The sequence below is a fragment of the Amycolatopsis sp. NPDC033938 genome (assembly GCF_055575975.1).
The window spans coordinates 55205-110936 of the sequence record NZ_JBVIRO010000020.1 but is presented as its reverse complement, the minus strand read 5'-3'; the positions used below and the strand labels follow the sequence as shown (position 1 = coordinate 110936).

Below are 55732 nucleotides of genomic sequence, written 5' to 3'. Positions count from 1 at the left end.
ACGCGGCCTGCGGCCCGTACATCGCGCCGTGCAGGACCAGCCCGACGGTCGCCGCGAGAATGATGACGCCGGAATTCTTCGTGTCGAGCATCGCGAAGAACACGAAACTCCACACCGCCATGCCGATGGCGCCGAACAGATAGACCGGACGCCGTCCGATCCGGTCGGAAAGAATGCCCCACAAGGGAATGGTCACGAAATGCACGGCCGAGCCGATGAGCACCGCGTTGAGCCCCGCCGATTTCGGCAGGCTCAGCCCAGTGGTGACGTACACCAGAATGAACGCGGTGATCACGTAGTACGAAACGTTCTCCGCCATCCGCGAGCCGATCGTGATCAGCACCGCCCGCCAGCTCTTCCGGAACACCTCGACGACGGGGGCGTGCGTGGTCTTGTGGTTCTTCTGCGCGGCAAGGAAAACCGGGGATTCGCTGACCGCGAGCCGGATCCACAGCCCGATCACCACGAGGACACCGGACAGCAGGAACGGGATCCGCCAGCCCCAGCTGAGGAAAGCCTCGTCCGACTGCGTCGCCGCGAGCACCGCGAGGACCGCCGTCGCGAGCAGGTTTCCGCCAGGGGCACCACACTGCGGCCACGACGCCCAGAACCCGCGCCGTTTGTCGTCGCCGTGTTCGGAGACGATCAGGACCGCGCCGCCCCATTCGCCGCCGAGCGCGAAACCCTGCACCAACCGCAACAGTGTCAGCAGGATCGGCGCCAGGGCACCGACGGCGGCGTACGTCGGAAGGACACCCATCGCGCAGGTCGAACCGCCCATCAGCAGCAGGCTCAGCACCAGCAGCTTCTTGCGGCCGACCCGATCGCCGAAGTGGCCGAACACGAGCCCGCCGACCGGCCTGGCGAGGAATCCGACGGCGTAGGTGAGGAACGCGAGCAGCGTGCCGGTCAGCGGATCGTCGGAGGGAAAGAACAATTTGCCGAACACCAGCGCCGCGGCGGAGGTGTAGAGGAAGAAGTCGTACCACTCGATCGTCGTGCCGATCAGGCTGGCGCTGACGACCTTCGCGATCGAGCCGCGGTTCTGCGTGGTCACCGAAGGCGTCCTTTCTTGGGGGGTCACGCGGCGGTCCAGCCGCCGTCGAGGGGAATGGAGGTACCGGTGACATGGGCGGCGTGGTCGCCGGACAGCCAGAGCACGCACGCGGCGACGTCGGCGGGTTCGATCAGCCGCTTGATCGCCGAACGGCGCAGCAGGACCTGTTCGATGACGGCGTCGCGTTCGAGGCCGTGTTCTTCGGCCTGCGCCTGGAGCTGTCCGGTGACCAGCGGCGTCCGGACGTAACCGGGACTGACGCAGTTGCTGGTCACGCCGTGTTCCGCGCCTTCGAGCGCGGTGACCTTGGAGAGGCCTTCGAGAGCGTGCTTCGCGGTGACGTACGCGGATTTGAACGGGCTCGCGCGGAGGCCGTGGACGCTCGACATGTTGACGACGCGCCCCCAGCCGCGTTCGTACATGCGTGGTAGCACGCGGCGGATGAGCAGGAACGGCGCGGTGACCATGAGCGCCTGTATCCGGACGAACGTCTCCGGCGGGAACTCGTGGATGGGCGCGATGTGCTGGAAACCGGCGTTGTTGACGAGGATGTCGATCTCGGCCGGGAGGGTCTCGATGGCTTGGGCGTCGGTGAGGTCGATGATGTGCGCGATGCCGTTGACGTCGGCCGCGGCCTTCTCGACGGCGTCGTCGATGTCGACGAGATGGACCTTGGCGCCGACTTCGGCGAGTGCCTCGGCGCACGCCAGGCCGATACCGCTCGCCGCCCCCGTGACCAGCGCGGACTTACCGGCCAGATCGCTGTGATACGCACCACTCATGCCGGACGACGTTAGGTCGCCGGGGGCGCTTAAGCCATGTGGCTACGCACTACACCTGCTCAAGATCTCGTGTGCGCTCGCCACACCATGAGTCAGCCGGCGGCGTCCGAGATCGACTTCGCCTCGCGAGCGCCGGCTTCGAAGGCTTCGAAGGAGAAGAGCAGCCAAGCCCGGACGCCCTCCGGAGTTCCTTCAGCGAAGGCCGAAGCGGCTTCGAGGTATTTCGGCACCCGCCGGAAGTACGCGACCTCCGGCACCGTCAGCGCCTTCGGGTCCAGCCCTGTCGCCACCGCCGAAAGCCGGGCCGCCGCCCGCGCGACGACCCCGTCCGCGGAGCCGAAAGGCTTGAGTGCCAACAGTTCCCCGTGCACGACAGCGGTCAGCACCGGTCCCGGAGCGGACGTCGCGCCGGTGACCAGTTGCGCCAGCATCTCCAGCCGCGGCCCGACGTCGGCGGACGACCGCGGCCGTCCCAGCGCGTCGAGGTCCGAAACCAGATCCGACGCGGCGAGCACGTGCAGCCGCGCCAACGCCTGCAGCGGCGCGCGCCGCCACGCCGGGAGCAGTCCCTCCAACGCTTCCGCGACCCGCAGCGCGCCCGCCAGCACCGGATCGGTCACCTCGCCGGATTCCGGCAGTTCGGGCGTGGCGCCCTCGATACCGGCCGACGCCCGCGCCGCCCGCACGGACGCTTCGGAAGCCGTCGCCGCGCCGCCGCGAAGGTTGGCCGGCAGCCGGTGGACGGCGAACACCGCGTCCTGCGCCGATTTCGAGGCCGCCGCGACCCCTTCGAGGTCCAGGAGCGGCTTCAAGGGATCCGTCATGCGTCCAGCACCTGCCCGGCGCGCCGCACCACGGGTGCCTGCACCGACCACGGGAAGTTGATCCACAGATCCGTGTGCTTCCAGACGTATTCGCATTTGACCTCGGACCGCGGCTTCTCGTAGACGACCGCGCACCGCACCTCGGCGACGTGGTCGGCGCAGAAATCGCGGACCAGCTTGAGGGTGGCGCCGGTGTCCGCGACGTCGTCGGCGACGAGCACCTTCTTCTTCGTCAGGTCGACGACGTTCGGCACCGGCGGCAGCATCACCGGCAGGTCGAGACGCTGGTCGACGCCGGTGTAGAACTCGACGTTCATCACGTGCAGGTTCTTCACGTCCAGCGCGTAGCCGAGCGCGCCGGCGACGAACAGCCCGCCGCGCGCGATCGACAGGATCAGGTCCGGTTCGAAGCCGTCGTCGGCCACGGCCTGCGCCAGATCCCTGCTGGCCGACCCGAACAACTCCCAGGTGAGCTCTTCCCGCTCCTCGGCCATGCCGCCTCGCCTTCTCGATCGTTCCCGCGAGCATAGGCAACGCCCTAGTGGCCTTCTCGAATGCTTCGAAACTGGCTATCCAGTGAGGCCATTATCCGGTCGTACCGTCGAGATCGTGAACGACTGGAATGACCACGCGACCCTGTCCGGCGAACGCGTCCGCCTCGAACCGCTCACCCGCGACCACGCGAAGGGCCTGTTCGAAGCCGGGTCCGACCCGGCGATCTGGACCTGGCTCAGCCTCCGGCAGCCGCAGGACCTCGCCGCGGCCGAAGCGATGGTCGACGACATCCTCGCCGACACCGCCCGCCGCGCCTGGGCGCAGATCGACGCGCACACCGGCGAGGTCGCGGGTACGACGTCGTTCTACGCGATCGACGCGCGCCACCGGATCCTGTCGATCGGCTACACCTGGATCGGTTCCGCTTGGCAGCGCACCGGACTCAACCGGGAATCGAAACTCCTGTTGCTGCGCCACGCTTTCGACGACCTCGGCGCCAACCGCGTCGCTTGGGAGACCGACCTCCGCAACCTGAAGTCGCAGCGCGCGATCGAACGCCTCGGCGCGCAACGGGAAGGGGTGCTGCGCGCGCATCGCGTCCGGCCGGACGGAACCGTCCGTGACACCGTCGTCTACTCCCTCACCGGACCAGAATGGCCGGCGGTCCGTACCGCTTTGTCCTCAAGCGTGTGAATGCCGTGCGCAACCACGATGCAACCTTTTACTTCGCGTCGTAACGTCGATAGCGTGCCAACGGGCGTGAAGACACGCGAATCACAGGAGGCATCGCACCATGACCGAGCAGTCGCCGGCGCTGGACAATTTGCTCACGGAGAGCAGGACCTTCCCCCCGAGTGAGACCTTCAGCGCGCAAGCGAATGCCACCGCCGACTTCTACGCCGAAGCCGACGCCGACCGGGAAGCGTTCTGGGCCAAGCAGGCGGAACGCCTCCACTGGGAAACGAAGTGGTCACAGGTACTGGACTGGACCAATGCGCCGGTCGCGAAGTGGTTCGTGGGCGGCAAGCTGAACGTCGCCTACAACTGCGTCGACCGCCATGTCGCGGACGGTCACGGTGAGCAGGTCGCGATCCACTGGGTCGGCGAGCCCGGTGACAGCCGGGACATCACCTACGCGCAGCTGAAGGACGAGGTTTCCAAGGCCGCGAACGCTTTCGAGTCCCTCGGGATCACGTCGGGCGACAGGGTCGCCATCCAGATGCCGATGGTCCCCGAAGCGATCGTCGCGATGCTCGCGTGTGCCCGCATCGGCGCCCTGCACAGTGTCGTCTTCGGTGGTTTTTCCCCGACAGCACTGCGTTCCCGTGTGGACGACCAGGCGGCGAAGGTGGTCATCACCACCGACGGCCAGTACCGCCGCGGCAAGGCCGCCCCGATGAAGGTGAACGTCGACGAAGCGCTCGAAGGCGCCGAGTCGGTCGAGAAGGTCATCGTCGTCCGCCGCACCGGCGACGAGGTACCGATCACCGAAGGCCGCGACCTCTGGTGGCACGAACTGGTCGACGGCCAGTCCGCGGAGCACGCGCCGCAGGCGTTCGACTCCGAGCACCCGCTCTTCATCCTCTACACCTCCGGCACCACCGGGAAGCCGAAGGGCATCCTGCACACCTCCGGCGGGTACCTGACCCAGGCGGCGTACACGCACCACAACGTCTTCGACCACAAGGCGGGCGAGGACGTCTACTGGTGCACCGCCGACATCGGCTGGATCACCGGGCACACCTACATCGTGTACGGGCCGCTGGCGAACCGGACGACGCAGGTCGTCTACGAAGGCACGCCGAACACGCCGCACGAGGGCCGCCACTGGGAGATCGTCCAGCAGCACAAGGTCTCCATCTACTACACGGCGCCCACGCTGATCCGTACGTTCATGAAGTGGGGCAACGAGATCCCGCAGAAGTACGACCTCTCCTCACTGCGCGTGCTCGGCAGCGTCGGCGAGCCGATCAACCCCGAGGCGTGGATCTGGTACCGCGAGAACGTCGGCGCGAACTCCGCGCCGATCGTCGACACCTGGTGGCAGACCGAGACCGGCGGGATCATGATCTCGCCGCTGCCCGGCGTCACCGCCACGAAGCCGGGTTCGGCGCAGAAGGCGCTGCCGGGCATCTCGGCGAAGGTCGTCGACGACCAGGGCGTCGAGGTCGGCAAGGGTGGTGGCGGCTACCTGGTGCTCGACAAGCCGTGGCCGGGGATGCTGCGGGGCATCTGGGGCGACGAGCAGCGCTTCCGCGAGACATACTGGTCGCGCTTCGCCGACCAGGGCTACTACTTCGCCGGTGACGGCGCGAAGTACGACGCCGACGGCGACATCTGGCTGCTGGGCCGCGTCGACGACGTGATGAACGTGTCCGGGCACCGCATCTCGACCACCGAGGTCGAGTCCGCGCTGGTCTCGCATCCGACGGTCGCCGAGGCTGCCGTCGTCGGCGCGACGGACCCCACCACCGGACAGGGCATCGTCGCGTTCGTCATCCTGCGCGGCAACGCCGTGGACGGCGGCGACAAGGCCGTTCAGGAGCTGCGCAACCACGTCGCCAAGGAGATCGGGCCGATCGCGAAGCCGCGGCAGATCCTGGTCGTGCAGGAGCTGCCGAAGACGCGTTCCGGCAAGATCATGCGCCGCCTGCTGCGCGACGTCGCCGAGAACCGCCAGGTCGGCGACGTCACCACGCTGGCCGACTCGTCGGTGATGGACCTGATCTCTTCGGGGCTGAAGTCCGGCAAGTCCGAGGAGTAACCCACCGCTCGCGCCATGAAAGGTCCTTTCCTTGCAAATTTTGCGAGGAAAGGACCTTTCATGGCGTCCGACACGCCTTAGCACACCCCAGCGCACGTCACTCGAACGCCTGTTCTAGGATGTGCCGGGTACCACCCCATACCCGGGCAAGGAGACGACACCGACGATGACCGTGGATGCCTTGACGCGCACTGACGCCGCGTCCGAAGAAGCGGCTACCGAAGCGCCCGTCGACTCGACGCCGCAGGCGGAGGCCACCGAGACCCCGGCCGAGTCCAAGGCCGAGACTCCCGAAACGACCGACGCCCCGAAGTCCGACGAGGCCCCGGCTTCCGACGAGCAGGCGGCGGAGTCCCCCAAGCCCAAGCGTGGCCGCCCGAAGGTCGCCACCACGGCCAAGAAGACTCGCACCGTCGAGCTGACGCTCACGGTCACCGGCACCGCCGACGGCGAGTGGCAGGCCGAGCTCAAGAACGGCGCCAAGTGGGTCGCGAAGGGCCTGGAGATCCCGGCCGCCGCCGTGTCCCGCGCCGCCAAGGAGCTGCACGCCGACCTGTCGGGCCCGATCGACGAGGTCATCAACGCCGCACGTGAGCTGCAGGCCGCCAAGGTGGCCCAGCTCGAAGCCGAGCTGGAGAAGGCGAAGCTGGCGCTGGCCGAGCTGGACGCTTAAAACTTTCCTCCCGACCGGGGCGGACGCTGGATATCAGTGTCCGCCCCGGTTTCTGTTATCCGCCGATCGGCGGGCGCGAAGGCAGCGGGGTCTTGAACTCGATCCACTGACTGTCCACAATGGCCTCGACACTGTGCTGGACACCGCGCGGGTGGACGATCGTCCCGCCCGCTTCGAGCGTGACCTCCCGCCCGCGCGAGCGTCCGGAACCGGCCCTGCCCGCCGATCAGCGGCAGACCCTCCACTGTGGACATCGGTGTCCAGGTCATCGCGCCGGCTCCAGGACCTCGTCACGGTCCGGATCGCGGGCGAGGACGACGCCGATGATGCTGACGACGGCCGTCGCGAGCAGGTAGACGCCGATCGCGAGCCAGGTCCCGTAGCCGGCGAGCAACGCCGTCAGCAGCAGCGGCGCGGGCGCCCCGCCGATGACACCGGCGAGGGTGTAGGCCAGCGAACTGCCGGTGTAGCGCAGCCGCGGCGAGAACTGCTCGGTGACGAGCGCGGCCTGCGGCCCGTAGAGCGCGGCGTGGATGACCAGCGCGAGCACGATCCCGGTCACCAGCATGACGAACGAACCGCCGCTGACCATCGGGAAGAACACGAACGGCCAGATCCCGGCCGCGATGGTCGCGAACAGGTACATCTTGCGCCGCGAGATCCGGTCCGACAGCGCGCCGAACAACGGCATCAGCACCAGCTGGAACGCCGAACCGATCATCACCGCGGCCAGCCCGGCGCCGCGCGAGAGACCGGTGTGCGTGGTGACGTAGGTGAGGACGAAGACGGTGAACAACGCGTACAGCACGTCCGGGCAGACACGGATCAGCACGGCAGCGACCAGCGCGCGGCGTTCGGTGCGGAAGACCTCGGAGATCGGCGCCGACGAACGCTCACCGCGCTCCTGGATCTGCTTGAAGACCGGCGTTTCCTCCAGTTTGAGCCGGATCCACAGACCGAAGCCGACCAGCGCGCCCGACAGCAGGAACGCGATCCGCCAGCCCCAGCTGTTGAACTGGTCCTCGGTGAGCAGCGCGGCGAGGACAGCCAGCACCCCGTTCGCGAGCAGGTTGCCGGCGGGCGGGCCGATCTGCGCGGCCGACGCCCAGAACCCGCGTTTGTTCGGATCCCCGAACTCACTCGACAACAGGACGGCACCACCCCACTCGCCGCCGATACCGACACCTTGGGCGAACCGCAGCGCGACGAGCAGAACGGCCGCGAAGCCGCCGATGGTCTCGTATGTGGGCAGGACACCGATGAGGAACGTCGCGACACCGGTGAGCACGAGCGTCATGACCAGGATGCGCTTGCGGCCCAGCACGTCGCCGAGTCGTCCGAAGAGGAACCCGCCGAGCGGCCGGGCGAGGTAGCCGACCGCGTAGGTGGAGAACGCCGCCATCGTGCTCGCGAGCTGGTCCTCCGAGGGGAAGAAGAGGTGCCCGAAGATCGTCGCGGCCGCCACCGAGTAGGCCGCGAAGTCGTACCACTCGAGCGCTGTTCCCGAGAGGCTGGCCGCGAAGGCCTTGTGCAGCGAGCGCCGGTCACCGGCTGGTGAAGTCATGTCCACATCCCGTCCGTTCGAGGTCCTCAACCCCGCCGGGAGGGGTTGAATTGCGGATATACTCCTTGTATACAAGGCGTATGCGCAACCCCCAATCTCGGAGGACAGATGCCTGAGCTGCGTTTCACCCTTCCCGACGGCCAGGAGCGGCGGACCGAGGTCCACACGCTGCTGAACGCCGGATACGCCGGTCGCAGCCAGGAGGACGTCGCCGCCCACGTGGCCGAACTGGCCGAACTCGGCGTCCCCGCGCCCTCGGTGATCCCGGCGCTCTACCCGGTCGCGCCGTACCTGGCGAGCCAGACCGAAGAGGTCGCCGTGCAGCACGAACGGACCTCCGGCGAGGCCGAATGGGCCATCGTCATCACCGGCCCCGCGCCCGAGGACGTCCTCCTGACCGCCGCCTGCGACCACACCGACCGCGCGCTCGAAGCGCACGGTGTCGCGTGGAGCAAGAACGCCGGACCCGACGTCCTCGCCGCCAAAGCCTGGCGCCTTGTCGACGTCCAGGACCGGCTCGACGAGCTCACGCTGTCCGCCTGGGCCGGGGAAACCCTGATTCAGCAAGGAAAACTCGCGGAACTGCTGCCGCCGTCGTACTGGCTGGACGTACTGCGCGAACGCGGCCTGCACGCCCCGGGCACCGTGCTGATCTCCGGGACGATCCCGATGGTGCACGGCGTCGACCAGTTCGCCGACTCGTGGCGCGTGGAACTGGGCGACCCGGCGACCGGCGAGACGATCGACCTCGCCTACCGGGTGCGGCGGTTGCCCGAGCCCATCGGCTGAAGCAGTTCGCCGAGGAAGGCGCGGTACTCGTCCTTCATCGGCAACTCGCGCTCGACGCGGACGCGGCGGCGGGTCGCGGCGACCTCCCTTTCGCGCACCGGATCGAACCCCGTGCGCTCATAGGTCTCCCAGTACAGCCCGACGCCGCGCCGCTGCCAGGCCGGCAGTTCGGTGAAGTTGATGCCGTGCGCGTAAAGCAGCTCGTTCTTCTCCGGAATGCCCGCGCCCTCCAACACCTCACCCGCTTCCCGCGCCGATTTCCCGGCCTGGCGCAGGGTCCAGTAGCACCAGCCGTTGAGCGCGCATCGCGTCGCGTCCGACTGGCGCCACGAGAAATAGTCGACGACGTCGCCGGCCGTCGTGCCGAGCCAGATCCGCCCGTCGAAATGCGCGGGCACCCCGGCCGCGTGCGTGAACGCCGCCGACGCGACCCCGGCGGAGATCGACACGAGCTTCTCGACGCCACGGCCGAACAGATCGGCGGCGGGGTCGAGCAGGATCGAGATCTCGTCGCTCTCGGTGTAGACGTAGGTCGCGGCGAATTCCGCCATCAACGCCTGAGCCGTCTCGATCATGAACGCGCTGAACCGCGGATCGAACGGCTTCTCGAAACGCGCTTCGGTGAACTTGGAGAATCCGCGGCCGTCGACGCGGAGCACCGTCCACGAACCCGGCGGCACGGTCAGGCCGTGGAACCACTCCCGTTCGCGTTGCCGCGCCTCGAAACCGGCGGACTCCACAGTCACCTCCGCTCCACGACGAAACCGCCGTCGCCGTCGAAACCGACGGTGTACAGCTCGTCGAACCCGTCCTCGGCGCCAGGCGGCCGCAGGCGCTTGAGCGTGGCATACAGACCGACGTCCGGCACCCGGGTTTTTCCCGTCCTGAGCGCGTTGCGCCGCTTCGACCCGGCGAGGTCGGGCGGGAACCAGTACCCGGCGACACTCGCGCCGTGCCGCCTCGCCACCTCGATCAGCGGCGCCCACTCCTCCGGCGACGGGTTGGTGTTGTCGACCACCACCGATCGTCCCTCGTCGAGCGCCTCGGCCAGCATCCTCAGTTGCCGCGCCTGCGGGCGGCGGGCGTTGGGGAAGGTGTCCTTGCTGACGTGGACGTGCGTGCCCGCGAACATCCGCCGGAAGAACGTCGTCTTCCCGGAGGCTTGGAGCCCGATCAGGACCACCATCTCGGCCATGGGCACAACTTAGCCCAAGAGTTAGGTAAGGCAATAATGAATAAGGTTTGCCTAGCATCAACCGATGAGTTTCCCGCTCGCCGATTCCCGTTCTTCGTGTTTCACTGAATAGGTGACCGAAACCATCTCCGATGAATCGACGGCGCATCCGCACGAACCGCACAGGGGCCTCGGCGGCAGGCTGAACTGGCTGCGCGCCGGGGTACTCGGGGCGAACGACGGGATCGTGTCGGTCGCCGGCATCGTGGTCGGCGTCGCGGGCGCGACCACCGACTCCACCACGATCGCGACGGCGGGAATCGCGGGCCTGGTCGCGGGCGCGCTTTCGATGGCGGGCGGCGAATACGTCTCGGTGAGCACTCAGCGCGATACCGAACGCGCGCAGTTGCGGCTGGAAAAGCGCGAACTGAAAGAGATGCCCGAAGCCGAAGAACGCGAACTCGCGGAAATCTACGAGTCGAAGGGTCTTTCCCCGGAACTCGCCGCCGAGGTCGCCAGGGAACTGACCGAAAAGGACGCACTGCAGGCGCACGCGGAGGCCGAACTCGGCATCGATCCGGACAATCTGACCAGTCCGTGGCAGGCGGCGTGGGCGTCGCTGGTGGCGTTCACCGTCGGTGCCCTGCTGCCGTTGCTGTCGATCCTGTGGACGTCGACTTCGGCGCGGGTCTGGGCGTGCGCGGCGGCGGTGGTGGTCGGGCTGGCGCTGACCGGCTTCATCAGCGCGAAACTCGGCGACGCCCGGATCGGCCGGGCGATCGCGCGGAACGTCGGCGTCGGCGCGCTGACGATGCTGGTGACGTACTACGTCGGTGTGCTTTTCGGGACGACGGTGGCGTAGGCGCCCACGGGCGACAAAAGGCCCCTTCATTGTGCCTTTTCCATCTTGGTTGGCGGTGCAGACATCTCGCAAGTGATCGACTACCTGCGAGGTCAGGCCACTCGGGACCCGTGCCACACGCTCTCCGCCGGTCAGAGCCACCGCCCCACGTCACCGGACCCGAAACCTCCTGGTCGTCAGTGGTCAGTGTCGTTCTGGCCAAGGGTGTTTTAAGTACCTACGCTGGGTGGGTCCGGTAGCGGCCGGGCCGTGAAGGACCCCTTGAGGGACTCAGAGTCCCTCAACGAGCCCCTCACCCGCCCCCGGAAAGCCATCACAAGCCTCAACGGCCTCACCTGTCACACTGGCTGCAGGCCACCAGTAGGCACCTAAAGAGGGTTCGCTCTAACGACACTTACCACTCACGACCAACTTTCGGGCCCGGCGACCTGGGCGGCGGCGCGTGTGTCACGGGGTCCTGAGTGACCTGACCTCGCGGGTAGTCGACTCCTTGCGACGGTCTGCACCGCGAACCAGGATGAAAAGGCTCATTGCGAATTTCGCGACAAAAGGCCCCTTCATCGCGAAATTCGCGACGAAGGGGCCTTTCATCGCACGTTCGAGGATCGCTCGTCAGTGCGGCGTGAAGCGCGTCAGTGAACGCCCTTCATGAGCTTGCGGATCATCGGCGTCGCCACCAGAAGCGCCACACCGACCACGATGGCCACGCCGCCGACGATGCTGAAGTACGGCGCTTCGTCGTCCACTGTGTAGTACTCGGCGAGCTTTCCGGACATCGCGGTGCCGAGCGAAATGGACAGGAAGTTCAGCGCCACCATCTGCGTCCGGAACGCCTCCGGCGCGAGCTTGGTCGAAAGCGAAAGACCGACCGGCGAAAGCATCAGTTCCGCCATCGTGAACACGAACAGGATGCCTGCCAGCGCGAGCAGCGGGCTCGCGTTCTTGCCGCTGCCGACCATCGGAAGGAACAGCAGGAACGCCACGCCCATGGCAACCGTGCCGAGGACGAACTTGATCGGCGAGGACGGCTGCCGCGAGCCGAGTTTCGTCCAGATCGCCGCGATCACCGGCGCGAACAGGATGATGAACACCGGGTTGATCGAGTTGACCCACGCCACCGGCATCTCCCAGCCGAAGATGGTGCGGTTCAATCGCTCGTCGGTGTAGGCCGCGACAACGGTGAACTGCTGCTGGTACAGCGAGAAGAACGCCGCGCTCGCGATGAACATCGGGATGAACGAGTACACCCGGCTGCGTTCGTCGGCGGTGATCTTCTTGCTGCTGATGATCACCACGAAGTAGATGACCGAGATGACCGCGACGGCCCCGACGACGATGTCGACCAGGTTGGCCGGGTTGATGACACCGAAGACCACCAACAGGACGATGGCCGCGACACCCACCGCGGCGGCGCCGTAGACCACCGGACGCTGTGACGCGGGCAGCGGGTTCGGGATCTCGCTCGCCTTGTCGCCGAGATTCTTGCGGCCGATCGTGTACTGGATCAGGCCGAGCGCCATCCCGATGGCGGCGAGTCCGAAGCCGACGTGGAAGCCGATCTCGCTCTGCGCGAGCCCGGTCAGCAGCGGCCCGACGAAGCCACCGATGTTCACGCCCATGTAGAAGATGGTGAAACCGCCGTCGCGGCGCTCGTCGCCTTCCGCGTACAGCGTGCCGACGATGGCGGTGGCGTTGGACTTCAGCCCGCCACTGCCGACGGCGACGCAGACGAGACCGACGCCGATACCGGCCAGGCCCGGCAGCAGCGCGAGGCTGATGTGCCCGACCATGATCAGGATCGCGCTGTAGAACAGCGTCCGTTCGGAGCCGAGCACGCGGTCCGCGACCCAGGCACCGATCACCGCCGAGAGGTAGACCATGCCGCCGTACGCGCCGACGATGCCGAGCGCGGAGGCCTTCGGCAACGCGAGGCCGCCCTGGCTGACTTCGTAGTAGAGGTAGATGGGGAGGATGCCGAGCATCCCGTAGAACGAGAATCGCTCCCACATCTCGACGCCGAAGAGGTTCGCCAGTCCTCGTGGGTGCCCGAAGAACCTCGTGTCTTGCTGGACCTCGGTAGAGGTACTCACCATGCCGTCCTTATCGAAGACATCGTTGTCGTTTTCAGTTGACATGCTAGAAGCCCATGATGTGGACCGGACACCGACGTCCGTAGCGTTCTTGTGGCAACAGTCATGAAGGCGCGATTTCCCCAGCTAGAAGCGTTAAAATCGCGTCAAGGTGCGCCGGGAAGTCTGGTCGGCAACAGTATTCGTCGTTGCCGAATTCCGGAGGATGCCGTGACCAGCGGTCCCACCCGCCCCGCGAAAGCCGTCGTCGCCGACTTCGCCCGCTATCTCCGCACCGAAACCACGGGCGGGATGATCCTGCTCGGGGCCACCGCGATCGCCCTGCTCTGGGCGAATTCGCCCATCGACGACATTTACCGCGCGATTCGCGACTTCCGGCTGGGCCCCGAATTCCTCCACCTGAATCTGACGATCGGCGACTGGGCCAAAGACGGTCTGCTCGCCTTGTTCTTCTTCGTCGCGGGCCTGGAACTCAAACGCGAACTGGTGGTCGGCGAACTTTCCCGGTTCAAGCAGGCGATCCTGCCGGTGGTGGCCGCGATCGGCGGCATGATCGTCCCGGCACTGGTCGCGCTCGCCGTCGGCTGGGGGACGCCGGGGATCGACCGCGCGTGGGCCATCCCGGTCGCCACCGACATCGCGTTCGCGCTGGGGGTGCTGGCGCTGACCGCGTCGAACCTGCCGAGCAGCGCCCGGGTCTTCCTGCTCTCGCTGGCGGTGGTCGACGACCTCGGCGCGATCCTCGTCATCGCGATCCTGTTCACCGCGAAGTTCGACCTCGTCGCCGCGGGTGTCGCCGTACTCGCCCTCGCGCTCTACGCCTACCTTCAGCACCGCCGCGTCCGCAGCGCGTGGATCTACGTCCCGCTCGCGTTGATCACCTGGGTCGCGGTGCACTCGGCGGGCGTCCACGCCACCATCGCCGGCGTCGCGCTCGGTCTGCTCACCCGCGTCCGTGCCGACGAAGGCGAGGAGCACGCCCCCGCGATCCGGCTCGAACACCGGCTGCAGCCGTGGTCGGCCGCCGTGGCCGTACCGCTCTTCGCGCTGTTCGCCGCGGGGATCACCGTGAACGCCGACTCGCTCGGCGCCGTCTTCACCACGGCGTTGCCGCTGGCCGTGCTGATCGGACTGGTCGGCGGGAAGCTCGTCGGGATCTTCGGGGCCAGCCTGCTGGCGGTGAAGTTCAAGCTCGCGGAAAAACCTCGCGGGATGGGCTGGCGGGACATCGGCGCGTTGTCGATGCTCGGCGGGGTCGGGTTCACCGTGAGCCTGCTGATCGCCGATCTCGCGCTCGACGGAGAGGCCGTCGAACTGGCGAAGACGGCGGTCTTGATCGCTTCGGCCATCGCATCGCTTTCGGCCGCCGGGATGCTCGTGCACCGCAGCCGGGTGCACGCCCGGGACGATTGAGAGCGCGACACTCGCCGGTCCGCCGCGCCCGGGATGAGGGCACGTGGCACGATGACCGGTGTGAGCAGCCCCAAGCACGAACGCACCGGCCCCGACGGCGTGGGGGCCGTGCCCTACCTCCCCCTGTCGAGCGATGACGACGTGGTAGCGAGCGAGCAGTCCCTCGGGAAGCTCGTCGGCGATGCCACACAGCACGTCTCGACGCTGATCCGCGCCGAAGTCGAGCTGGCCAAATCCGAGGTCGTCGCGGAGGCGAAGAAGGGCCTCAAGGGTGCCATCTTCTTCCTGGTCGCGCTGGTCATCGGGCTGTACAGCTCGTTCTTCTTCTTTTTCTTCCTCGGCGAACTGCTGTCGGAGTTCCTGCAGCGCTGGGCGGCGTTCCTGATCGTGTTCGGGCTGATGCTCGTCTCGACCGCGGTCGCGGGATTCCTCGGCTACCGCAAGGTGAAGAAGATCAAGGCGCCGGAGCGCACGATCAACAGCTTCAAGGACACGGCCGCCGCGTTCAAGCCCCGGCACGACGACTCGCCCGCCGACCACAGCTGACGGGTTTTCGAGGCGGTGCAGGCGACGCCGGATCCGTCGATCGTCCGGATCGACGGTCCGTGGACCCATCGTGACGTCTCGGCGAACGGCATCCGGCTGCACGTCGCCGAACTCGGCGACGGACCCGTGGTGCTGTTGCTGCACGGGTTCGCCGAGTTCTGGTGGACCTGGCACCACCAGTTGAGGTCTCTCGCCGACGCCGGTTTCCGCGCGGTCGCGGTGGATCTGCGCGGATACGGCGACTCCGACAAACCTCCGCGCGGCTACGACGCCTGGACACTCGCCGGCGACGTGGGCGGGCTGATCAAATCGCTGGGCGCGCGCAAGGCCCACCTCGTCGGACATGCCTGGGGCGGCATGCTCGCGTGGACGGTGGGCGCGCTGCACCCCCGGCTGGTCTCCTCGGTCAGCGTGCTGGGTGGCGCGCATCCGCTGGCGTTGCGCCGGGCCGTGCGACGACCGGCGCAGCTGCGCGCTTCAGGACATCTCTTACGCTTCCAGTTACCGATGGCGCCGGAAAAATGGCTGGTCAAGGACGACGCACTCGCCGTCGAGGAGCTGTTCCGCGCCTGGTCTGGTCCACAGTGGACGGAGACTTCGGACTTCGCCGAAACGGTGGGGACGTTCCGGCAGGCGATGCTCGTTCAGGGCGTGCCGCACAGCGCGCTCGAGTACTACCGATGGGCGTTCCGCGCACAGTTCCGCGGCGAAGGCCGCCGGTTCAGCGACGCACTGCGAGGCCGCTTCGCCGCCCGAGTGTTTCAACTGCATGGCGAAGACGACCGATGCGTCCTGCCCGAGACCGCGGCGGCGTCGCGACGCTGGGCACCCGACGCGCGGCTTGAGCGCTGGTCCGGCATCGGGCACTTCCCGCATCTGGAGGCGCCGGAGCGCACTTCGGGCGCGCTACTGGACTTCCTCCGTACCTTGGACGCATGACCGAACGCAAACCGACGGGCGTGTCGTTCGAGTCCTGGGTCGATCGGCAGATCAGCGCGGCCGAGGCGAAGGGCGAGTTCGACAACCTGCCGGGGGCGGGTAAACCGCTGCCGAAGACCAACGGCGACGACACCGCGCTCGCCTGGGTGGTGAACAAGGTCCGCAGTGAGGGCCACGACGTTTCGGCGCTGCTGCCGCCTTCTCTGGCGATCGCGAAGGAACTCGACGACCTGCCGGATCGGCTCGCCCGGGTGCGCCGGGAAGCGCGGGTGCGGGAGATCGTCGAGGACCTGAACGAGCGGATCCGCGAGGAACACCGGCGTCCGGCAGGCGGGCCGGTGCTGCGCGCGCGGCCGCTGGACGTGGAGGAGACAGTCGCTTCGTGGCGCGAAGGCCTCTCCGGGGGCTGAAGGGCCCTTTCCCCGCATCGCATGCGATGAAAGCGCCCTTCACCGCGTGAGATGAGGGGAAAGGGCCCTTCAGCCCCGCCCTTCCCGCGCTGCGAAAGGGCGCTAGGGCCTGTATCGAAGTCCCTTCAGCAGGTCGAGCTGGAGTGGGCGTGTCGGTGATCGAAAGTAGGGAGGTCTCCGGTAGTTGGTTCGTCGACCAAGAAGAACCTGAACACCACCGGAGACCTCGTGGACACCCTAGCGGTGACGGGGCGGTTCGACCTGACCGACGAGCAGTGGGCAGTGCTGGAGCCGTTGCTGCCTGCGCCGTCGCGGCCGGGTCGGCCGTCGTTGTGGAGCAAGCGGCAGTTGATCGACGGGATCCGGTGGCGGGTCCGCACCGGTGCCCCGTGGCGGGACATGCCACCGGGATATGGGTCCTGGGCAGCGGTTTATGGGTTGTTCCGGCGCTGGCAGCGTGCTGGTGTCTGGCAGGCGATCCTGACTGCGTTGCAGGCGCTGGCCGAGGCGGGCGGGCGGATCACGTGGGATGTCAGTGTGGATTCCACGATCGCTCGCGCGCATCAGCATGCGGCGGGTGCGCGGAAAAGGGGGATCTGCAGGCCGAGCCGCCCGGCGGGACCACCACCGAACCTGAGGATCACGCGTTGGGCCGGTCTCGCGGTGGGTTGACCACGAAGCTGCATCTGGGGTGTGAGCAGGGGCAGAAGCCGTTGTCGATCGTGCTGACCGCCGGGCAGCGTGGCGACAGCCCGCAGTTCATTCCGGTCCTGGCCGGGATCCGGGTGCCCCGCCCGGCCGGTGGCCGGGCCCGCACCCGCCCGGATCGTGTCCTTGCCGACAAGGCTTACACCTCGAAGGCCAACCGTGCTCACCTGCGCCGGCGCGGGATCAAGGCGACCATTCCGAGCAAGGCTGATCAGGACTCTCACCGCAAGGCCAAGGGGTCGAAGGGCGGTCGGCCACCGGCCTTCGACCCCGAGATCTACAAACAGCGTCACGCGGTGGAGTGCGGCATCAACCGGCTTAAACGCCACCGCGCCGTGGCTACCCGCTACGACAAACTCGCCGTCCGCTACGAAGCCACCGCGCACATCGCTGCCATCAACGAGTGGCTCTGAACTACTTCGATACAGGCCCTAGTTCGCGCAGGGTCCGGTCGAAGTGTTCGCGCTCAGCGCCGGAGCCGTGTCCACCACCGGCTTGACCTGTTCGGACGTCAGCGTGAACCCGGTCTCCGGATCCTCGACGGCCGCGCCGAAGACGACCCCGATGACCTGCCCGTCCGGGTCGATCATCGGACCGCCGGAGTTACCGCTGCGGACCTGCCCCCGCACGGTGAACACGTCGCGCTGCACGGTGTTGGACTCGTAGATGTCCGGTCCGCGCAGGTTGATCCGGCCGCGCACTCTGGCAGGCGTCGCGGTGTACGGGCCGTCGAGCGGGTAGCCGAGCACGATCGCGTTGTCGCCTGCCCGCGCGACCCGGGGCGCCAGCGGGAGCACCCGCGCCTGCAGCCTCGGCACCGCGAGCACGGCGACGTCGGCCTCGGGGTCGAAGTAGACGACGCGTGCCGCGAACTTGCCCGAAGTGGACTCGATGGCGACCTCGTCGGTGCCCGCGACGACGTGCGCGTTCGTCATCACGCGCTGCGGCGCGATGACGAAACCGCTGCCCTCCAGCGCCCGTGAGCACGAAGTCGCGTTGCCGCGGATCTTCACCACGCTGCCGTGCACCTGTTTGACGATCTCGCTCGCCTGCAGCGCGGTGTCCGGCGGGCTGGTGTCCTGGACGTTCGGCTTCTGGAACGGGTCCACAATGGACGGGAAGCCGGACGCGTCCAGCAGTTTGCGCAGTTCGCTCGGGAAGCCTTGCGCCGCCTCCGGCATGACGTCGTTGACGCCGCCGAGCACGACCGAGCTGTTGATCGACTTCGCCAGTCCCGGCACCCCGGAGACCGCCGTGAGCGGCGTCGCGATCAGCCACGCGACCACGAACACCACCGCGGCCTGCACCACCGCGCCGAGCGTCTTGTCGACGCCGGAGAGCTTGTCCGGATTGATCTTCTGGCGCAGTTTCCGCCCGACCCAGACGCCGAGGGTCTCGCCGAGCGCGACCAGGAACACCACGGTCGCCACCGCGAAGGCGACCTTCGCCGCCGGATGCTCGAACAGTTCGACGACCAGCGGCGCGATCTTGATCCCCGCGAGCGCGCCGAGCACCACCCCGACCAGCGACGGGAGGGCGATGATCACCCCCTGGAACGCGCCGGACACACCGGCCAGCAGGGCGAGCAGGATCACCAGTACGTCAACCCAGTTCAACGGCGCCTACTCCTTCTCCGGCACTTGCCGCCCGTCGACCCGCGCCTGATGTTCGGCCAACGCTACGTCAAGGTCCCGGACGTCGCCGTGGTCCCATTCGCGTTCCCAGCCGCCGAGCGACAACGTCATCGCGAGCAGCCCGCCCGTGAAACCCCAGACGAACAGCCCGCCGACGTCGAACGCCGGACCCTTCCAGCCGAAACCCTTGCGTTCGACCTGGAACCGGTTGGCCGGATCGGTGAGTTCGGCGACCGGCACCCTGGCCACCGCCGCCGTCTCGCCGGGGTCGACGGCGTGCACCGGGGACGGCGTCCGCCAGTAGGCGAGCACCGGCGTCACGGCGAAGCCGGACACCGGCACGAAAAGTTCGGGGAAGATCGCCACCGGCAGCACGCCGGATGGCTCGACGCCGGTCTCCTCCTCCGCCTCCCGCAGGGCGGTGGCGACCGGTCCGTCATCGCCCGGCTCGGCGCCTCCACCGGGGAAGGCGACCTGGCCGGCGTGGGAGCCGAGGGTGTCGGCGCGGCGCTGGAGAAGGACGTCGGGCCCCTCCGGGCCTTCGCCGAAGAGCATCAGCACGGACGCCGGGCGATAGCTCGCGTTCGGCGGCACGCTGAACCGGCTGAACGTTTCGGCGCCGACGTCCCGGCTGATCTTGACCAGCGGTTGCAACCAGGCCGGCACTGCTTCCGGGTCCACGAGGGGGCCGGTCATGGTGTCCCTTCCACTGCGGCTCGCACCTGCTCAGTGTTCATGAAGACGCGTGGGTTCTCGATGAGCCGGACATCCCCGGCCGCGGTGACCAGGTACGTCGCGGGGAGGGAGGAAGGGACCTTTAGTGCCGTCCGCACCGGCCCTGACTGCCCGTCACCGTCGAACACCGAAGGCAGCCGGACACCCAGTTCGGCCAGCATCGCCAGCCCGTCGGCCCCGGAGCTCGCGACCTGGACGAGGAGCACGCGGACGGCACCGGGCCGGGTCGCGTACTCCTGGAGCAAGGGCAGCTCGCCCCGGCACGGCTGGCACCACGACGCCCACAGGTTGACCAGCACCGGACCGCCCGAAAGCGCCTTGGCGAGGTCGACGCGGGAGCCGTCGCCGAGGCATTCGACGTCGACCCCGCGCAGCTTCGCCACCTCGCCAGGGCCGGGCGGCGGGCACGCGGCGAGCGCGGCTTTCGCACGGGCTGCTGTGAGGTCCCCCGACGTCCTGACCGGCCCCTGACCGTCACGGGCCGTGAGCAGCGCGACGATCAGGGCCACCACCAGCACGGCGGCGCCGAGGGCCAGCTTGGTGACCTTGGTCACCGGCGCGCCGCCAGGTCCAGGATGTGCTCGCGTTCCTCGCCCTTGACCAGCTTCGCGGCTTCTTCGAACTCGGTCGGGCCGGTTCCGTACGAGGGACACATCTTCGCCAGCGGACAGGCGCCACAGGCCGGTTTGCGGGCGTGGCAGACGCGGCGGCCGTGGAAGATCGTGCGGTGCGAGAGGAGCGTCCACTCCTTGCGCGGGATCAGCTCGCCGACGGCGTGCTCGACCTTGACCGGATCCTCCTCCTCGGTCCAGCCCCAGCGGCGGACCAGGCGGCCGAAATGGGTGTCGACGGTGATCCCCGGGACCCCGAAGGCGTCACCGAGCACGACATTGGCCGTCTTGCGGCCGACACCGGGCAGCGTGACCAGGTCTTTCAGCTTGCCGGGCACTTTGCCGTCGTAACGCTCCACGAGCGCCGCGCCCAGTCCCATCACCGAGTTCGCCTTGGCGCGGAAGAACCCCGTCGGCCGGAGGTACTCCTCGAGTTCGGCACGGTCGGCGCCGGCGTAGTCGGCGGCGGTGCGATAGCGCTTGAAGAGCGCGGGGGTGACCTGATTCACGCGGACGTCGGTGGTCTGCGCCGACAGCACGACCGCGACCAGCAGTTCGAGCGGAGTGGTGAAATCAAGCTCGCAGTGGGCGTCCGGGAACTCGTCGTCAAGGCAACGCTTCATCCGCCTGGCGCGTCTCACCAACGCGAGCCGGCTTTCACCCTTACCCCCCGCACGGGGGGCATTGGTGGGGGCAGGAGGCACCCCGATAGCCTACGGGCGCCATCGGACGAGCCAGTGGGAGCACCCACCGGTCGACGGCCGACACGCCAGAGCACCACCTCGGCGCTTCGATCGAGGACGCCATGAGCGAGGATCTGGAGTAATGCACAGTTTTTCGGAATTCCCGGGGCAGGGCTCATGACAGTCTGGTTCGTCATCCTGGTCCCGCTGGTGATCATGTTCTTCGCGCTGTTCATGGAACGCGTGGAGACCAGGCTCAAGCACGTCGCGGTGCAGGAGAACGAAGTCGAGGAGTTCCTCGAGCAGGCACAGCCCAACGAGGTCAGGGCCCTGTACGGGCACGGCATCGGGCGCGCGCTCGAGCTGTTCCGGCTGCGCAGGCTGGGCGGGAAGGCGGCCAGGCTACGCGCGCGACGCGTGCGGAGTTAGGCTCCACGTTCGAGCGAGATCGTTCCCGGCACGGACGCGCCTGCGGCGAGCCGACGGGCGATCTCGCCAGCACGCCCTAGACTGACGCGAAAAGTGATCGGCGACACGAGCCCCGGCAACGAGGGGGTCGGCGTCGTTTCTCGATGAGGAGGCACCCGAGGTGGACGAAACCCTGGCCCGAGCGGGCATTTTCCAGGGTGTTGAGCCGGCAGCCGCCGAGGCGCTGGCACAGACCTTGGAATCCGTGGAGTTTCCTCGCGGGCATGTCATCTTCAACGAGGGTGAACCCGGCGACAAGCTTTACATCATCCAATCCGGCAAGGTGAAGATCGGCCGTAAGTCACCCGACGGCCGCGAGAACCTGCTGGGCATCTTCGGCCCGTCCGACATGTTCGGCGAACTGTCCATTTTCGACCCCGGCCCGCGGACGTCCAGCGCGACGACCGTGACCGAGGTCCGCGCGGTGACGATGGACCGCCCGGCACTGCGGCAGTGGATCTCCACGCGGCCCGAGATCGCCGAGCAGTTACTGCGGGTCGTCGCCCGGAGGCTGCGCCGGACTAACAACATGGTCGCCGAGCTGATCTTCACCGACGTCCCCGGTCGCGTGGCGCGTGCGCTGCTGCAGCTCGCGCAGCGCTTCGGCAGCCAGGAAGCCGGTCTGCTGCGGGTCACCCACGACCTGACGCAGGAAGAGATCGCCCAGTACGTCGGCGCCTCGCGCGAGACCGTCAACAAGGCTCTCGCCGACTTCGCGCACCGTGGCTGGCTGCGACTCGAAGGCAAGAGCGTCCTGATCCTGGACCCGGAGCGCCTGGCCCGCCGCGCCCGCTAGACCCCCGCTTCACTCACAACTGCCGCAAGTAGCCCTCTACTTGCGGCAGTTGCGCGTTCAAGCACCGCCCCCAGAGACCTACCCGCCCAACGAGCCCAAAGGCCCCAAAGGCCCCAAAGGCCCCAAGGGGCCGCGAAGGTGACCGGCGGAGGGCCCTAAAGGTGACCGGCGGACTGTCTCCCCGGAAGCGCGTCAGCGCGACGGGGAGACTTCACCCCGCGCGCCTCTTTTGGGCCGAAGGCCCACGGAAACATTTTGTAGGGCGCCCTTCACGCTGACGGAAGCATTTCGCATGGCTGCGCCCTGCGAAATGTTTCCGTCAGCGCGCGGGCAGCAGAAGAGCCGGGCGCCACCCCCGACGTGGCGCACCGGCTCTTCGCTGTGCGCGGATCATCCCCCGACGATCCGCGCTCCCCGCCCTCCGGAACAAGGCCCCGACCCGTACGCCGGAGGGAGCTGGAGACTGTGTGCTGTTGTACAACCATCCACGGCCGTCGGCCGTGAACTCAAGTTCTTTCACTCTCAAGGACGCCATCTGGGGTCATTTGTTGCCCCGAATGACCCAGAATCGGCCGACTGTTATCTGATCGAGACGAACCGAGGCGGTTCAAGGTGCGAGGTACCCAGAATCCGGGGGTGACAAACCTTACCGCCGGAGATCTGGTACTCGCGTACCAAAGTAGGTCATACTGGTACGCGTGTCCCAGTCTGTGTCCGAACACTCCGAGAGCCACCGCACCTCCCTCGCCGATTACCGAGCCGCGCTGACCGCGCCCGGGTCCCGCGGGGCGGTCATCGCGTCCCTGCTCGCCCGCCTGCCGATCGCGATGATCGGTATTTCCGCGCTGCTCTACGTCCAGCGCGAGACGGGCTCCTTCGCCTCGGCCGGGCTGGTGTCGGCGGGGTCGCTGGTCGGCGTCTCGGTCGGCGCGGTCGTCCAGGGACGGCTCATCGACCGCTTCGGGCCGACGCGGCCGCTGCTGACGACCACGGCGCTCTTCGCACTGGCGATGACCGCCCTGGTGTTCGCGATCGAGGCGCACGCGCCGACGCTCGTGCTGGTCCCGCTCGCCTTCGGCACCGGGATCACCGAGCCGATGGTCGGCTCGGCCTCGCGGGCGCTGTGGACACGGCTGCTGCCTGCCGGGCCGACGCGGAACGCCGCGTTCTCCTACGAGGCGATCAGCATGGAGGTCTTCTTCATCCTCGGCCCGGGTTTCGCGGGTCTGCTGATCGCCGCGCCATGGGCGGGCACCGGCATCGTGACCGGCGCGCTGACCATGATCGCGGGCGCGGTGCTGTTCGCGCTGAGCCCGACCGTGCGGGCCTGGGGACCGGCGCCGTCGTCGGGCGGCAAACTGCTCGGCGCGCTGGCCAGCCCCGGGATGCGCACGCTCGCGCTCGCCGCGCTGGGCTTCGGTGCCGTGATCGGCTTCGTCGAGGTCGCCGTCCCGGCGGCCGCCACCGAGGCCGGGAACACCTCGATCGGCGGACTGCTGCTTTCGGCATGGTCGGTCAGCTCGGTCGCGTTCGGCGTCGCGTACAGCCTGCGGCCGTGGCCGCGGCAGATGGGCCTGCGGTTGCCGGTGCTGCTCGCCGCGTTCGGCGCGTTGGTGGCGCTGCTCGCGCTGCCGGGGTCGCTCTGGGGCCTCGCCCTCGCCATGCTCGCGGCAGGCGCGCTCATCACGCCTCAGTCGACGACGCATTCGGCCGCGATCGAGATCGCCGCGCCGAAGGGCACGGCGGCCGAGGCGTTCGGCTGGGTGCTCACCGCGGTGACCCTCGGCCTGGCGTTCGGGCAGTCGATCAGCGGTTACCTCGTCGAGCACGCGGGCACCGAAGCGGCGTTCCTCGCCGCCGGCGGTGTCGGATTCGCGCTCGCCGCCGCGGTCTGGCTGCTGCGCGGCACCTTCCGCCCTCAGCCTGCCGAGGCCGTCGCCGAGGCGCCGGAACTTGTCGGTGCCGCCCGCTAGCTTGCGGGCATGGACCTGACCGCCGCCACCCGCTCCCTCTCTTCCGCCGTTTCCGCCGCCGCGAAACTGTTGTCCGCCCGGTCCGGCCTGCTCCTGCGCGCCGGGCGCGACGGGCTGACCGTCGGCGGCAGCGACAGCGAACGAGCGGTCCACCTGACCAGTGCCGCCACGGTCCACACGGACGGCGAGGTCGTCGTCCCGGCCGGGCCGCTCGCGGAGACGTTGCGCATGATCGACGACGACCTGGTGCGCCTGGTCGTCGAAGGCTCGCGTCTGGCCGTGCGGGTCGAAGGCGGCCGCTTCGCGCTTCCGCTGCTGAGCCGCGAACTGCAGCTCCCGGAGATGCCACCCAAGGTGTCCGAAGTGGACGGTCACGCCCTGGCGACCGCTCTGCGCACGGTCGCGGGCACGGCGGCGAAGGACGACGCGCTGCCGATGTTCACCGGCGTCCGCGTCCAGAGCTTCAGCCGTGAACTGCGGCTGACCGCCTCCGACCGGTACCGGATGGCCGTGGCCACCCTGCCGCTGCGCTCCGAAGGCGACCCGATCGACGCGCTCGTCCCGGCCGGGCTGCTGGCCGAGACGGCGAAGCAGGCGAGGGGCAGCGTCGGCCTGCACGGTGACGGGACCCGATTCGGGCTGAGCTGGGCGGGTGTCGCCGTCACCACCGCTGTACTCGACGCGGGTTTCCTGTCGGAGAAACTGATCGAGTCGTCCACTGTGGACACGACGGTCGAGGTCGCCGCCGACGCGCTGGCCGCCGCCGTGCGCCGAGTGGGCGTCTACGCGGACGAGCGCCGCGTGCTGACGCTGGAGGTCGGCGATGCGCACCTGCGGCTCGCCAGTTCGAAGCAGGACACCGGGGAGGCCGAGGAGATGTTGAAGGCCGAGGTCTCCGGCGGCCGGACGTCACCCTCGTTCCAGGCGCGCTACCTGCTGGACGCGCTCCAGGGTTTCGCGGGAGAACGGGTCCGGCTCGAGATCCAGCCCGGGATGCGGGCCTGCGTCATCCGCTCCACCGACCCCGGCGATGTCGCCCTGACGTACTACGTGATGCCGATGCTTCCCCGCTGAAAAATGTTATGAACGGGACTTTCATTGCAAATTTTGTAATGAAAGTCCCGTTCATAACATGGGCACCTGCTGGCAGCTCGTGAAGACTGCCGCAAGTAACCGACTACTGGCGCTGGTGGGCTGAAGGGGCCCTTCCCCGCATGCCATGCGGTGAAAGCGCCCTTCACCGCATGCGATGCGGCGAAGGGCCCCTTCAGCCCATCGCCGAAACTCTCGCGAGCGCGGAGCCGTCAGGAGGCCGAAGCGGCCTTCACCGCGGCCTCGATCTCCGCGAACGAAGGGTTCACCATCGCCTTCGAGCCCACGAAAACCGTCGGCACGACCTCGTTCCCGTTCGCCACCGAACGCACGCGCGCGGCGGCGTCCGGGTCCTCCCAGATGTTGACCCGCTTCACCTTGAAGCCGCTGTTCGACAGCGGCCGCTCCAGCGCGGCGCAGAATCCGCATCCGGGGCGCCAGTAGAACTCGACCTCGACGTCACTCATTCGCCGTCCTCCGACCTCAGGTAGTCCAACTGCGCCTGCACACTCCACTCGGCGGGCGCCCACAAAGCCTTGTCGACGTCGGCGTAGACGACCTCGACGACCTGGCGCGGGGTGGCGTCCGCGCCGAGGACCTTCAGTGCCGAACGCACCTGGTCGAGCCGCTCTTCCCGGTGCGCCAGGTATTCGCGTGCCGTCGCGGCGAGATCGGGCAGTTCGGGGCCGTGCCCCGGCAGCCCGGTGATGCCCTCGGGCAGCTCGACGAGTTTCCGCAGTGAGCGCAGGTAGTCGCCGAGGTCGTGCAGCACGGTGGTGCCGCGGCCGAGGATGGTGTCACCGGTCAGGATCTGCCCCTCGGACCGCAGGCAGATCGAGTCGCCGGTGTGCCCCGGCGTGTGCAGCACCGAGATCTCCAGGCCACCGGCCTCGACCACCTCACCGTCCACAAGGGACTTGGCGCCGACGCACAGCGACTCGTCGAAGGCGCGCACCGGAGCGCCGACCCGTTCGGCGAACCACGGCGCGCCCTCGGCGTGGTCGGGATGGTGGTGGGTCAGGATGATCAGTTCGACGCCGCCGGTCCCGGCGAGCAACGTCAGGTGCTCGATGTCCTCGTGACCGGGGTCGACGACCACGGAACCGGCCGCTCCCGGTCCGCGCAGCACCCAGGAATTGGTGCCCTCCAACGTCATCGACGACGGATTGTGCTCCAACAGCACCGAAGCCGTCGGCGTGACCTGGCGCAGCACGCCGTACGCGGGGGCGCTCACGCCGGGTCCAGGACGACGCGGACCTTGTCGCCGTCGCGGATCAACGTCGGCATGATCTTCACGATCTCGCGCTCGCTGGCCTGCGCCTGCGCCGCCGTGTCGAAGGTGCCGAGTTCCGTGAGCGTGATCCAGGTCGGTGGCATGAGCATGCGGCGCCCTTCCTTGGCGTCGGTGAGGGCGTCTGCCGGCCGCTGCCAGCCGGAGGCGACGGCTTCGGACGTGGCACCGTCGGCCTGTTGCCCGTCGGGCAGCACGGCGACGAAGAAGCAGGTGTCGTAGCGGCGCGGTTCCTCGGGCGGGGTGACCCAGTTCGCCCACGGGCGCAAGAGATCCGCGCGCAATGTCAGGCCGTTCGCTTCGAGGAACGCGGCGAGCGAGAGTTCGCGGGAGACCAGCTTCTCGCGGGCGGCGTGGTAGCGGGTCGCGTCGGTGACGACGGAGTCCCCGAGGCTCGCGAGCAGGACGCCCGACTCCTCGAAGGTCTCCCGCACGGCCGCGCACACCAGGGCGCGGGCCAGGGATTCCTCACATCCGAAGCGTTCCGCCCACCAAGCAGGCTCCGGGCCCGACCAGCTCACCGAGGCGTCGACGTCGCGGGAATCCACGCCACCGCCGGGGAAGACGGTCATCCCGCCCGCGAACGGCATGCCCTTCACGCGGTGTTGCAGGAAGACCTCGACGCCTTGCTCGCCGTCGCGGAGGAGGATCACGGTCGCCGCGTCCTTGGGCGTCACCGGGGTACCACCGGCGTTGGCGCGCGTGCCCACCCCGGCCCCCACCGGGAGGTCGAATGTCAGTTCTTCAGCCACACCCGCAACCTAACATCGCGTTTCGTCCTCTGGTGGCGATCGTTGCGCGTGCAACTAACGCGATCAGAGGACGAAACGCGTAGCAGTCAGGAAGACCAGCTCGAACCGCTGCTGCGCGAAGCGCCGTTCAGCCGGATCTTCGCCGCCTCGGCACGCTCCCGTTCGGCGAGCTCGGCGTGCAGCTCGCGCAGAAGCGCACGGTCGCGCTCGCTCAGGCTCGGGTCGTCGAGGTCGAGAGCGGGCAGCTCGACGACCTCGTGCATGCTCGGCTTGCCCGTGGCGATCTCGCGGCCCTTTTCGGGGTCCTCCTTGAGCGCCTGACGCAGCTGCGCCACCTCGGCCGGGGTCAGGTCCGCCGTGCGCTCGGCACGCGTCTCCGCCCGCGACTTGCGCGGCGTGGCCTGCTCCGAAGACGAACTCGACGAAGACGACGTGGTCGACGACGCGGCCGCCTGCTGCACGATCGGCACCACCGGCGCGATCGGCTCGGAACTGCCGACCGGCCGCAGCCCGTGCCTGCTCGGCTGCTCCTTGACCGGCTCGGAAGCCGGGGCGGGAGCGGGCGGCGGAGTCACCGGCTCGGACCGAAAGTCACTGGAATGGGTACTCCCCGTGACCCAGACAGGACTCGCGGCCGACGACGCGGCCTGGTGGTACGCGGACCGTGCGACGCCGGGGCCCGCGACCTCGACCACCGAACGGATACCCGCGCGGCGAAGCGCGGTGTCCACGCGGAACGCGACCGCCGGCGGGTTGCCCTCCGGGCCGATCTCGACCAGGACGACCCGCTGCGGCAGCGCGCCGGGCACGCTTCCGGCAGGCGTGTTCCGCCACACCGCGTGCACCGAGCGGACGTCCGGCAGCACCTGCAGGGTGCGGTCGAGCGCCTCGGCGAGGCCGAATTCCGGCTGGTTCTCCCCGGTGAACCGGTGGGTGAGCACCGACTCGTCCTCCTCGACGAGCAGGTCGTTCGCCAGGGTGGCGTCGGACCGGCTCATTTCGAGGACGAGTGCCAGTTCACGCTGTTCGGACGAGCTCACCGGGATCTTCCCCGCGATCAGGGTCCCGGTGGTGAGCTCCACCGCTTCGTCGATGTGCGCACGCGCGATCAGCTCACGCGCTTCGGTCAAAGCACTGTCGTCGATTCGACCCGCCAGGGCCAGTAACAGGTTGTGCAGGCGCAGGGGCACCGAGAACCCGTCCATGGGCGGGCCGTCGTGGACCTCCACCATTGCTCTGCTCCCTCCCGGCTCGCCTGGTGGTGCGAGCGTTAAGCGGCGACCAGCCGACTTCCGGTGTCCACCGCGCCCACGCAGACCAGCTCGGAGTTGGCGAGCGCGGTGCGGTGATAGCCGGTGAGGTCGATGCTCGGCGGGAGAACCTCGACGCCGGGCTCCTCGTCACCCAGCACGCGCAGGACGCGCTGCAGTTCGCCGGTCAGCCTCGGCAGCCCGTTCAGTGCCGTGACCAGGAGGACTCGTTTCGCCCCACCCTCGCCGACCACACCGAGGTGTCGCCAGCTTTGCCGCACTTCACCCACATCCGGCCGTCCCCGCAACGTTGCGTGGATCAATACGGACACAGAGTCGACGGAGTTCACCCATTCGGGCGCACTCTGCGTGAATGTGTACCTGGTCTCGGTGACGTCGTCTACCCCCAGGGTGGAACTCACCTGATGCCAATCGGCGCCGTGCGGGATAAGCCCGGCGACTAGCAGGCGATACTCGGTTTGGTCCAGGTCGATCCTGTGCTTAAGCAAAGACCTGGGCAGGGTGCGCGCGAGGGTGCCCATCGCGCCCTCGCCCAGCCAGTCACGGAACCGCCAGAGGAGCTGATCCGGCAGCCGTCCGGCCAGCCGGAGCAGGAGCTCGTGCGAAGACTTCTCGATGTCCGGGTCCATCACTTCACCTCCACGATCAATTCGATCTCGACCGGCGCCCCGATCGGCAGCTCGGAGACCCCGACGGCCGAGCGGGCGTGGATACCCGCCTCGCCGAAGATCTCGCCGAGCAGCTCGGACGCCCCGTTGATCACCGCGGGCTGACCGGTGAAGCCCTCCGCGGACGCCACGAACCCGACGACCTTGACCACCCGCACGACGTTGTCGATCCCGACGACCGAGTCGACGGCGGCGAGCGCGTTGAGGATCGAAGTCCGCGCGTATTTCTTCGCTTCTTCGGGGCTGACCTCGGCACCGACCTTGCCGGTCGCTTCGAGCTCACCGGAGACGAAGGGCAGCTGCCCGGCCGTGTAGACGTACGAGCCGGTGCGGACGGCGGGCACGTAGGCCGCCAGCGGAGCGGCGACGCCGGGGAGTTCGATACCGAGCTCGGCGAGCCGATCGGTCCAGGTCATGGCTTCAATCCCCTAGTTCTTGGCTCGTTTGAGGTAGGCGACGTGCTGTTCGCCGGTCGGGTTCGGGAGCACGGTGACGAGCTCCCAGCCGTCCTCGCCCCATTGGTCGAGGATCTGCTTGGTGGCGTGGATCAACAGGGGGACGGTCGCGTACTCCCACTTGGTGGCGCTCATGTCCGGGAGCGTAGCCAAACCGGCGAGCGCGCCCGACACACATGCGGAAAACCCTCTCGCGAGGGGTTCGCCGATTTCCCGTGGATGTGGTTCACTTCACACCTACTCGGGAGTAGATAGGACGTTGACATGCGGACAACGAGGTCCATCGCCGCCGCCTGCGTGGCCGCGGCACTTGCCATGATCTGCGCTTCACCGGCGAACGCCGACGAGAAACTGCCCGTTCCGTGGACCCTCGCCGCGGCCTTGCCCGCGCAGGCCGCGACCCCCGGCGGCCCGCCACCGGGTGCGAACGACTTCGACTGCCGTCCGAGCACCGGACATCCGAACCCGGTGGTGCTCACCCACGGGCTCAGCGCCAACCAGACGGTGAACTGGCAGACGTTCAGTCCGCTGCTCAAGAACAACGGGTACTGCGTTTTCTCCCTCACCTACGGCGTCCCCGGACAGCCGCTGCCGATCTACCAGCCCGGCGGGCTCCTCCCGATGGAACAGAGCGCGAAGGAACTGTCGGCGTTCGTCGACAAGGTGCTCGGCGCGACCGGCGCGTCCAAGGTGGACATTCTCGGCCACTCCGAAGGCACCCTGATGCCTTCTTATTACGTGAAGTTCCTCGATGGCGCGTCCAAAGTGGACAAGTACGTCAGCCTGACCCCGCTGTGGGACGGGACCACGCTCTTCGGCGCTTCCCAGCTGTACGCGCTCGCCGGCGCGCTGGGGCTGGCGCCCGGGTTCAACGGGATCCTCGACCCGCTCTGCGGCTCGTGCCGCCAGTTCCTGCGCGGTTCGGACTTCCTCACGAAGCTGCGTGGCGGCGACGGCGTCTTCCAGCCGGGCGTGAAGTACACGAACATCATGACCCGCTACGACGAAGCGGTCGTCCCGTACACGAGCGGCATGGGTAAGGGACCGAACGTGAAGAACATCGTGCTGCAGGACAGCTGCCCGCTGGACCTGGCCGAGCACGGCGGGGTCGCCGCCGACCGCAACGCCGCCGGGCACGTCCTCAACGCGCTCGACCCGGCACACGCGAAGCCGGTGCCGTGCGTGCCCGCGACCCCGATCGGGAGCTGAAGGACGCCATACCCGCATAAGACGCGGTGAAAGCTCCCTTCACCGCGTCTTATGCGAGGAAAGGCCCCTTCAGCCCCCACTAGGCTGGGCACGTGGAGACCTGGCGTGTGGTCGCGACCGTCCTGCTCGCCGCGGCCGGACTGCCACTGGTGCTGGTCCTGATGGCGAAGGCACGGGACCGCACGGACAGCTCCGGGACGGTCGCGATCACCGGCGCGGTGACCCTCGTGGTCCTCCTGCTGCTCGGTGTGGTGATGCTCACGGTCCTGTCCGGCGTCCTGACCTGGGGCGTCGTCGCGGTGGTCGCCGCCGCGCTCGGCGTCATGATGCTGGCGAGCTGAACCCTCAATTAGGGTGGGACCGGTGAGCACTCCCCTTGCCGGCTGGACCGACGAACTCGCGAGAGCCCGGCTGCATTTCGTCACCGGTAAGGGCGGCACGGGCAAGACCACGCTCGCCGCCTCGCTGGGCCTCGCGCTCGCGAAGGGCGGGCGCCGGGTGCTGCTGATCGAGGTCGAGGGCCGCCAGGGCATCGCCCAGCTCTTCGACACCGAGCCGCTGCCCTACGCCGAGCAGCGCATCGCGGCCGTCCCCGGTGGCGGTGAGCTGCGCGCGCTGCACATCGACGTCGAAGCAGCGCTGCTCGAGTACTTCGAGATGTTCTACAACCTCGGCTTCGCCGGGCGGACGCTGCGGCGGATGGGCGCGATCGAGTTCGCGACCACGCTCGCGCCGGGGCTGCGCGACGTCCTGCTCACCGGGAAGATCAAGGAATGCGTCGGCCGGACCGAATCCGACGGCCGCCACACCTATGACGCCGTCGTCGTCGACTCGCCGCCCACCGGCCGGGTCGTGAAGTTCCTCGACGTCACCAAGGCCCTCACCGACCTCGCCAAGACCGGCCCGATCCGCGGCCAGGCCGACGGCGTCGTCCGGCTGCTGCATTCCGGCGAGACCGCCGTGCACCTGGTGACGCTGCTCGAAGAGATGCCGGTGCGGGAAACCGTCGAAGCCGTCGCCGAACTCGACGGCGCCGATCTCCGCCCCGGCGCGGTGCTGGTCAACCGGGTCCGCCCGCCGCGGCTGCCCGCGCGCTCGGTGACGGCCGCCGCGGACGGCCGGGTCGACGCCTCCCGTGTCCGCGCCGGGCTCGCGTCGGCCGGGTTGAACCTGCCCGACAGCACTCTCGACGCGCTCGTCGAGGAGACCGTCGAGCACGCCGTCCGGGTCGCGGCCGAACAGCGTGCCCGCGAGCAACTGGCCGAAGCCGACCTGCCGGGTCTGGAACTGCCGGACCTCACTGACGGGGTCGACGTCGCGGCGCTCTACGAACTCGCCGAAGCGCTGACCGAGCAGGGGGTGCGCTGATGTCGGACGTCCTGGAGATCGACAAGCTGATCGACGACCCGGAAAGCCGGGTCATCGTCTGCTGCGGTTCCGGCGGGGTCGGCAAGACGACCACCGCGGCGGCGCTGGCGTTGCGCGCGGCCGAACGCGGACGGCAGACGGTGGTGCTCACCATCGACCCGGCACGGCGGCTGGCCCAGGCGCTCGGCCTGCGCGAACTGGGCAATCACCCGAAGCAGGTGCAGGTCGAGGGCTTCGAACCCAAGGGCGAGCTCTGGGCGATGATGCTCGACATGCGCCGCACCTTCGACGACATGGTGCGCGTGCACGCCGGCCCGGAACGCGCCGAGCAGCTGCTGCAGAACCCCTTCTACCAGACCATTTCCACCTCGTTCTCCGGAACGCAGGAGTACATGGCGATGGAGAAACTGGGTCAGCTCGCGGCCACCGACGAATGGGACCTGATCATCGTCGACACCCCGCCGAGCCGGTCCGCGCTGGACTTCCTCGACGCGCCGACCCGGCTTTCGACCGCGCTCGACGGCCGGATGATCCGGCTGCTCACCGGTCCCGCGAAGGCGGGTGGCTGGGGACTGCGCAAGGTCGTCAACGCCGGATTCTCGATGTTCGCGAAGGCCGTCTCGACGATCATCGGCGGCCAGCTGCTGACCGACGCTTCGGCGTTCATGCAGGCCTTCGACAGCATGTTCGGCGGCTTCCGCGAACGCGCGCGCAAGACCTCCGACCTGCTGCGGTCCGGGGGGACGTCGTTCCTCGTGGTGGCCGCGCCGGAGCCGGACGCGCTGCGTGAGGCGTCCTACTTCGTGGAGCGGCTTTCGGAAGAGAGCATGCCGCTGGCCGGACTGGTCGCGAACCGGACGCATCCGGTACTCGCCCCGTTGTCCGGCCCGGAGGCCGTCGCGGCCGCCGAGCAGCTGGCGAAAGGCGAGAACAGCGCGCCACTGGCCGAAGCCGTCCTCCGCCTGCACGCGGACCGGGTCGCGCTGGCCGATCGAGAGACACGGCTGCTCGCCAGGTTCACGCGGGCGCATCCCGAGGTCCCGCTGGTGCGGGTGCCCGCGCTCCCCAGTGACGTGCACGATCTCGACGGCCTGCGCGACATCGGCACCCGCCTGGCGACTCAGTCCTGAGACTGGCGCGAAGGGCCTCTTCCCTACCTTGGACTCAGGGAAGGGGCCCTTCACGGAGTCATGATCACGAGACTCGGACGCGTACATCTTCCTCTTCGTCGATGCCGGCGAACCTGCGTTTCGCTTCTTCCAGCAGATCCGCCCAGCTGGTCACGTCCGGCCGCCGCCGCAGCAGCGCCCGCCGTTCCCGTTCGGTCATACCTCCCCAGATACCGAAGTTGATCCGGCCATCGAGCGCTTCGGCGAGACATTCCGTCCTGACCGGGCAACCGAGGCATACCGCCTTGGCCCGGTTCTGTTCCGCTCCCCGGACGAACAAACCGTCCGGATCGGTGTCGCGGCACGACGCATTGACCCGCCAGCTCGACTGGTTGGTTTCCATACCCCCAGCTCCCTACCCTGGTGTTCGACACACCACGGGGGGACGAAAAGCCTGCGCTCCTGCCCCCATGAGCGTGTCTCCCTTGTGCTCACGTCGGTTCCCCCGGCACCTCCCCGGTGCCGGTGCCTCCGTTCGGCCGAATGCGACTGCCGCTCGCACTCACCCGTCTGTCGGCTTTTTCATACGTGAGACGTTGACGGACTGTAAGGGCCCTCGGTTCCCTCCGCCAAGCCCTAGAATGCCTCCAATTACCAGACGTCACCTCATGGGGTCGATTTCGTAACCGGATTCGCACGCACAGCGAGGTGACGTCACGGTGGGCTAACGGGATCCGCGTACCCTGGTCCGCGTGCGCAAAACAGACGGTCTGCTGAAGCTCATTGGCCTGTGTGTGCTCGCGGGGGTGCTGGTCGCGGGGATGTTGTTCCCGGTGGCGGGCGCCGCGGGTGTTCTCTCCAACCAGGCGAGCGAGACCGTCGACAAGACATCTTCGGACCTCGCGGACATTCCGCCGCCGCTGGTGACCACCATCACGGACAACACCGGCAAGCAGATCGCGACGCTGTACAAGCAGTACCGCATCCCGACGAACGAGACCCAGATCAACGACGCCATGAAGTGGGCGCTGATCTCGGTCGAGGACAAGCGCTTCTACGAGCACAACGGGGTGGACTGGAAGGGCACGCTGCGCGCCGCGGTCAGCAACACCACCGGCGGTGACACGCAGGGCGCGTCGACGCTGACCCAGCAGTACGTCAAGAACTATCTGATCAACGTCGTCTACCGCGACGACAAGCCGGGGCAGAAGCGCGCACAGGAACAGTCGGTCGCCCGGAAGCTCAAGGAAGCCCGCATCGCGATCCAGCTGGAAACCAAGCTGAACAAGATGCAGATCCTGACCGGCTACCTGAACGTCGTCGAGTTCTCGCGCGAGATCTACGGCGTCGGCGCGGCCGCGAGCGCGTACTTCGACACGCCCGTCGAGAAGCTCACGGTGCCCCAGGCGGCGCTGCTGGCCGGTCTGGTGAACAACCCGATCGTCAACGACCCGTGGAAGAACCCGGCGAAGGCGACCGAGCGCCGCAACCTGGTGCTGGACCGCATGGTCGACAACCAGAAACTCGCGAAGGCGGACGCGGAACGCTTCAAGGCCGAACCGCTCGGCGTCGTCGAAGGCGGCCCGAAGAAACCCGCGGCGAACTGCACCGGCGCCGGCACGGAGAACGGTTTCTTCTGCCAGTACGTCGAGGACTACCTCCTCAAGTCGGGGATGACGCTGGACGACCTCTACACCGGCGGCTACCAGATCAAGACCACTTTGGACGAACGGGCGAACCACGAAGCCAAGATGTCGGCCGAAGCACAGGTCAAGAAGACGCAGGACAATGTCGCGAACACGCTTTCCCTGGTGAAGCCGGGGAAGAACCGGCACGAAGTCGTGGCGCTGGCGGCGAACCGGGACTACGGCCTTCACGAAGACCAAGGACAGACGACGTTCGCGTTGCCTTCCGGCGTCTACAACACCGGCGGTGCGGGCTCGGCGTACAAGGTCTTCACCGCCGCCGCGGCGTTGGAAGCGGGCGTGGCCGGGATCAACAGTCCCCTGCCGGTGCCCGACTTCTACACCTCCAGCGTGTTCGCCGGTGGTGGCCCCAAATGTGGCCCGACCGGGCCACCCTTGCGGTCCCGCTGGTATTGCCTCGGCAACGCGGGTGACTACAACCCCGCCGGTGGGGTGATGTCGATGCAGCAGGCGCTGGCGACGTCGCCGAACACCGCGTTCGTGGCCCTCGAAGAGAAGGTCGGGAGCACCGGGCCGATCGTGGAGATGGCGCGCAAGCTCGGCATGCGCGACACCATGGCCAGCAACCTCGGCGGTGGCACCGTCGACCCGAAGTCCGACAACCCCGGCGTCAACGCCAGCCAGCTGCAGGCCTTCGGCCCCAGGCCCGGCTGGCCGGGGAACGCGTCGTTCACTCTCGGCCCGGCCCCGCTGAGCGGCCTGGAGCTGGCGAACGTCGGCGCCACGATCATGAGCGGCGGCGTCTGGTGCCCGCCGACCCCGCTGGCCGGGGTCACCGACCGGGACGGAAAGCCGGTGCCCGTCAAGGAAGCCGCCTGCGAGCAGGTGGTCCCCGAGGGTCTCGCCAACACCCTCGCGGTGGGCCTGAGCAAGGACAGTTCCCCCGGTGGCACTTCGTTCGGCGCCGCTAACGGCGTCCGGTGGAACCGGCCGGTGATGGGCAAGACCGGGACCACCCAGAGCAATGGCTCGGGAACCTACCTCGGGGCCACCCCGCAGCTCGCGGGCGCGGCGATGGTGTTCCGTCCGAAGGGCGGAACCGGCGGTCTCTGCTACCTCGGCCCCGGTAACGTCACCACCCGCGGCTGCGAAAACATGTTCGGCGGGAAGACGCCGGCGCAGACCTGGTTCGGGGCGATGTCGAAGATCCTCGAAGGCCAGGAACCGCTGCCGCTGCCGCCGCCGGACCCGAAGTACATGGGTGGCGGACGCTGACGGACCTGACGACCGGGGGGGTGTCGACCAGGCTCATCGCTCTACCCGCCCACTTGCTGGTATCCGCCGCTTTGGTGACGGTGCTAGGGGTGGCGTCGGTCAAGGCACGGGGAACCCGGCATCGTCGGACTATGGTTGACGGTCTTCGGGCAGCCATGGGGCACACCGCCGAGAAATGATCAGCGATGGAACACTTGATTCACCAGCAGAAATGACTTTAAGTCATGAGATTCTAACTTTAAGTGAGCACCCGGCGGCCTAACGGGGAACAGCGGTCGACGGAATCATGTCGATTGATCACCACACCCCGCGCCGACCACGCAAAGTGAAGAAAAGAGGCCATTCCAGCGATTTCCGGACATCGCCGGAATGGGGGCGAACGATCACCCTCGATGAGCACGTAAACTGGACATTGTGAGCACGCTCAGTAACAACAACACTTCGAGGGCGACGGTACGGCGCTTGGCCGTGGGAACCGTCGCCCTGGGAGCCGCGACCCTCGGTTACGCGGTCGGCATCGAAAGGCGCCGGTGGACGCTTCGCACGGCGGAGCTCCCGGTCCTCGCGGCAGGGGCGAAGCCCTTCACGATCCTCCACATCTCGGACCTGCACATGCTCCCCGGCCACGTGAGCAAGCAACGCTGGGTAGCCGCGCTCGACGAACTCGAACCGGATCTCGTCGTCAACACCGGTGACAATTTGTCACATCAGCACGCGGTCCCGTCCGTCCTGCGCGCACTCGGCCCCCTGCTGAACAGGCCCGGCGTGTTCATCTTCGGCAGCAACGACTACTACGCGCCGAAACCGAAGAACCCCGCGCGCTACCTCATGCCGAAGGGCAAGAAGAAGCGGATCCACGGCGAGCACCTGCCCTGGCGCGACCTCCGCGCGGCCTTCATCGAGCACGGCTGGAACGACCTCACCCACGTACGCCGCACCATCGAGGTCGCCGACCAGTACGTGTTCACCGCCGGCGTCGACGACGCACACCTCCGCCGCGACCGCTACGCCGACATCGCGGGCCCGGTGGACACCGCGGCCGCCGTCCGCATCGGCGTCACACACTCCCCGGAACCCCGCGTCCTCGACGAGTTCGCGGGCGACGGCTACGACCTCGTCCTCGCCGGGCACACCCACGGCGGACAGCTCCGGATCCCCGGCTACGGCGCACTCGTCACCAACTGCGAACTCGACCGCAGCCGCGCCCGCGGCGCCTCCCGCTGGGGCGCCCAGATGTGGCTCCACGTCTCCGCCGGTTTGGGCACCTCGCCCTACGCCCCGGCCCGCTTCGCGTGCCCTCCCGAGGCAAGCCTGCTGACCCTCGTCCCACGGGGCACGACCAGCGACAATCACCGGAAGACAGCCCCCCGCAAAGCCCGAAACACCGTCCGCTAAACTTCTCCTCGACCCGCTAAGAAGTATCCGGGGTGTGGCGCAGCTTGGTAGCGTGCCTCGTTCGGGTCGAGGAGGTCGTGGGTTCGAATCCCGCCACCCCGACGTTAGGTCCGTGGGGCCGGTGTGTTGGCAGAAAGCGCCAATCACACCGGCCCTAACGGCGTTTTTTGGGGTGCAACCCCCAAGCCCCGCCCGGGAGGGCTTCGCCCCCCGGACCCCCCAAAGCGAGTGGGTCACCTTGGTGAGTGGGGCTTCCGTGGGTGCGCCTTGGGTTGGTCGTGACTGGCGTTTCGGGTTCTAGCCAAGGGTGTTTTAGGTACCTACGGCGGGCGAGCCCGGTAGCGGCCAGGCCGTGAAGGACTCCTTGAGGGACTCAGAGTCCCTCAAGGTTCCCCTCACCCGCCATGGACGGCCGTCACGAGCCTCAGCGGCACCACCAGTCACACCGACTGCGCGTGAAGGCCCCCTTCCCTCGGCTCAGCCGAGGGAAGGGGGCCTTCACGCGCTCCCCAGTAGCCAGCAAGTCCGCAGGACACCAGTAGGTACCTGAAAGAGCGTTCGCTCTAACCCGAAACGCCACTCACGACCGCTTGTGGTCAGCGGGTGGCGAGGAGTTCGGTCCAGCATTGCGCGAAGTCGCCATCGCCGGAGCGTGCCCAGGACCACGCCGAGCGGGCAGCCGAAGCAAGTTGGTCGCGATCCGGGGTCGTCGCGGTTTCCAGGGCCGTCACCAGCCGCGCCTCGACGTAGGTCGCCAGCGACCGGTATGTCGCGTCCGTGCGGTAGCGGGTTTTCGTTCGCACGTCATGGAAACCGGCGGCCGTGACCGCGGCGGGGATCGAGCGCCCGGCGAACGGGTCACCACCCGCACGACGGCACAACAGATAGTGCCCGCGCAGCGCCGCGTCGACATTCGCCGTCTTCGGCCGCAGACGCGCCCGGCTCCAGTCCGATGTGGACAGTGCGAGCGTTCCGCCGGGTTTGAGCACCCGGCGGATCTCCGCGAGCGCGACATCAGGTTCCTTCAGCTGCTCGAAGACGGCGTGCGCGAAGAGCACATCCACCGAAGCTTCGGCGAACGGCAACGCGCGTGCGTCCGCGACCAGAAAGTCCACTGTGGACTTTCTGTGTCCGCCATCGATACCGAGGGTGATCGAACCCTGGCCGCAGCCGACGTCGACGAGCCCCATCCCGGGCCCGAACAGCGGTTGCGCGAACACGGCCCGTTCGACCGCTTGGCGCGCAGACCGCGCGGACACCGCATCGCGCGCGGCGCCCGGCGCGTTTCCCTCCAGCACCCCGCACACAGTACGGCTCCGGGGTGGCAGGATCGAGGGGTGAGCACGCAGCCAGGCAACAAATATCCGTCCGCGGCGGTCCCGGACCGCTTGTTCGACGACGCCGAAGCCGAGGCCAGGTGGCGGGCCCGCTTCCACGCACCGCGGATCTCGGTTCCCGAATGGGCCATCGACGCACCGGACGCTAACGTCTACGTCTCCAACGCCAGCGGCGTCTGGGAGGTCTACTCCTGGGACCGGTCGACAGGCGAACACCGCCGCGTCACGGACCGCCCCAACGGCACCATGCACGCGACCCCGTCCCCCGACGGCCGCTGGATCTGGTGGTTCAACGACACCGACGGCGACGAATTCGGTTCCTGGGTCCGCGAACCGTTCACACCCGGGTCCGCCGCCGAGCGCGCGGTGCCGGACGTCCACGACGGCTACCCCGCCGGGCTCGAGATCGGCACCCGCGTGGTCGCAGTCGGTGTTTCGACCGACGACGGCAGCGAGCTCTTCGCCCACATCGACGGCGAGACCACCCGCTTCTACCGTCATGACGACGACGCCGGGATCGCGTCGCTGTCCCGTGACGAGTCCCTGCTCGCGATCTCGCATTCCGAGCATGGTGATTCCCGACACCCCGCACTGCGCGTGCTGTCGACCGACGGCTTCACCACGGTCGCCGACAAGTGGGACGGTGAGGGCAAGGGCCTCGGCGCGCTCGAGTTCTCGCCGGTCGCCGGCGACCAACGGCTGCTGGTGCTGCACGAGCGGCGCGGCCGCGAGGAGCTGCTGATCTGGGACACCGCCGCGGACACCGAGCGGGAGATCGAACTCGACCTGCCCGGTGAAGTGGTCGCGGGCTGGTACCCGGACGCGCGGGCGCTGCTGGTCGTGCACTTCCACCAGGGCCGCAGTTCCCTTCACCGATACGATCTCGAGAGCGGCGAATTGTCCTCTTTGGACACTCCGCCGGGCCGGATCGGCGGCGCCGGGGTGCGACCGGACGGGACCGTCGAGTACTCGTGGTCCAGTGCCGCACAGCCGACGGCGGTGCGCGCGCGGACCGCGGACGGCGCCGACTCTGTGCTCCTCGAACCGCCAGGTGAGCGGGCTCCGGAATCCGCGCCGGTCACCGACGCGTTCGTCGACGGGGTCGGCGGGCAGATCCACGCGCTGGTGTCCCGTCCGATCGACGCGCCCGAAGGCCCGCTGCCGACGGTCTTCTCCTTGCACGGCGGGCCGCATGCAGCCGACGAGGACCGGTTCTCCGCCTATCGCGCCGTCTGGCTGGACGCCGGATTCGCCGTCGTCGAAGTCAACTATCGCGGCTCGACCGGTTACGGCTCGGCCTGGCGCGACGCCATCGAAGGCCGCCCAGGCCTGACCGAACTCGAGGACGTCGCCGCCGTGCACGACTGGGCGGTCCAAAGTGGACTTTCCGATCCGGGGAAGTGCGTGGTGAACGGCGCTTCGTGGGGCGGCTACCTGTCCCTGCTGGCGCTGGGCACCCAGCCGGGCCGGTGGGCGGCGGGGATCGCCGGGGTTCCGGTCGCGGACTACGTCGCCGCGTACGAGGACGAGATGGAGCAGCTCCGCTCGTTCGACAGGGCGCTGTTCGGCGGCTCGCCGGAGACGGTGCCGGCGGTGTACCGGGAATGCTCGCCGATCACCTACGTCGAGGCCGTGACGGCACCGGTGCTGGTGCTCGCCGGGGACAACGACCCGCGATGCCCGATCCGGCAGGTCGAGAACTATCTCGACAGGCTCGCGAAGCGGGAGATCCCGTTCGAGTTCTACCGGTTCGACGCGGGACACGGTTCGCTGGTGATCGCGGAGACGATCAAGCAGACGGCGATCGAGGTGTTCTTCGCGCTGCGGGCCGTCGGGCTCCGCTGACATGTTATGAACGGGACTTTCATTGCAAATTTTGCAATGAAAGTCCCGTTCATAACATCCAAGGTGGTGCGAGGAGGGACGGTCAGCGCTCGGAGAAGAGAGTCCCGCCCGCGGCCCAGTGCTCGGCGGGGATCTCGTTGATCGTCACCCAGACGCCCTCGGCGTTGCCGCCGCAGGTGCGGACGAACGCGTCGGTCACCTCGCGGACGAGGGCCTGCTTCTGCTCGGCCGTGCGGCCGGGGAACATCGAGACACTGATCATCGGCATGGCCGAACTCTAGAGGCCGCGGTCGTGCTTCCGAAGCCTGTCCACCGCGTAGGCGTCACCTTCGAAGGTGATCCGGACGGCGTCGCGGCCGAAGACGAACAGCAGCAGCTCGATCGGCGCGCCGATCACGGTCACCGTGTCCGGGCCTTCCTTCACCCGCGCCTCGCGGCCTTCGGGGGTCTTCAGGATCACGCCGACCGGTGATTTCCGCAGGTTCAGCTTCGACGCCTGCTTCGCCGACTTCCACGCCGCCGCGTCACGGGCGGGGTCCGCCGGACGCGGCTCCCAGCCAGGCTGACCTCGGCGGACGTCCTCGTGGTGCACCAGGAATTCCGCGCTGTTCGTCAGTTCGTCCAGCGCGCCGATCGACGTCGGCCAGTACCAGGCGGGACCGGAGCGGACCTTGCCGACGACCTCGGACCACGGTCGCGCGGCATAGGAGTCCTGCACCCGCTGCGTGTAGGAGGCGAGCGCGGGCACCAGGATCCCGGGCGCCGCGTCCGGGCGCCGCTCACGCACCAGCAGGTGCGCCGCGAGATCCCGCGTCTTCCAGCCCGCGCACAGGGTCGGCGCGTCCGGGCCGACCTCTTCGAAAAGCTCGCTCAACGCACGACGTTCGTCTCCGGCGACTCCCATAGCCCCCGACGTTACGCGCCGGTAGGGCTCGAGGAAATCCGGCGTGACGCAGGGCACCCGGCTCAGTGATGGAACGCGGTACGCCGTCGCGGACGATGATCGAGCTCGGGCAGCAGTCGCCGGAGATCGGCGAGCAGCAGATCCGCGAGGTCGTGCGTGAAACCGTTGCGCACCACGATCCTCAGCACCGCGAGATCGGTCCGGTGCTCCGGAAAGGTGTAGGCCGGGACGAGCCAGCCCCGCTCGCGAAGCCGCCTTGACACGTCGAAGACGTCGAAGCTGTCGACATCGGCCTTCGTCGTGAAGGCGAACACGGGCAGCTGATCACCGCGCGTCAGCAGTTCGAACGGCCCCAGTTCGGCTATCCCGTCCGCCAGCTGGGTCGCCACATCCCGCGAAGCCTGTTGCACGGCACGGAAACCTTCTCGGCCGAGCCGGACGAACGTGTAGTACTGCGCGGCCACCTCCGCGCCGGGACGCGAGAAGTTCAGCGCGAAGGTCGGCATGTCGCCACCGAGGTAGTTGACGTTGAACACCAGCTCCTCCGGCAACGCCTCCTTGTCGCGCCACACGACCCAGCCGACACCCGGGTATACCAGCCCGTACTTGTGCCCCGAGGTGTTGATCGACGCCACCCTCGGCAGCCGGAAGTCCCAGACCAGCTCCGGATCGAGGAACGGCGCGATCATCGCCCCCGAGGCGCCGTCGACGTGCACGGGTATGTCCCAGCCGGACCGTTCCTGAAGCCCGTCGAGCGCCGCGGCGATCTCGGCGACCGGCTCGTAACTGCCGTCGAAAGTGGACCCGAGGATCGCGACGACGCCGATCGTGTTCTCGTCGCAGCGGGCGATCGCCTCGTCGGCGGTGAGGTGGAAACGGTCGCCGTCCATCGGCACCAGCCGCGGCTCGACCTCCCAGTATTCGCAGAACTTCTCCCAGCAGACCTGGACGTTCGCGCCCATCACCAGATTCGGTTTCCCGCCGCGTCCCAGCTTCGACCAGCGGCGTTTCAACGCCATCCCGGCGAGCATGCAGGCCTCGGAGGAGCCGGTGGTGGAGCAACCCATGATCGCGAGGGGATCGGGCGCGTGCCACAGATCGGCGAGGATGTTCACGCAGCGGCGTTCGAGTTCCGCGGTCTGCGGATACTCGTCCTTGTCGATCATGTTCTTGTCGACGCATTCGGCCATCAGCTCGCGGGCCTGTGGCTCCATCCACGTGGTGACGAACGTGGCGAGGTTGAGCCGGGCGTTGCCGTCGAGCATGAGTTCGTCGCGAACCAGCTGGAGCGCGGTGTCGGGCGGCAGCGGTTCTTCGGCGAGACTGTCGTGCGGGAGGCGGATGCTCGCGGCGAGCGCGGGATACGCGCCGGCGTGCAGCGGGTTGGCCCCGCCCTTGCGGTCCGGATCGGTCGGTTTCCCCTTGTGCAGCACCATGGGCCCGAAGGTAGCCCTGGCCGTCCTCGGCGGCACCTCACCTACCCCGGACGTGCGAGGAAAGGTCCTTTCCTCGCAAATTTTGCAAGGAAAGGACCTTTCATTGCACGCGGAGGGGAGGGTCAGGCCTGCTGGGCCTGCCACATCCAGTGCGCCTTCTCGAGCTCCTGGGTGATCTCGATCAGGAGGTCCTGGGTGACCAGGTCACTCTTGTCGGTCTCGTCGATACGCTTGCGCAGGCGCTCGATCAGCGTCGCGAGGATGTCGACGATCGCGGCGACCGTGGACTCGACGGACTGCCAGTTGTCGGGATAGGACGGTAGCCCGGAGCTCTCTACGACGGCCTTCGCCTGCCCGTTCGGCGAGATGCCGATGGCGTTGGCGCGTTCGGCGACCTCGTCGACGTACTGGCGCGCGGTGGCGACCAGCTCGTCGAGCTGCAGGTGCGCGCTGCGGAAGTTCGCGCCGACGACGTTCCAGTGGGCCTGCTTCGCGATCAGCGACAGATCCACCAGATCGACCAGCGTGGCCTGCAAGGCGTTACCGGTGATCTCCTTGTCGGCTTCGCTCAGCGGACTCTGGATCGGGGATTTGCCCATCTTCGGTCTTCCTTTCAGAAATTGCCGGTACGAGTGGACCTGTCGCGAGCGGGATCAGACCGTCGCGGACAGCGCGACCTCGATGTTCCCGCGGGTCGCGTTCGAGTAGGGGCACACCTGGTGCGCCTGCTCGACGAGCTGATCGGCCTGCGCCTGCTCCAGGCCGGGCAGCGAAACGTTGAGCGCCACACCGAGGCCGAAACCCTCGCCCTGCTTGAGCACGCTGACCTCGGCGGTGACGGTCGAGCCGTCCAGCTTCACCTTCGCCTGGCGTGCGACGAGCTGCAGCGCGGAGTGGAAGCAGGCGGAGTAGCCGGCGGCGAAGAGCTGCTCGGGGTTGGTCTTGTCCCCGCCCGGTCCGCCCATCTCCTTCGGGATCGCCAACGACTCGTCGATGACGCCGTCAGAGGACGTGACCTCACCGTTGCGGCCGTCGCCGCGAGCGGTGGCCACAGCGGTGTACAGAGCCTCAGTCATTCTTCGCCTACCTCCTGGTCTCAAGACACGCCCCGTTGAGCGTCTCTTCGGTGCCAACGTCCCGCAACCGCGAAACCTTGCCACCCCATGGCAGGCATCACGTCCGGGAATTACCCGGACGGCCGGCGGAGCAAACGACTAGTGACGGGCGCGACTCAACGCGAACTCGGCGACCTGGCTGCCGATCAGGCGGAGGGTGCGGACGGTCTTCTCGTCGGAAGCGCCGCCCGCCTCGTCGAACTTGGTCTCCGCGGTGTTGATCGAACCACCCAATGGGGTGGCCCAGCCGCGCAGCGCGTGCGTGATCGTGCGGAGCTGTTCCAGCGTGGTGACCGCGGCCTGCCAGCCGAACGCGACGGCGGCGAGGCCGACCGCGCGGCCGTCGAGGTACGGGCGGGCGTCGTCGCGCAGGTCTTCGACGTAGTCCAAGGCGTTCTTGACCAGGCCGGACAACGCGCCGTGGTAGCCGGGTGAGACGACGATGAGGCCGTCGGCGCGGCGGATCGCCTCGACCAGCCGCACCGCCTGGTCGTGCCGCTCTTCCATCGCGGTGTCGTAGAACGGCAGCACCAGGTCCGGTCCGGCGATCAGCTCGGTGGTGACCCCGGCCTCGGCCGCACCGTCCAGTGCGATGCGCAGCGCACGCTCGGACTGCGATCCCTCCCGCAGGGAGCCGCCGATACCGAGCACATGAACCGAGTTCGTCGAAGTCACGCTTTCGAGGCTAACCCCTCTACTTAACTGGAGGACCAGGATCTGGAACGGAGGCCTGCGTCACACCCGTTCGCCGGAAAAGCTCACCGTCCCGCTGGACGGTCTACCTACTCGTAAGTAACCTGGCGGGAAGCCCTCAGGAGGAAGTATGGCGATACCGCTCCAGATCCGTGCCGAGGCCGCGTTCTCGCAGCTGGCGTTCTGGCTCCCGAAGCCGGTCAGAAGGGCCATCGCCGGGCCTCCCCTCCGCCTCGACGGCCAGGAGCTCGCTCTAGACGCCCAACTCCTGCTTCGCCTGCAGAAGCTGGCGAAGGCGTCACTGGTGCGGGACACCGTCGAGGAGTCGCGCAGTCTCCTGCTGGCGAGCAGGCATCTGGTCAGCGGCAAGACCATCGAACCGGTCGCCACGAGGGAACTCCAGATCCCGACAGGTGACGGCGACGTGCCCGCCACGCTCTACACCCCGGCCGGACTGCCCGATCCGTCCGGGCTGCTGGTGTTCTTCCACGGCGGCGGCTGGGTGGTCGGCAGCCGCGTCTCCCACGACAACACCGTCCGCTACCTGGCGAAGCAGGCCGGCGTGCGGGTTCTTTCGGTGGAATACCGGCTCGCGCCGGAGACGCAGTTCCCCGGCGCCACCGAGGACGCGATCGCGGCTTTCGAGTACGCCTACGCGAAGGCGCGGGACCTCGGCGCCGACCCGGCCCGTATCGCCGTCGGCGGCGACAGCGCGGGCGGGAACCTCGCGGCGGTGACCGCTCAACAGGCGGTGAAACGCGGCGGCGGCGTCCCGGCGTTCCAGCTGCTGTTCTATCCGGCGACCGATTTCACCGTGCGCCGCCGGTCCCGGGAATTGTTCGCGGAGGATCTGTTCCTCACCGACACGGACATGAGCTGGTTCGAAGGACATTACGTGCCGAAGGGCACCGATCTGTACAACCCGAAACTGTCCCCGCTGCACGGCGACGTTTCCGGTTTGCCGCCCGCGTATATCGCGACGGCCGGATTCGATCCGCTGCGCGACGAGGGCGAGGCTTACGCGGAAAAATTGCGGAAGGCCGGGGTTCCGGTGGCGCTCAGCCGCCAGCCGGATCTGATCCACGGGTACATCAACTTCATCGGCGTCGGTCAGCGGTTCCGTGAGGCCACCGCCGAAGCGGCGGGCGCCCTGCGGCTCGGTCTCGCGCCGAAGTGAACGGCCAGAGCCCGAGTGAGGAGAAATGTCCCCACTCGGGCTCCGGCCCCATATCGTGGTCCGCCGCCCTGCACAGCGGAACCAGACGACTCCCGCTAGGGCGTGGGCAGCGGTACCGGCGGCACCGGCAGCGGCGGGACAGGGAGTCCGCCGAGCAGACCGGCGAGAATACCGGTCACCGCTGTGAGCAGGGCTTTCACCAGGTCACTGACGATCTTCAGCGGTCCGGGCAGGTCCGGAAGCGAAGGGATCGGCACCGGCAGTGGCGGCAGCTGGCGCGCCTTGGCCGTCGGGTCCGCCAGCAGCCTGCTGGACTCGTCGGAGCGGCCCTTCGCCAGGTCGCCGAGCTTCTGGGTCTCGGTCTGGATCTGATAGCGCTTGCCGGCGGCGATATCCGCCAGCACCGGGCTCAGCTTGTCCAAGTCCGCCCGGGTCTTGCCGACGTCACCGGCGTAGGCCACCTTCGTGAGGCCGTCTCGCATCTGCAACACCTGCGCAGCGAGCGCCTGCGTGTTCGACGAGCCCTTCCCACCCTCGGTGCTAGCCGTTGCGGCGCCGGCTGAGGCCACCGCCAACAGACTGCCTGCGGCGACCGCGGCAATCGTCCGGGCAATGTTGCCTTTCATTCCCTTACCTCCTGGCCTCTGGGACCTAACGAGGTAAATCGATACCCGCCGTATCGGCCGAACACCACCCGATCACCGGTTTGAACCGTTTTCTAACCCTTACGTGCCGGATTCAATATGGGGGAAGACTCCCGCAATTGATTAACGTCGAAATCTTGTGCTTCCCCCTGAAGATCATCTTTTTCGATCAGGTTTATGACCACCTGTGACCGATCCACACGGTAGAACGGTTCGTTCACCCACAGCGGTGTAAACGGTGATCGTTTGGCTTCATCACTCTGTTGGACAGGCGTGTCGCACTGGTCCACTCGTGTTGTCCCCCACGCACGCCTCGCCACCTGTATGGCGCAACTCGTTTCACATGCAAGTGGGGAGATGGAACGCACCCGGTGCGCGAGGATGACGCGCACCGGGTGGGTTCCGGTGGTGGGAGCAGCCTCTCGAAAGAGGTCTTCTTACTCGCGGAAAGCGTCCGCGACCTTGTCGCCGAGGTCCTTGTCGACGTTCCGCCAATACTCGAAGACGCGCTCGAGCACCGGCCGCGAAACGTCGTTCGAGGCGTGGCCGATGATGTTGCTCGCGAGCCGCGCACGCTGCTCGTCGTCCATCACCTCGCGCACGAGCGTGCCAGGCTGGCCGAAGTCGTCGTCCTCCGCGTGGAGCTTGTACGCCGACCGGATGACCTCGTCCTCGACGCCGTAGCTCGACGCGGTCTCAGAGGCGATCTCCGCGTTCGCGTGCGGGCCACCGTAGGAGTTCGGCGCGTACACCGGGTCGCCCGGGTTGTGGTAGCGCATCGCGCCATCGCGCGAGTAGCTGTTCACCGGGGACTTCGGCGCGTTGACCGGCAGCTGGGTGTAGTTCGCACCGATCCGGTAGCGGTGGGCGTCCGGGTACGCGAACAGGCGGCCCTGCAGCATCTTGTCCGGCGAGGGGCCGATACCCGGCACCAGGTTGGACGGCTCGAACGCGGCCTGCTCGATCTCCGCGAAGTAGTTCGCCGGATTGCGGTCGAGCACGTAGCGGCCGACCTTGATCAGCGGGTAGTCGCCCTTCGGCCACACCTTGGTCAGGTCGAACGGGTTGAAGCGGTAGTCCGCGGCTTCGGCGTAGGGCATCACCTGGACGTACAGCGTCCAGCTGGGGTGGTTGCCCTGCTTGATGTTTTTGAACAGGTCGCGGATGTAGAAGTCCGAGTCCTCGCCCGCGATGCGGTCCGCGTCGGCCTGCGAGAGGTAACCGATGCCCTGGTCGGTCTTGAAGTGGTACTTGACCCAGAACCTCTCGCCGCCCGCGTTCTCCCACAGATAGGTGTGCGAGCCGAAGCCGTCCATCTCACGCCAGTTCGACGGGATACCGCGGTCGCCCATCAGCCAGGTGACCTGGTGCGCCGATTCGGGGCGCAGGGTCCAGAAGTCCCACTGGATGTCGTGGTCGCGCAGGTGGTTGTCGGCGCGGCGCTTCTGCGAGTGGATGAAGTCGGGGAACTTGATCGGGTCGCGGATGAAGAACACCGGGGTGTTGTTGCCGACGAGGTCGTAGTTGCCCTCGGAGGTGTAGAACTTGACCGCGAAGCCGCGCGGGTCGCGCCAGGTGTCGGGCGAACCGTTCTCCCCGGCGACCGACGAGAAGCGGATCAGGCTCTCGGTGCGCACACCCGGCTGGAAGAGCGCGGCCTTCGTGAACTGGCTGACGTCTTCGGTGACCTCGAGGAACCCGTGGGCGCCGCCACCTTTGGCGTGCACCACGCGCTCGGGCACGCGCTCACGGTTGAACTGGGCGTTCTTCTCGATGAGGTAGTGGTCCTGGAGCAGGATCGGGCCGTTGGCGCCCAGCGTCAGCGAGTCGTTGTCACTCGCGACGGGGATGCCCACGTTGTTCGTGGTCGGCAAGGTCACGCCGGTGCCTCCTGTTTCGTGGTGGTCCCGCCACCCTCCCGCGTTTTCTGGAATGAGTCAAGAAATCACCCCGGACCGGGTGAGGGGCGCGGCGAAATAAAGTTGCACGTGCGTACCAAGTTACGTTCTCATCGGACGTATGGCTCTCGCTCCGTACCGTCGCGTGTTGGCCGTGCCCGGGGTTCCCAGCTCGATGATGCTGATGTTCCTGGCGCGGCTCCCGATGACCGCGATGGGCGTGACGATGACGCTGTACGTGGTCAACGACCTCGGCCGCGGTTACGGCGCGGCCGGGCTGATCGGCGCAGCCACCACGCTCGGCAGCGCGTTCGGCGCACCGCTCGTCGGCCGGTACGTCGACCGCTACGGGCTGCGGCCGGTGGTCGCGATCTGCGGGCTGGCGTCGTCGGCGTTCTGGATCGGTGCGCCGCATCTGCCGTATCCGGTGCTGCTGGTGGTCGCACTCCCCGCGGGGGTGCTGTCGGTGCCCGCCGGGACGCTGGCGCGGCTGGTGCTGACCGCGCTCGTGCCGCTGGAGCAGCGCCGGGCGGCGTACTCACTGGACACGATCTTCGTGGAGGCGTCGTTCATGATCGGGCCGTCGGCCGGGATCATGGCGATCACGCAGCTGCCCGCGGTCTACGCGCTCACCGGCATCGGGGTCTGCTTCGCGATCTCGGCGACCCTGATCTACCTGCAGAACCCGCCGATCCGCGCCGAGGCCGACGCCGAGGTGTTCACCGGGGAGCGGCCGCCGGTGCGGAGCTGGCTCACCGGACGGCTCGTGATGGCGATGTTCATCGCCGCCGGGGCGCTGTTCTGCCTGGTCGGCATGGAACTCGCGGCGTTGGCGACACTGCGTGCGAGCGGCGACATCGCGTGGTCCGGCCTGCTGATCACGTTGATGTGCGTGGCGTCCGTCCTCGGCGGGGCGATCCACGGCGCGGTCCGGCGGTCGCTCTCGCAGGGCACGCTGATGGTGCTGCTCGCGGTGCTCACGCTGCCGGTCGGGTTGATCGCCGGGCCGTGGTGGCTGCTGGCGATCGTGCTGTTCCCGAGCAACGTGCTGTGCGCGCCGACGCTCGCGGCGAGCACGGAGACGGTCAGCGCGGCGGCGCCGGCGCGGGTGCGCGGCGAGGCGATGGGCCTGCTGGACGCGGCCAGCCGGATCGGGCTGGCGATCGGCAGCCCGATCATCGGGTTCGTGATCGACCACTCCAGCCCGGGCTGGGGTTTCGCCGCCTCGGCCGCCGGAGCACTGGCGATCGCGGCGGTCGGCCTGTTCTGGCGCCGCACCCGCACCCCCGCCAAGGTGCCCGCACTGGCTTCTTCCTGACGCGCGTGAAGGCCCCCTTTCCTCGGCTCAGCCGAGGGAAGGGGGCCTTCACGCGCGATTGCGGGGGTTGGTCAGGCGCAGACCTGGCGGAGGGCGTCGACCCGGTCGAGGTTGCGTTTGGTCCAGGCCGCGATCTTGCCCGCGTCCTGGATGTTCTCCTTCTGGACCTGCAGGTACGAGTCGGCCATGCCGGTGAGCGCGCCCGCCACGTTCTGCTCGCCGACGCTGGTCGCCAGCTCACGCAGGCGCTTTTCCTTGTCCGCGGCCCGCTCCTTGATGGTCGCCGGGTCCGGGTTGAGGTCGACGAGGCTGAGCGCCTCGGCGCACGCGCCGACCTTGGTCGCGGCCTTGTTCGTCTGATCGACCGCGTTCGTGACCTCGCTGCAGCCCGCCAGCGCCAGCCCGGCCGCGGCCAGCAGCGCGGTGATTCCCCACCTCTTCATACGTCCACAGTAGCGATTTCGTGGGCGGTATGTCGGAGTCGTCCGGCATACCGCCCACGCCTCACCCCTTGACGCAGATGACCTGCTTCAGGTGCGCGACCACCTCGACGAGGTCGGTCTGCGCCTTGATCACCGTTTCGATGTCCTTGTACGCGGCCGGGATCTCGTCCACCACGCCGGAGTCCTTCCGGCATTCCACCCCGGCGGTCTGCGCGGCGAGGTCCTCGGCGGTGAACAGCTTCTTGGCCTTGTTCCGCGACATCCGGCGGCCCGCGCCGTGCGACGCGGACTGGAAGGACGACTCGTTGCCGAGGCCACGCACGATGTACGAACCGGTGCCCATGCTGCCCGGGATGATCCCGAGGTCGCCCGAACCCGCGCGGATCGCGCCCTTGCGGGTCACCAGCAGATCGACGCCGTCGTAGGTCTCTTCGGCGACGTAGTTGTGGTGGCACGAGATCGCGTCGTCGAACGTCGTCTGCGGGACGACGTCCTTCAGCGCCTGCTTGACGAGCGCGACCATGGTCGCCCGGTTGCGCGCCGCGTAGTCCTGCGCCCAGAACAGGTCCCGCCGGTACGCCTGCATCTCCGGCGTGCCCGCGACGAACACCGCGAGGTCCGGATCCGGCAGATCCGCGTTGTGCGGCAGCTTCCGCGCGACGGCCATATGGCGTTCCGCGAGTTCCTTGCCGATGTTGCGCGAACCGGAGTGCAGCATCAGCCATACGCGGCCTTCGTCGTCGCCGCCCTGTTCGAGGCAGACCTCGATGAAGTGGTTGCCGCCACCGAGGCTCCCGATCTGGCGCGCCGCGCGGTCGTGCAGGTCCTGGACGCCGACGTGCAGGTCGCCGAAGGACTTCCAGAACGCGTCCCAGCCACCGACACCGTGCACCTTCGCCGGGTTCACCGGCGACTTGTGCAGCCCGAAACCGACCGGGACGGCCGATTCGATCCGGCGGCGGAGCTTCAGCAGGTCGTCGGGCAGATCCGCGGCGGTGAGCGAGGTCCGCACCGCGCTCATCCCGCAGCCGATGTCCACCCCGACCGCGGCCGGGGACACGGCGTCGCGCATCGCGATCACGCTGCCGACGGTCGCGCCCTTGCCGTAGTGGACGTCGGGCATGACCGCGACGCCGTGCACCCACGGCAGGTTGGCGACGTTGTGCAGCTGTCGCATGGCCTGGTCTTCGACCGAGGTGGGATCGGCCCACATCCGGATCGGAACCCGCGAGCCTTCGACCGCCGTGTACATGACTTTCCCTTCGTGGAAAACGTTTTGTCGCCTTCGAGAATGCACTGGCCGGACGAACCGGACAAGGCAATTACCGGGCTCCACAGTGGACAGTCCACACGCGACCACCGGGGAGGGGAGGTGATGTTCATCGCGAAGTCTTCGATCGTATTCGAAAAGTGATCGGCCGCCGCGGGTGCTTCGGGCACAATGAGCGCTCGGTGTCGGGGGTACACCAACTCTGGGGAAGGTCCGTTTCACGGTGAAGTCTTTTCGCGGGCTGCTCGCTGCCGTCCTGCTCGCCGGGTTTCCGCTGCTCGTACTGGCGTTCGTCGGCGGGATCGTGGCGCTCGAAGTGGTCGCGCTGCAGCACAACGTTTTCGCGGCGGTGAAGCTCGGCATCATCACGGTTCCGGCCGCGTGGATCCTGCTCAAAACCCTGCTCACGATCGAACGGACGACCGATGACGAGGTACCGGGCGTCGAGGTGACGCCGGAATCCCAGCCCGCGCTCTGGGCGCTGGTCCGGGAGCTGGCGGACGAGGCCGGCACGCGGCCGCCGGACGAGATCTACCTCGATCCGGACGTCAACGCCGCGGTGACCGAGCGGACCTCGTGGCTCGGGCTGCGGGTGCTGCGCCGCCGGATGATCATCGGTGTCCCGCTGATCATGGGCCTGCGCCAGGACCAGTTCCGCGCGGTGCTCGCGCACGAACTGGGGCACTACAGCAACAAGGACACGCGGTTCTCCGCGCTGACCTATCGCGGGCGCAAGTCGATCGCGCGGGTGGTCAACAGCCTCGGCCGCGAAGACTACTTCGAGCGCTTCATCGGCTGGATCTTCAAGCAGTACGCGAAGCTCTACTTCGCCGTCTCGATGAGCGTCTGCCGTGCGCAGGAATTCGCGGCCGACGCCGTCTCCGCGCGGCTCGCCGGTACCGAAGCGGCCGTCTCGGCACTGCGCGAGATCGAAGCGCTGGCCGTCACCTGGCAGTTCTTCATGAACAACTACGCCGCGATCGGCTGGGACGCCGGCTACCTGCCCGACCGGTTCGGCGAGGGCTACCGCGCGCTGCTCACCGACCCGACCAGGGCGGAGCAGATGGAGGAGATGCGGCGGAATCCGTCGGAGGAGAAGACCTCGCGATACGACACGCATCCGGCCACCCGCGACCGCGTCGCGACACTCGAAGCCGGCGTGCCGGTCCCGGTCCGCGCTCGTGGCGAGCGTCCGGCGACCGACCTGCTGACCGGCGCCGAGGCGATGCTCGACCAGGCGCTTTTCACCGTCTTCTCCGACGAGGCGCGCGCGAAGCGGCGGACCGACTGGCACTCCTTGGTCGCCATCGGCCGCCGTCACGCCGCCGCCGAAGCGGCCGCCGAGGTCTTGGGCGAACGGACCCTGGACATGGCGCTGGACCTGCTCGACGCGGGCAGGCACGAAGAACTCGCCGATCCCGGGGAGAAGGCGCCCGCCGGCGCCGGGCCCCGCGCGCGCCGCGAACTCGCCGCCGTCTCCGTCCGCGGGCGGCTGGAGGTCGTGGTCCGCGCTGCGCTCGCCGACGTCGGGGTCGCGCGGTGGTCACTGTCGTGGTCGGGTCCGGCGCCGTTCACCGCGGACGGGTCGATCGAAGACCTGCTGCCGTCCGCGCTCGACAAGGCCACCTCCGCCGAATCCGACACCGCGCCCTTGCGTTCGCTGCTGACGGCCGCCGGAGTGTCCGCCGGCTACCGGCCGTCCGTCACGCTTGTTCGTTCTTGAAGGAGTTCCGAAGTGCTTTGGCTGCTCAAATCCCGTGAACGCAAGGCCGTCTTCGCCCTGATGAAAGAGGCGAAGCGACGCGGCATCAGCGTCGACGAACTCACCGACGTCATGACGCCGGAAGAGCTCGCCGCGATGCTGCCGCCGTCGAAGCCCAAGTTCAAGGGCAAGATCCCGGACGTCACGCGCTGGGGTCTCCCGCCGGACAGTGAGGTGTCGACCAAGGAGTACTGGACCGACGAAGACATCATCGCCGTCCAGGAATCGACCGCGCGCGGCGATTGGGAGGACGCCGCGGCACTGCTGGCGTCGACCTGGGGGAACTGGGATCGCCGCAACCTGGTGAACGGTGCGCTCGGCGAGGCCGCCGCGAAGGACGACGAATGGCTGCGGGCGTGGCGCAAGGCGCGTCCGGGCGACCCTGGCGCGGCGCTGGTCAACGCGGAATCGCTGGTGCACGTGGCGTGGGAGGTGCGCAGCGGGCTGCAGGCGAAACACGTCACCGAGGAGCAGTTCGCCGCGTTCTTCCGGATTCTGGAGCAGGCGGAAGAGGCCGCGAACGAGGCTTCCGCGCTCGCTCCCGAGGATCCGACGCCGTGGGTGACGATGCTCGCGATCGCGATGGGGCGGCAGTACGAGAACGACCAGTACCTGCGGGTCTGGACGGAACTCGTCGCGCGCGATCCCCAGCACCGCGGGGCGCACACGCGGGCGCTGCAGTACTGGTGCCCGAAGTGGTTCGGCTCGGCCGAGCTGATGTGGGAGTTCGCCGAGACGGCCGCGGCGAAGTCGCCGAAACTGGCGCCGCTGCTGCTGATCGCCGCGCACGAATCCGAGTTCCAGGACGTGCCCGCTTGGCGTGACTCGCGCGTCACCGGCGCGCTCGACGGGATCGTCGCGTGGCTGAACGGCGAAGGGCGCGACCACCCGGCGACGCGGGGAGACCGGGCGTACGCGGCGAAGGCACTCGTCGAGAACGGCCGCTTCGACGAGGCCGTCGAGCAGTTCCGGCACTTGGGGACGCGGGCCGATGGCGGGATGTGGGCCTACAGCGGGGACGCGCGGGCCGAGTTCCTGGCGACGCGGTACGCGGCCTGCTTCGGCGCGACGAAGCCCTGACGCATTTGGACCTCTGAATGCGAGTGCGCGCGAAGGGCCCTTTCCCCGCGTCAGACGTGGCGAAAGGGCCCTTCACCGCATCGCATGCGGTGAAGGGCCCTTTCAGCTCAGGTCAGGAGTTCGCGGCGACCAGTTCGGCGATCTGGACGGCGTTGAGCGCCGCGCCCTTGCGCAGGTTGTCGTTCGACAGGAACAGCACCAGACCGCGACCGCCGTCGACGCCCGGATCCGTCCGCAGCCGCCCGACGTAGGACGGGTCCTTGCCCGCGGCCTGCAGCGGGGTCGGGATCTCCGACAGCTCCACGCCGGGAGCGCCGGTCAGCAGTTCGGTCGCGCGGGCGACCGAAAGCGGCTGCGAGAACTCGGCGTTGATCGAGATCGAGTGCCCCGAGAACACCGGCACCCGCACACAGGTGCACGAAACGCGCAGTTCCGGGATGCTCAGGATCTTGCGGCTCTCGTTGCGGAACTTCTTCTCCTCGTCCGTCTCGAACTCGCCGTCGTCCACAATGGACCCGGCGAGCGGGAGGACGTTGTGCGCGATGGTGCGCGCGTACTTCTTCGGCTCGGGGAAGGTCACCGCCGCGCCGTCGTGGGTCAGCGCGCCCGCGTTCGACGCCGCCGCGGCGAGCTGGCCTTCCAGCTCCTCGACACCGGCGAGGCCGCTGCCGGACACCGCCTGGTAGGTGCTGGCCACCAGCCGCACCAGACCGGCTTCGGCGTGCAGCGGCTTGAGCACCGGCATCGCGGCCATCGTGGTGCAGTTGGGGTTCGCGATGATCCCCTTCCGCGCCTCCTTGACCGCCTCCGGGTTGACCTCGCTGACGACCAGCGGGACGTCCGGATCCATGCGCCAGGCCGACGAGTTGTCGATCACCGTGGCACCGGCCGCGGCGAACCGCTCGGCCTGCGCCTTGGAAGTCGAGCCACCGGCGGAGAACAGCGCGATGTCCAAACCGGACGGATCCGCGGTCGTCGCGTCCTCGATGACGATTTCCTCGTCCTGCCAAGGAAGCTTCGAACCGGCGGACCGCGCCGAAGCGAAGTACCGCATTTCGGCGACCGGGAAACCCCGTTCGGCCAGCAGACGGCGCATCACGCCACCGACCTGACCGGTCGCCCCGACGACTCCTACCCGCAAACCTTCCGGCATCAGCGACCACTCCCCGCGTAGACGACGGCTTCTTCATCGCCGCCGAGTTCGAACGCCTCGTGGATCGCGCGCACCGCGTCGTCGAGCTGCGCGTCGCGGATCAGGACCGAGATCCGGATCTCCGAGGTGTTGATGA

The 55732-nt window shown here is 68.2% G+C and carries 57 protein-coding genes, 1 tRNA gene and 1 pseudogene (2 of these 59 cut by a window edge); 26 read left to right on the top strand and 33 right to left on the bottom strand.

Translation table 11 applies throughout. From position 1 onward, the window contains the following. The 4 genes from ACZ5ZX_RS34830 to ACZ5ZX_RS34815 form a co-directional block, all read right to left on the bottom strand. Nucleotides 1-1057 carry the 5' portion of an MFS transporter gene (locus tag ACZ5ZX_RS34830; protein ID WP_465506230.1) on the bottom strand. Its footprint begins 260 nt before the window's first position, so the window shows 1057 of its 1317 coding nt (coding positions 1-1057); the start codon lies at nt 1055-1057; its stop codon lies off the left edge, out of view. A 23-nt stretch (nt 1058-1080) separates the two neighbouring features. Further along, nucleotides 1081-1839: a 3-hydroxybutyrate dehydrogenase gene (locus ACZ5ZX_RS34825; protein ID WP_465506229.1), complete on the bottom strand. Its 759-nt coding sequence runs from the start codon at nt 1837-1839 to the stop codon at nt 1081-1083. A gap of 92 nt (nt 1840-1931) precedes the next feature. Next, nucleotides 1932-2663, bottom strand: coding sequence for a Fic family protein (locus tag ACZ5ZX_RS34820; RefSeq protein WP_465506228.1), 732 nt, complete (start codon nt 2661-2663; stop codon nt 1932-1934). After that, nucleotides 2660-3157: a phosphoribosyltransferase gene (locus tag ACZ5ZX_RS34815; RefSeq protein ID WP_465460075.1), complete on the bottom strand. Its 498-nt coding sequence runs from the start codon at nt 3155-3157 to the stop codon at nt 2660-2662. The genes ACZ5ZX_RS34820 and ACZ5ZX_RS34815 overlap by 4 nt, the downstream gene beginning before the upstream one ends. A gap of 115 nt (nt 3158-3272) precedes the next feature. Here ACZ5ZX_RS34815 and ACZ5ZX_RS34810 point away from each other — a divergent pair, with 115 nt between their 5' ends. The 3 genes from ACZ5ZX_RS34810 (at nt 3273) to ACZ5ZX_RS34800 (ending at nt 6595) form a co-directional block, all read left to right on the top strand. Next, entirely contained in the window at nt 3273-3851 is a 579-nt protein-coding gene (locus tag ACZ5ZX_RS34810) for a GNAT family N-acetyltransferase (protein ID WP_465506227.1), read from the top strand. 100 nt (nt 3852-3951) lie between these two features. Beyond that, nucleotides 3952-5922 (top strand): acetate--CoA ligase, encoded by a 1971-nt coding sequence (gene acs / locus ACZ5ZX_RS34805; RefSeq protein WP_465506226.1) that lies wholly within the window; start codon nt 3952-3954, stop codon nt 5920-5922. Nucleotides 5923-6088: 166 nt separating this feature from the next. Beyond that, a complete protein-coding gene (locus ACZ5ZX_RS34800; protein WP_465506225.1) occupies nt 6089-6595 on the top strand; it encodes a DUF6319 family protein in 507 nt (168 codons plus the stop codon). A gap of 265 nt (nt 6596-6860) precedes the next feature. On the opposite strand, the gene ACZ5ZX_RS34795 is transcribed toward ACZ5ZX_RS34800, so the two are convergent. After that, a complete protein-coding gene (locus ACZ5ZX_RS34795; RefSeq protein ID WP_465506224.1) occupies nt 6861-8159 on the bottom strand; it encodes an MFS transporter in 1299 nt (432 codons plus the stop codon). 108 nt (nt 8160-8267) lie between these two features. Between ACZ5ZX_RS34795 and ACZ5ZX_RS34790 the strand changes: the two genes are divergently transcribed. Next, a complete protein-coding gene (locus ACZ5ZX_RS34790; protein WP_465506223.1) occupies nt 8268-8948 on the top strand; it encodes a DUF2848 domain-containing protein in 681 nt (226 codons plus the stop codon). Here the strand turns inward: ACZ5ZX_RS34790 and ACZ5ZX_RS34785 are convergent. Together ACZ5ZX_RS34785 and ACZ5ZX_RS34780 are read right to left on the bottom strand one after the other, a co-directional pair. Beyond that, entirely contained in the window at nt 8912-9694 is a 783-nt protein-coding gene (locus tag ACZ5ZX_RS34785) for a tRNA(His) guanylyltransferase Thg1 family protein (RefSeq protein WP_465506222.1), read from the bottom strand. The genes ACZ5ZX_RS34790 and ACZ5ZX_RS34785 overlap by 37 nt on opposite strands. Beyond that, nucleotides 9691-10143 (bottom strand): AAA family ATPase, encoded by a 453-nt coding sequence (locus tag ACZ5ZX_RS34780; protein WP_465506221.1) that lies wholly within the window; start codon nt 10141-10143, stop codon nt 9691-9693. Before ACZ5ZX_RS34780 ends, ACZ5ZX_RS34785 begins: the two co-directional genes overlap by 4 nt. 112 nt (nt 10144-10255) lie before the next feature. On the opposite strand from ACZ5ZX_RS34780, the gene ACZ5ZX_RS34775 reads away from it, so the two are divergent. Then, on the top strand, nt 10256-10984 hold the full coding sequence (locus tag ACZ5ZX_RS34775; protein ID WP_465506220.1) for a VIT1/CCC1 transporter family protein: 729 nt from the start codon (nt 10256-10258) through the stop codon (nt 10982-10984). A 632-nt stretch (nt 10985-11616) separates the two neighbouring features. Here ACZ5ZX_RS34775 and ACZ5ZX_RS34770 read toward each other — a convergent pair. Next, nucleotides 11617-13077, bottom strand: coding sequence for a peptide MFS transporter (locus tag ACZ5ZX_RS34770; protein WP_465506219.1), 1461 nt, complete (start codon nt 13075-13077; stop codon nt 11617-11619). A 207-nt stretch (nt 13078-13284) separates the two neighbouring features. On the opposite strand from ACZ5ZX_RS34770, the gene nhaA reads away from it, so the two are divergent. From nhaA to ACZ5ZX_RS34745, 5 genes and pseudogenes are all read left to right on the top strand, one after another. Next, nucleotides 13285-14487 (top strand): Na+/H+ antiporter NhaA, encoded by a 1203-nt coding sequence (gene nhaA, locus ACZ5ZX_RS34765; RefSeq protein ID WP_465506218.1) that lies wholly within the window; start codon nt 13285-13287, stop codon nt 14485-14487. 51 nt (nt 14488-14538) lie between these two features. Then, complete coding sequence (locus ACZ5ZX_RS34760) at nt 14539-15033, top strand: phage holin family protein (protein ID WP_465506217.1); 495 nt, start codon at nt 14539-14541, stop codon at nt 15031-15033. A gap of 15 nt (nt 15034-15048) precedes the next feature. Further along, a complete protein-coding gene (locus tag ACZ5ZX_RS34755; RefSeq protein WP_465506216.1) occupies nt 15049-15972 on the top strand; it encodes an alpha/beta fold hydrolase in 924 nt (307 codons plus the stop codon). After that, nucleotides 15969-16382: a DnaJ family domain-containing protein gene (locus tag ACZ5ZX_RS34750; protein WP_465506215.1), complete on the top strand. Its 414-nt coding sequence runs from the start codon at nt 15969-15971 to the stop codon at nt 16380-16382. Before ACZ5ZX_RS34755 ends, ACZ5ZX_RS34750 begins: the two co-directional genes overlap by 4 nt. 243 nt (nt 16383-16625) lie before the next feature. Beyond that, a pseudogene (locus tag ACZ5ZX_RS34745) lies at nt 16626-17503 on the top strand (IS5 family transposase). 18 nt (nt 17504-17521) lie between these two features. On the opposite strand, the gene ACZ5ZX_RS34740 reads toward ACZ5ZX_RS34745, so the two are convergent. From ACZ5ZX_RS34740 to nth, 4 genes are read right to left on the bottom strand one after another with little or no spacing between them, the layout of a single operon-like run. Then, a complete protein-coding gene (locus tag ACZ5ZX_RS34740) occupies nt 17522-18706 on the bottom strand; it encodes a MarP family serine protease (RefSeq protein ID WP_037318560.1) in 1185 nt (394 codons plus the stop codon). A gap of 6 nt (nt 18707-18712) precedes the next feature. Then, entirely contained in the window at nt 18713-19420 is a 708-nt protein-coding gene (locus tag ACZ5ZX_RS34735) for an NUDIX hydrolase (RefSeq protein WP_465506214.1), read from the bottom strand. Further along, the gene (locus ACZ5ZX_RS34730) at nt 19417-20013 is read right to left on the bottom strand and encodes a TlpA family protein disulfide reductase (RefSeq protein ID WP_465506213.1); all 597 of its coding nucleotides are present in this window, start codon (nt 20011-20013) and stop codon (nt 19417-19419) included. Before ACZ5ZX_RS34730 ends, ACZ5ZX_RS34735 begins: the two co-directional genes overlap by 4 nt. Continuing rightward, nucleotides 20010-20693, bottom strand: a complete 684-nt coding sequence (gene nth, locus ACZ5ZX_RS34725) for an endonuclease III (protein ID WP_465506212.1) — start codon at nt 20691-20693, stop codon at nt 20010-20012. Before nth ends, ACZ5ZX_RS34730 begins: the two co-directional genes overlap by 4 nt. Before the next feature lie 237 nt (nt 20694-20930). Between nth and ACZ5ZX_RS34720 the strand changes: the two genes are divergently transcribed. From ACZ5ZX_RS34720 to dnaN, 4 genes are all read left to right on the top strand, one after another. Then, complete coding sequence (locus ACZ5ZX_RS34720; protein ID WP_005166943.1) at nt 20931-21182, top strand: hypothetical protein; 252 nt, start codon at nt 20931-20933, stop codon at nt 21180-21182. A gap of 160 nt (nt 21183-21342) precedes the next feature. Next, on the top strand, nt 21343-22017 hold the full coding sequence (locus ACZ5ZX_RS34715) for a Crp/Fnr family transcriptional regulator (RefSeq protein WP_003081747.1): 675 nt from the start codon (nt 21343-21345) through the stop codon (nt 22015-22017). 698 nt (nt 22018-22715) lie between these two features. Further along, nucleotides 22716-23990, top strand: coding sequence for an MFS transporter (locus tag ACZ5ZX_RS34710; protein WP_465506211.1), 1275 nt, complete (start codon nt 22716-22718; stop codon nt 23988-23990). A 9-nt stretch (nt 23991-23999) separates the two neighbouring features. Further along, complete coding sequence (dnaN, locus tag ACZ5ZX_RS34705; protein ID WP_465506210.1) at nt 24000-25064, top strand: DNA polymerase III subunit beta; 1065 nt, start codon at nt 24000-24002, stop codon at nt 25062-25064. Nucleotides 25065-25294: 230 nt separating this feature from the next. Here dnaN and ACZ5ZX_RS34700 read toward each other — a convergent pair whose 3' ends face one another. The 7 genes from ACZ5ZX_RS34700 to ACZ5ZX_RS34670 all read right to left on the bottom strand — a co-directional run bounded on the left by ACZ5ZX_RS34700 (nt 25295) and on the right by ACZ5ZX_RS34670 (nt 29654). Next, nucleotides 25295-25549 (bottom strand): glutaredoxin family protein, encoded by a 255-nt coding sequence (locus ACZ5ZX_RS34700; protein ID WP_465506209.1) that lies wholly within the window; start codon nt 25547-25549, stop codon nt 25295-25297. After that, nucleotides 25546-26316: an MBL fold metallo-hydrolase gene (locus tag ACZ5ZX_RS34695; protein WP_465506208.1), complete on the bottom strand. Its 771-nt coding sequence runs from the start codon at nt 26314-26316 to the stop codon at nt 25546-25548. Before ACZ5ZX_RS34695 ends, ACZ5ZX_RS34700 begins: the two co-directional genes overlap by 4 nt. After that, entirely contained in the window at nt 26313-27125 is an 813-nt protein-coding gene (locus ACZ5ZX_RS34690; protein ID WP_465506207.1) for an NUDIX hydrolase, read from the bottom strand. The genes ACZ5ZX_RS34695 and ACZ5ZX_RS34690 overlap by 4 nt, the downstream gene beginning before the upstream one ends. Nucleotides 27126-27211: 86 nt before the next feature. After that, nucleotides 27212-28357, bottom strand: coding sequence for a hypothetical protein (locus tag ACZ5ZX_RS34685; protein WP_465506206.1), 1146 nt, complete (start codon nt 28355-28357; stop codon nt 27212-27214). Between the two features lie 38 nt (nt 28358-28395). After that, complete coding sequence (locus ACZ5ZX_RS34680) at nt 28396-29025, bottom strand: hypothetical protein (protein ID WP_037318589.1); 630 nt, start codon at nt 29023-29025, stop codon at nt 28396-28398. Continuing rightward, nucleotides 29025-29480 (bottom strand): RidA family protein, encoded by a 456-nt coding sequence (locus ACZ5ZX_RS34675; protein WP_044853655.1) that lies wholly within the window; start codon nt 29478-29480, stop codon nt 29025-29027. The genes ACZ5ZX_RS34680 and ACZ5ZX_RS34675 overlap by 1 nt, the downstream gene beginning before the upstream one ends. A gap of 12 nt (nt 29481-29492) precedes the next feature. Further along, entirely contained in the window at nt 29493-29654 is a 162-nt protein-coding gene (locus ACZ5ZX_RS34670; protein WP_005166970.1) for a DUF4177 domain-containing protein, read from the bottom strand. Between the two features lie 129 nt (nt 29655-29783). Between ACZ5ZX_RS34670 and ACZ5ZX_RS34665 the strand changes: the two genes are divergently transcribed. From ACZ5ZX_RS34665 to bagB, 4 genes are all read left to right on the top strand, one after another. Next, nucleotides 29784-30728, top strand: a complete 945-nt coding sequence (locus ACZ5ZX_RS34665; RefSeq protein WP_465506205.1) for an esterase/lipase family protein — start codon at nt 29784-29786, stop codon at nt 30726-30728. A gap of 92 nt (nt 30729-30820) precedes the next feature. Further along, a complete protein-coding gene (locus ACZ5ZX_RS34660) occupies nt 30821-31069 on the top strand; it encodes a hypothetical protein (protein ID WP_465506284.1) in 249 nt (82 codons plus the stop codon). A gap of 22 nt (nt 31070-31091) precedes the next feature. Then, a complete protein-coding gene (gene bagA, locus ACZ5ZX_RS34655; protein ID WP_465506204.1) occupies nt 31092-32096 on the top strand; it encodes an ATPase BagA in 1005 nt (334 codons plus the stop codon). Beyond that, nucleotides 32096-33226 carry an ATPase BagB gene (bagB, locus tag ACZ5ZX_RS34650; RefSeq protein ID WP_465506203.1) on the top strand — a complete coding sequence of 377 codons (1131 nt, stop codon included), beginning with the start codon at nt 32096-32098 and terminating at the stop codon, nt 33224-33226. The genes bagA and bagB overlap by 1 nt, the downstream gene beginning before the upstream one ends. A gap of 64 nt (nt 33227-33290) precedes the next feature. On the opposite strand, the gene ACZ5ZX_RS34645 is transcribed toward bagB, so the two are convergent. Next, nucleotides 33291-33608: a WhiB family transcriptional regulator gene (locus tag ACZ5ZX_RS34645; RefSeq protein WP_061985701.1), complete on the bottom strand. Its 318-nt coding sequence runs from the start codon at nt 33606-33608 to the stop codon at nt 33291-33293. Nucleotides 33609-33957: 349 nt separating this feature from the next. Between ACZ5ZX_RS34645 and ACZ5ZX_RS34640 the strand changes: the two genes are divergently transcribed. The 3 genes from ACZ5ZX_RS34640 (at nt 33958) to ACZ5ZX_RS34630 (ending at nt 37623) form a co-directional block, all read left to right on the top strand. Beyond that, nucleotides 33958-36126 (top strand): transglycosylase domain-containing protein, encoded by a 2169-nt coding sequence (locus ACZ5ZX_RS34640; protein ID WP_465506202.1) that lies wholly within the window; start codon nt 33958-33960, stop codon nt 36124-36126. Nucleotides 36127-36594: 468 nt separating this feature from the next. Beyond that, nucleotides 36595-37521 carry a metallophosphoesterase gene (locus tag ACZ5ZX_RS34635; protein ID WP_465506282.1) on the top strand — a complete coding sequence of 309 codons (927 nt, stop codon included), beginning with the start codon at nt 36595-36597 and terminating at the stop codon, nt 37519-37521. Between the two features lie 28 nt (nt 37522-37549). Next, a tRNA-Pro gene (locus tag ACZ5ZX_RS34630) sits at nt 37550-37623 on the top strand. A gap of 494 nt (nt 37624-38117) precedes the next feature. On the opposite strand, the gene ACZ5ZX_RS34625 is transcribed toward ACZ5ZX_RS34630, so the two are convergent. Further along, nucleotides 38118-38819 carry a class I SAM-dependent methyltransferase gene (locus ACZ5ZX_RS34625; protein WP_465506201.1) on the bottom strand — a complete coding sequence of 234 codons (702 nt, stop codon included), beginning with the start codon at nt 38817-38819 and terminating at the stop codon, nt 38118-38120. Nucleotides 38820-38858: 39 nt separating this feature from the next. Here ACZ5ZX_RS34625 and ACZ5ZX_RS34620 point away from each other — a divergent pair, with 39 nt between their 5' ends. Next, nucleotides 38859-40703 carry a S9 family peptidase gene (locus ACZ5ZX_RS34620; protein WP_465506200.1) on the top strand — a complete coding sequence of 615 codons (1845 nt, stop codon included), beginning with the start codon at nt 38859-38861 and terminating at the stop codon, nt 40701-40703. Between the two features lie 82 nt (nt 40704-40785). On the opposite strand, the gene ACZ5ZX_RS34615 is transcribed toward ACZ5ZX_RS34620, so the two are convergent. The 6 genes from ACZ5ZX_RS34615 to ACZ5ZX_RS34590 form a co-directional block, all read right to left on the bottom strand. After that, the gene (locus tag ACZ5ZX_RS34615; protein ID WP_181775136.1) at nt 40786-40971 is read right to left on the bottom strand and encodes a 2-hydroxymuconate tautomerase; all 186 of its coding nucleotides are present in this window, start codon (nt 40969-40971) and stop codon (nt 40786-40788) included. Between the two features lie 9 nt (nt 40972-40980). After that, nucleotides 40981-41607 carry a TIGR03085 family metal-binding protein gene (locus ACZ5ZX_RS34610; protein ID WP_465506199.1) on the bottom strand — a complete coding sequence of 209 codons (627 nt, stop codon included), beginning with the start codon at nt 41605-41607 and terminating at the stop codon, nt 40981-40983. 62 nt (nt 41608-41669) lie between these two features. Further along, nucleotides 41670-43043, bottom strand: a complete 1374-nt coding sequence (locus tag ACZ5ZX_RS34605; protein WP_465506198.1) for a glutamate decarboxylase — start codon at nt 43041-43043, stop codon at nt 41670-41672. Nucleotides 43044-43165: 122 nt separating this feature from the next. After that, nucleotides 43166-43642, bottom strand: coding sequence for a Dps family protein (locus ACZ5ZX_RS34600; protein WP_465506197.1), 477 nt, complete (start codon nt 43640-43642; stop codon nt 43166-43168). Nucleotides 43643-43696: 54 nt separating this feature from the next. After that, a complete protein-coding gene (locus ACZ5ZX_RS34595; RefSeq protein WP_465506196.1) occupies nt 43697-44119 on the bottom strand; it encodes an organic hydroperoxide resistance protein in 423 nt (140 codons plus the stop codon). 138 nt (nt 44120-44257) lie between these two features. Beyond that, the gene (locus ACZ5ZX_RS34590) at nt 44258-44833 is read right to left on the bottom strand and encodes an NADPH-dependent FMN reductase (protein WP_465506195.1); all 576 of its coding nucleotides are present in this window, start codon (nt 44831-44833) and stop codon (nt 44258-44260) included. A 148-nt stretch (nt 44834-44981) separates the two neighbouring features. Between ACZ5ZX_RS34590 and ACZ5ZX_RS34585 the strand changes: the two genes are divergently transcribed. Continuing rightward, nucleotides 44982-46028: an alpha/beta hydrolase gene (locus tag ACZ5ZX_RS34585; RefSeq protein ID WP_465506194.1), complete on the top strand. Its 1047-nt coding sequence runs from the start codon at nt 44982-44984 to the stop codon at nt 46026-46028. A 95-nt stretch (nt 46029-46123) separates the two neighbouring features. Here the strand turns inward: ACZ5ZX_RS34585 and ACZ5ZX_RS34580 are convergent, their stop codons facing one another. Together ACZ5ZX_RS34580 and ACZ5ZX_RS34575 are read right to left on the bottom strand one after the other, a co-directional pair. Next, nucleotides 46124-46654 carry a hypothetical protein gene (locus ACZ5ZX_RS34580; RefSeq protein ID WP_465506193.1) on the bottom strand — a complete coding sequence of 177 codons (531 nt, stop codon included), beginning with the start codon at nt 46652-46654 and terminating at the stop codon, nt 46124-46126. Between the two features lie 455 nt (nt 46655-47109). Continuing rightward, complete coding sequence (locus ACZ5ZX_RS34575) at nt 47110-48552, bottom strand: catalase (RefSeq protein ID WP_465506192.1); 1443 nt, start codon at nt 48550-48552, stop codon at nt 47110-47112. A gap of 193 nt (nt 48553-48745) precedes the next feature. Between ACZ5ZX_RS34575 and ACZ5ZX_RS34570 the strand changes: the two genes are divergently transcribed. Then, nucleotides 48746-49888, top strand: a complete 1143-nt coding sequence (locus tag ACZ5ZX_RS34570; protein ID WP_465506281.1) for an MFS transporter — start codon at nt 48746-48748, stop codon at nt 49886-49888. A 71-nt stretch (nt 49889-49959) separates the two neighbouring features. Here the strand turns inward: ACZ5ZX_RS34570 and ACZ5ZX_RS34565 are convergent, their stop codons facing one another. Next, entirely contained in the window at nt 49960-50331 is a 372-nt protein-coding gene (locus ACZ5ZX_RS34565; protein ID WP_465506191.1) for a hypothetical protein, read from the bottom strand. Nucleotides 50332-50392: 61 nt separating this feature from the next. Beyond that, complete coding sequence (locus tag ACZ5ZX_RS34560; protein WP_465506190.1) at nt 50393-51583, bottom strand: RtcB family protein; 1191 nt, start codon at nt 51581-51583, stop codon at nt 50393-50395. Between the two features lie 241 nt (nt 51584-51824). On the opposite strand from ACZ5ZX_RS34560, the gene ACZ5ZX_RS34555 reads away from it, so the two are divergent. Then, on the top strand, nt 51825-53324 hold the full coding sequence (locus tag ACZ5ZX_RS34555; RefSeq protein WP_465506189.1) for a M48 family metallopeptidase: 1500 nt from the start codon (nt 51825-51827) through the stop codon (nt 53322-53324). A gap of 12 nt (nt 53325-53336) precedes the next feature. Further along, complete coding sequence (locus ACZ5ZX_RS34550) at nt 53337-54443, top strand: DUF4034 domain-containing protein (protein WP_465506188.1); 1107 nt, start codon at nt 53337-53339, stop codon at nt 54441-54443. A 112-nt stretch (nt 54444-54555) separates the two neighbouring features. On the opposite strand, the gene ACZ5ZX_RS34545 is transcribed toward ACZ5ZX_RS34550, so the two are convergent. After that, nucleotides 54556-55596 carry an aspartate-semialdehyde dehydrogenase gene (locus tag ACZ5ZX_RS34545; protein ID WP_465506187.1) on the bottom strand — a complete coding sequence of 347 codons (1041 nt, stop codon included), beginning with the start codon at nt 55594-55596 and terminating at the stop codon, nt 54556-54558. After that, nucleotides 55596-55732 carry the end of an aspartate kinase gene (locus ACZ5ZX_RS34540; RefSeq protein WP_037318649.1) on the bottom strand. Its footprint extends 1129 nt past the window's final position, so the window shows 137 of its 1266 coding nt (coding positions 1130-1266); its start codon lies off the right edge, out of view — the gene reads right to left on this strand; its stop codon occupies nt 55596-55598. The genes ACZ5ZX_RS34545 and ACZ5ZX_RS34540 overlap by 1 nt, the downstream gene beginning before the upstream one ends.

Excerpts from the sequence above, each read along its gene's own strand:
- ACZ5ZX_RS34825 (WP_465506229.1), bottom strand. The coding sequence starts at position 1,839 with ATGAGTGGTGCGTATCACAGCGATCTGGCCGGTAAGTCCGCGCTGGTC.
- ACZ5ZX_RS34820 (WP_465506228.1), bottom strand. The coding sequence starts at position 2,663 with ATGACGGATCCCTTGAAGCCGCTCCTGGACCTCGAAGGGGTCGCGGCG.
- ACZ5ZX_RS34815 (WP_465460075.1), bottom strand. The coding sequence starts at position 3,157 with ATGGCCGAGGAGCGGGAAGAGCTCACCTGGGAGTTGTTCGGGTCGGCC.
- acs (WP_465506226.1), top strand. The coding sequence starts at position 3,952 with ATGACCGAGCAGTCGCCGGCGCTGGACAATTTGCTCACGGAGAGCAGG.
- ACZ5ZX_RS34800 (WP_465506225.1), top strand. The coding sequence starts at position 6,089 with ATGACCGTGGATGCCTTGACGCGCACTGACGCCGCGTCCGAAGAAGCG.
- ACZ5ZX_RS34795 (WP_465506224.1), bottom strand. The coding sequence starts at position 8,159 with ATGACTTCACCAGCCGGTGACCGGCGCTCGCTGCACAAGGCCTTCGCG.
- ACZ5ZX_RS34790 (WP_465506223.1), top strand. The coding sequence starts at position 8,268 with ATGCCTGAGCTGCGTTTCACCCTTCCCGACGGCCAGGAGCGGCGGACC.
- ACZ5ZX_RS34780 (WP_465506221.1), bottom strand. The coding sequence starts at position 10,143 with ATGGCCGAGATGGTGGTCCTGATCGGGCTCCAAGCCTCCGGGAAGACG.
- ACZ5ZX_RS34770 (WP_465506219.1), bottom strand. The coding sequence starts at position 13,077 with ATGGTGAGTACCTCTACCGAGGTCCAGCAAGACACGAGGTTCTTCGGG.
- ACZ5ZX_RS34760 (WP_465506217.1), top strand. The coding sequence starts at position 14,539 with ATGACCGGTGTGAGCAGCCCCAAGCACGAACGCACCGGCCCCGACGGC.
- ACZ5ZX_RS34750 (WP_465506215.1), top strand. The coding sequence starts at position 15,969 with ATGACCGAACGCAAACCGACGGGCGTGTCGTTCGAGTCCTGGGTCGAT.
- ACZ5ZX_RS34735 (WP_465506214.1), bottom strand. The coding sequence starts at position 19,420 with ATGACCGGCCCCCTCGTGGACCCGGAAGCAGTGCCGGCCTGGTTGCAA.
- nth (WP_465506212.1), bottom strand. The coding sequence starts at position 20,693 with ATGAAGCGTTGCCTTGACGACGAGTTCCCGGACGCCCACTGCGAGCTT.
- ACZ5ZX_RS34720 (WP_005166943.1), top strand. The coding sequence starts at position 20,931 with ATGACAGTCTGGTTCGTCATCCTGGTCCCGCTGGTGATCATGTTCTTC.
- dnaN (WP_465506210.1), top strand. The coding sequence starts at position 24,000 with ATGGACCTGACCGCCGCCACCCGCTCCCTCTCTTCCGCCGTTTCCGCC.
- ACZ5ZX_RS34700 (WP_465506209.1), bottom strand. The coding sequence starts at position 25,549 with ATGAGTGACGTCGAGGTCGAGTTCTACTGGCGCCCCGGATGCGGATTC.
- ACZ5ZX_RS34685 (WP_465506206.1), bottom strand. The coding sequence starts at position 28,357 with ATGGTGGAGGTCCACGACGGCCCGCCCATGGACGGGTTCTCGGTGCCC.
- ACZ5ZX_RS34680 (WP_037318589.1), bottom strand. The coding sequence starts at position 29,025 with ATGGACCCGGACATCGAGAAGTCTTCGCACGAGCTCCTGCTCCGGCTG.
- ACZ5ZX_RS34675 (WP_044853655.1), bottom strand. The coding sequence starts at position 29,480 with ATGACCTGGACCGATCGGCTCGCCGAGCTCGGTATCGAACTCCCCGGC.
- ACZ5ZX_RS34670 (WP_005166970.1), bottom strand. The coding sequence starts at position 29,654 with ATGAGCGCCACCAAGTGGGAGTACGCGACCGTCCCCCTGTTGATCCAC.
- ACZ5ZX_RS34665 (WP_465506205.1), top strand. The coding sequence starts at position 29,784 with ATGCGGACAACGAGGTCCATCGCCGCCGCCTGCGTGGCCGCGGCACTT.
- bagB (WP_465506203.1), top strand. The coding sequence starts at position 32,096 with ATGTCGGACGTCCTGGAGATCGACAAGCTGATCGACGACCCGGAAAGC.
- ACZ5ZX_RS34645 (WP_061985701.1), bottom strand. The coding sequence starts at position 33,608 with ATGGAAACCAACCAGTCGAGCTGGCGGGTCAATGCGTCGTGCCGCGAC.
- ACZ5ZX_RS34615 (WP_181775136.1), bottom strand. The coding sequence starts at position 40,971 with ATGCCGATGATCAGTGTCTCGATGTTCCCCGGCCGCACGGCCGAGCAG.
- ACZ5ZX_RS34610 (WP_465506199.1), bottom strand. The coding sequence starts at position 41,607 with ATGGGAGTCGCCGGAGACGAACGTCGTGCGTTGAGCGAGCTTTTCGAA.
- ACZ5ZX_RS34605 (WP_465506198.1), bottom strand. The coding sequence starts at position 43,043 with ATGGTGCTGCACAAGGGGAAACCGACCGATCCGGACCGCAAGGGCGGG.
- ACZ5ZX_RS34600 (WP_465506197.1), bottom strand. The coding sequence starts at position 43,642 with ATGGGCAAATCCCCGATCCAGAGTCCGCTGAGCGAAGCCGACAAGGAG.
- ACZ5ZX_RS34595 (WP_465506196.1), bottom strand. The coding sequence starts at position 44,119 with ATGACTGAGGCTCTGTACACCGCTGTGGCCACCGCTCGCGGCGACGGC.
- ACZ5ZX_RS34585 (WP_465506194.1), top strand. The coding sequence starts at position 44,982 with ATGGCGATACCGCTCCAGATCCGTGCCGAGGCCGCGTTCTCGCAGCTG.
- ACZ5ZX_RS34580 (WP_465506193.1), bottom strand. The coding sequence starts at position 46,654 with ATGAAAGGCAACATTGCCCGGACGATTGCCGCGGTCGCCGCAGGCAGT.
- ACZ5ZX_RS34570 (WP_465506281.1), top strand. The coding sequence starts at position 48,746 with ATGATGCTGATGTTCCTGGCGCGGCTCCCGATGACCGCGATGGGCGTG.
- ACZ5ZX_RS34565 (WP_465506191.1), bottom strand. The coding sequence starts at position 50,331 with ATGAAGAGGTGGGGAATCACCGCGCTGCTGGCCGCGGCCGGGCTGGCG.
- ACZ5ZX_RS34560 (WP_465506190.1), bottom strand. The coding sequence starts at position 51,583 with ATGTACACGGCGGTCGAAGGCTCGCGGGTTCCGATCCGGATGTGGGCC.
- ACZ5ZX_RS34545 (WP_465506187.1), bottom strand. The coding sequence starts at position 55,596 with ATGCCGGAAGGTTTGCGGGTAGGAGTCGTCGGGGCGACCGGTCAGGTC.